General features: G+C 58.0%; 52 protein-coding genes and 1 riboswitch (2 of these 53 running past the window's edge). Of the genes, 16 read left to right on the top strand and 36 right to left on the bottom strand.

Annotation, left to right across the window (positions count from 1 at the left end):
• The 8 genes from ileS to AC2FLO_RS15830 form a co-directional block, all read right to left on the bottom strand.
• Positions 1–746, bottom strand: the beginning of a protein-coding gene (gene ileS / locus AC2FLO_RS15865; protein WP_496753065.1) for an isoleucine--tRNA ligase. It extends 2,167 nt beyond the left edge of the window; only the first 746 of its 2,913 coding nucleotides appear in the window; the start codon lies at positions 744–746; its stop codon lies beyond the left edge, outside the window.
• Between the two features lie 164 nt (positions 747–910).
• A complete protein-coding gene (locus tag AC2FLO_RS15860) occupies positions 911–3,619 on the bottom strand; it encodes a DUF2339 domain-containing protein (RefSeq protein ID WP_496753066.1) in 2,709 nt (902 codons plus the stop codon).
• 80 nt (positions 3,620–3,699) lie between these two features.
• Entirely contained in the window at positions 3,700–4,179 is a 480-nt protein-coding gene (locus AC2FLO_RS15855) for a DUF2269 family protein (protein ID WP_496753067.1), read from the bottom strand.
• Positions 4,179–5,495, bottom strand: a complete 1,317-nt coding sequence (locus AC2FLO_RS15850; protein ID WP_496753068.1) for an SDR family oxidoreductase — start codon at positions 5,493–5,495, stop codon at positions 4,179–4,181. The genes AC2FLO_RS15855 and AC2FLO_RS15850 overlap by 1 nt, the downstream gene beginning before the upstream one ends.
• Before the next feature lie 76 nt (positions 5,496–5,571).
• Positions 5,572–6,282 (bottom strand): VIT1/CCC1 transporter family protein, encoded by a 711-nt coding sequence (locus AC2FLO_RS15845; protein WP_496753069.1) that lies wholly within the window; start codon positions 6,280–6,282, stop codon positions 5,572–5,574.
• A gap of 62 nt (positions 6,283–6,344) precedes the next feature.
• Complete coding sequence (locus tag AC2FLO_RS15840; RefSeq protein WP_496753070.1) at positions 6,345–7,334, bottom strand: YcjF family protein; 990 nt, start codon at positions 7,332–7,334, stop codon at positions 6,345–6,347.
• On the bottom strand, positions 7,327–7,782 hold the full coding sequence (locus tag AC2FLO_RS15835) for a GNAT family N-acetyltransferase (protein ID WP_496753071.1): 456 nt from the start codon (positions 7,780–7,782) through the stop codon (positions 7,327–7,329). Before AC2FLO_RS15835 ends, AC2FLO_RS15840 begins: the two co-directional genes overlap by 8 nt.
• Positions 7,779–9,194 carry a YcjX family GTP-binding protein gene (locus AC2FLO_RS15830; protein ID WP_496753072.1) on the bottom strand — a complete coding sequence of 472 codons (1,416 nt, stop codon included), beginning with the start codon at positions 9,192–9,194 and terminating at the stop codon, positions 7,779–7,781. The genes AC2FLO_RS15835 and AC2FLO_RS15830 overlap by 4 nt, the downstream gene beginning before the upstream one ends.
• Positions 9,195–9,301: 107 nt before the next feature.
• Here AC2FLO_RS15830 and truA point away from each other — a divergent pair, with 107 nt between their 5' ends.
• Positions 9,302–10,069 (top strand): tRNA pseudouridine(38-40) synthase TruA, encoded by a 768-nt coding sequence (gene truA, locus AC2FLO_RS15825; RefSeq protein WP_480586071.1) that lies wholly within the window; start codon positions 9,302–9,304, stop codon positions 10,067–10,069.
• Position 10,070: 1 nt separating this feature from the next.
• On the opposite strand, the gene AC2FLO_RS15820 is transcribed toward truA, so the two are convergent.
• Genes AC2FLO_RS15820 through AC2FLO_RS15810 form a run of 3 tightly spaced genes read right to left on the bottom strand, consistent with a single transcriptional unit; the run spans position 10,071 to position 12,492 of the window.
• Positions 10,071–10,985, bottom strand: a complete 915-nt coding sequence (locus AC2FLO_RS15820; RefSeq protein WP_496753073.1) for a nickel/cobalt transporter — start codon at positions 10,983–10,985, stop codon at positions 10,071–10,073.
• On the bottom strand, positions 10,970–11,644 hold the full coding sequence (locus AC2FLO_RS15815; protein ID WP_496753074.1) for a DUF1007 family protein: 675 nt from the start codon (positions 11,642–11,644) through the stop codon (positions 10,970–10,972). The genes AC2FLO_RS15820 and AC2FLO_RS15815 overlap by 16 nt, the downstream gene beginning before the upstream one ends.
• A 44-nt stretch (positions 11,645–11,688) precedes the next feature.
• Positions 11,689–12,492, bottom strand: a complete 804-nt coding sequence (locus AC2FLO_RS15810; protein ID WP_480586061.1) for a thioesterase family protein — start codon at positions 12,490–12,492, stop codon at positions 11,689–11,691.
• A gap of 231 nt (positions 12,493–12,723) precedes the next feature.
• Here AC2FLO_RS15810 and AC2FLO_RS15805 point away from each other — a divergent pair, with 231 nt between their 5' ends.
• Positions 12,724–13,659: a 2-hydroxyacid dehydrogenase gene (locus AC2FLO_RS15805; RefSeq protein ID WP_496753075.1), complete on the top strand. Its 936-nt coding sequence runs from the start codon at positions 12,724–12,726 to the stop codon at positions 13,657–13,659.
• 15 nt (positions 13,660–13,674) lie between these two features.
• Here the strand turns inward: AC2FLO_RS15805 and AC2FLO_RS15800 are convergent, their stop codons facing one another.
• Positions 13,675–13,983 (bottom strand): hypothetical protein, encoded by a 309-nt coding sequence (locus AC2FLO_RS15800; protein ID WP_496753076.1) that lies wholly within the window; start codon positions 13,981–13,983, stop codon positions 13,675–13,677.
• A gap of 224 nt (positions 13,984–14,207) precedes the next feature.
• Here AC2FLO_RS15800 and AC2FLO_RS15795 point away from each other — a divergent pair, with 224 nt between their 5' ends.
• From AC2FLO_RS15795 to AC2FLO_RS15785, 3 genes are all read left to right on the top strand, one after another.
• The gene (locus AC2FLO_RS15795; RefSeq protein ID WP_480586052.1) at positions 14,208–15,041 is read left to right on the top strand and encodes a bifunctional allantoicase/(S)-ureidoglycine aminohydrolase; all 834 of its coding nucleotides are present in this window, start codon (positions 14,208–14,210) and stop codon (positions 15,039–15,041) included.
• Positions 15,042–15,152: 111 nt separating this feature from the next.
• The gene (locus AC2FLO_RS15790; RefSeq protein WP_496753077.1) at positions 15,153–15,476 is read left to right on the top strand and encodes a hypothetical protein; all 324 of its coding nucleotides are present in this window, start codon (positions 15,153–15,155) and stop codon (positions 15,474–15,476) included.
• A 53-nt stretch (positions 15,477–15,529) separates the two neighbouring features.
• Entirely contained in the window at positions 15,530–16,516 is a 987-nt protein-coding gene (locus AC2FLO_RS15785; protein WP_496753078.1) for a type I glyceraldehyde-3-phosphate dehydrogenase, read from the top strand.
• A 36-nt stretch (positions 16,517–16,552) separates the two neighbouring features.
• On the opposite strand, the gene AC2FLO_RS15780 is transcribed toward AC2FLO_RS15785, so the two are convergent.
• Positions 16,553–17,488, bottom strand: a complete 936-nt coding sequence (locus AC2FLO_RS15780; protein WP_496753079.1) for a LysR family transcriptional regulator — start codon at positions 17,486–17,488, stop codon at positions 16,553–16,555.
• Positions 17,489–17,820: 332 nt separating this feature from the next.
• Between AC2FLO_RS15780 and AC2FLO_RS15775 the strand changes: the two genes are divergently transcribed.
• Together AC2FLO_RS15775 and AC2FLO_RS15770 are read left to right on the top strand one after the other, a co-directional pair.
• A complete protein-coding gene (locus AC2FLO_RS15775) occupies positions 17,821–19,626 on the top strand; it encodes an autotransporter assembly complex protein TamA (protein ID WP_496753080.1) in 1,806 nt (601 codons plus the stop codon).
• Positions 19,623–23,711, top strand: a complete 4,089-nt coding sequence (locus AC2FLO_RS15770; RefSeq protein ID WP_496811723.1) for a translocation/assembly module TamB domain-containing protein — start codon at positions 19,623–19,625, stop codon at positions 23,709–23,711. Before AC2FLO_RS15775 ends, AC2FLO_RS15770 begins: the two co-directional genes overlap by 4 nt.
• Positions 23,712–23,733: 22 nt before the next feature.
• Here the strand turns inward: AC2FLO_RS15770 and AC2FLO_RS15765 are convergent, their stop codons facing one another.
• From AC2FLO_RS15765 to ychF, 6 genes are all read right to left on the bottom strand, one after another.
• Positions 23,734–24,255, bottom strand: a complete 522-nt coding sequence (locus AC2FLO_RS15765; RefSeq protein ID WP_480586038.1) for a thioesterase family protein — start codon at positions 24,253–24,255, stop codon at positions 23,734–23,736.
• A gap of 10 nt (positions 24,256–24,265) precedes the next feature.
• The gene (locus tag AC2FLO_RS15760; RefSeq protein WP_496753082.1) at positions 24,266–25,054 is read right to left on the bottom strand and encodes a cyclase family protein; all 789 of its coding nucleotides are present in this window, start codon (positions 25,052–25,054) and stop codon (positions 24,266–24,268) included.
• Between the two features lie 111 nt (positions 25,055–25,165).
• Positions 25,166–27,949 (bottom strand): formate dehydrogenase subunit alpha, encoded by a 2,784-nt coding sequence (gene fdhF, locus AC2FLO_RS15755; protein WP_496753083.1) that lies wholly within the window; start codon positions 27,947–27,949, stop codon positions 25,166–25,168.
• Positions 27,950–27,962: 13 nt separating this feature from the next.
• On the bottom strand, positions 27,963–29,666 hold the full coding sequence (locus tag AC2FLO_RS15750; RefSeq protein WP_496753084.1) for an NAD(P)H-dependent oxidoreductase subunit E: 1,704 nt from the start codon (positions 29,664–29,666) through the stop codon (positions 27,963–27,965).
• 85 nt (positions 29,667–29,751) lie between these two features.
• Positions 29,752–30,633 carry a LysR family transcriptional regulator gene (locus AC2FLO_RS15745; protein ID WP_496753138.1) on the bottom strand — a complete coding sequence of 294 codons (882 nt, stop codon included), beginning with the start codon at positions 30,631–30,633 and terminating at the stop codon, positions 29,752–29,754.
• A 65-nt stretch (positions 30,634–30,698) separates the two neighbouring features.
• On the bottom strand, positions 30,699–31,796 hold the full coding sequence (gene ychF / locus AC2FLO_RS15740; protein ID WP_496753085.1) for a redox-regulated ATPase YchF: 1,098 nt from the start codon (positions 31,794–31,796) through the stop codon (positions 30,699–30,701).
• Positions 31,797–31,996: 200 nt separating this feature from the next.
• Here ychF and AC2FLO_RS15735 point away from each other — a divergent pair, with 200 nt between their 5' ends.
• The 7 genes from AC2FLO_RS15735 (at position 31,997) to AC2FLO_RS15705 (ending at position 38,018) form a co-directional block, all read left to right on the top strand.
• Positions 31,997–32,485 (top strand): acyloxyacyl hydrolase, encoded by a 489-nt coding sequence (locus tag AC2FLO_RS15735; RefSeq protein WP_480586023.1) that lies wholly within the window; start codon positions 31,997–31,999, stop codon positions 32,483–32,485.
• Between the two features lie 79 nt (positions 32,486–32,564).
• Complete coding sequence (gene trpA, locus AC2FLO_RS15730; protein WP_480538607.1) at positions 32,565–33,356, top strand: tryptophan synthase subunit alpha; 792 nt, start codon at positions 32,565–32,567, stop codon at positions 33,354–33,356.
• A gap of 145 nt (positions 33,357–33,501) precedes the next feature.
• Positions 33,502–34,668, top strand: a complete 1,167-nt coding sequence (locus AC2FLO_RS15725; protein ID WP_480484008.1) for an alpha-hydroxy acid oxidase — start codon at positions 33,502–33,504, stop codon at positions 34,666–34,668.
• A gap of 247 nt (positions 34,669–34,915) precedes the next feature.
• Positions 34,916–35,563, top strand: a complete 648-nt coding sequence (locus AC2FLO_RS15720; RefSeq protein ID WP_480586017.1) for a 50S ribosomal protein L25/general stress protein Ctc — start codon at positions 34,916–34,918, stop codon at positions 35,561–35,563.
• A gap of 143 nt (positions 35,564–35,706) precedes the next feature.
• Positions 35,707–36,387 (top strand): aminoacyl-tRNA hydrolase, encoded by a 681-nt coding sequence (gene pth / locus AC2FLO_RS15715; protein WP_496753139.1) that lies wholly within the window; start codon positions 35,707–35,709, stop codon positions 36,385–36,387.
• 83 nt (positions 36,388–36,470) lie between these two features.
• On the top strand, positions 36,471–37,634 hold the full coding sequence (locus AC2FLO_RS15710; protein WP_496753086.1) for a serine hydrolase domain-containing protein: 1,164 nt from the start codon (positions 36,471–36,473) through the stop codon (positions 37,632–37,634).
• Between the two features lie 9 nt (positions 37,635–37,643).
• Complete coding sequence (locus AC2FLO_RS15705; protein WP_496753087.1) at positions 37,644–38,018, top strand: DUF2237 family protein; 375 nt, start codon at positions 37,644–37,646, stop codon at positions 38,016–38,018.
• Positions 38,019–38,046: 28 nt separating this feature from the next.
• On the opposite strand, the gene AC2FLO_RS15700 is transcribed toward AC2FLO_RS15705, so the two are convergent.
• The 6 genes from AC2FLO_RS15700 to rpsA form a co-directional block, all read right to left on the bottom strand.
• Entirely contained in the window at positions 38,047–39,702 is a 1,656-nt protein-coding gene (locus tag AC2FLO_RS15700; protein ID WP_496753088.1) for an Ig-like domain-containing protein, read from the bottom strand.
• A 689-nt stretch (positions 39,703–40,391) separates the two neighbouring features.
• Positions 40,392–41,639, bottom strand: a complete 1,248-nt coding sequence (trpB, locus tag AC2FLO_RS15695) for a tryptophan synthase subunit beta (RefSeq protein ID WP_267365446.1) — start codon at positions 41,637–41,639, stop codon at positions 40,392–40,394.
• A 98-nt stretch (positions 41,640–41,737) separates the two neighbouring features.
• The gene (locus AC2FLO_RS15690; RefSeq protein ID WP_496753089.1) at positions 41,738–42,382 is read right to left on the bottom strand and encodes a phosphoribosylanthranilate isomerase; all 645 of its coding nucleotides are present in this window, start codon (positions 42,380–42,382) and stop codon (positions 41,738–41,740) included.
• A gap of 5 nt (positions 42,383–42,387) precedes the next feature.
• Complete coding sequence (locus AC2FLO_RS15685) at positions 42,388–42,738, bottom strand: lipopolysaccharide assembly protein LapA domain-containing protein (RefSeq protein ID WP_267365457.1); 351 nt, start codon at positions 42,736–42,738, stop codon at positions 42,388–42,390.
• Positions 42,739–42,745: 7 nt separating this feature from the next.
• Positions 42,746–43,030, bottom strand: a complete 285-nt coding sequence (gene ihfB, locus AC2FLO_RS15680; protein WP_050603110.1) for an integration host factor subunit beta — start codon at positions 43,028–43,030, stop codon at positions 42,746–42,748.
• A gap of 270 nt (positions 43,031–43,300) precedes the next feature.
• A complete protein-coding gene (rpsA, locus tag AC2FLO_RS15675) occupies positions 43,301–44,977 on the bottom strand; it encodes a 30S ribosomal protein S1 (RefSeq protein ID WP_480586004.1) in 1,677 nt (558 codons plus the stop codon).
• A gap of 630 nt (positions 44,978–45,607) precedes the next feature.
• Between rpsA and AC2FLO_RS15670 the strand changes: the two genes are divergently transcribed.
• Positions 45,608–46,084 (top strand): YHS domain-containing (seleno)protein, encoded by a 477-nt coding sequence (locus AC2FLO_RS15670; protein ID WP_496753090.1) that lies wholly within the window; start codon positions 45,608–45,610, stop codon positions 46,082–46,084.
• Between the two features lie 24 nt (positions 46,085–46,108).
• On the opposite strand, the gene AC2FLO_RS15665 is transcribed toward AC2FLO_RS15670, so the two are convergent.
• The 10 genes from AC2FLO_RS15665 to miaB all read right to left on the bottom strand — a co-directional run bounded on the left by AC2FLO_RS15665 (position 46,109) and on the right by miaB (position 56,592).
• The gene (locus tag AC2FLO_RS15665) at positions 46,109–46,726 is read right to left on the bottom strand and encodes a (d)CMP kinase (protein WP_496753091.1); all 618 of its coding nucleotides are present in this window, start codon (positions 46,724–46,726) and stop codon (positions 46,109–46,111) included.
• Entirely contained in the window at positions 46,723–48,069 is a 1,347-nt protein-coding gene (gene aroA, locus AC2FLO_RS15660; RefSeq protein ID WP_496753092.1) for a 3-phosphoshikimate 1-carboxyvinyltransferase, read from the bottom strand. The genes AC2FLO_RS15665 and aroA overlap by 4 nt, the downstream gene beginning before the upstream one ends.
• A 68-nt stretch (positions 48,070–48,137) precedes the next feature.
• Positions 48,138–48,848 carry a tRNA (guanosine(46)-N7)-methyltransferase TrmB gene (gene trmB, locus AC2FLO_RS15655; RefSeq protein ID WP_496753093.1) on the bottom strand — a complete coding sequence of 237 codons (711 nt, stop codon included), beginning with the start codon at positions 48,846–48,848 and terminating at the stop codon, positions 48,138–48,140.
• A gap of 96 nt (positions 48,849–48,944) precedes the next feature.
• Positions 48,945–50,126, bottom strand: coding sequence for a methionine adenosyltransferase (gene metK / locus AC2FLO_RS15650; protein WP_496753094.1), 1,182 nt, complete (start codon positions 50,124–50,126; stop codon positions 48,945–48,947).
• Positions 50,127–50,131: 5 nt separating this feature from the next.
• Positions 50,132–50,180, bottom strand: a riboswitch (SAM-SAH riboswitch).
• 30 nt (positions 50,181–50,210) lie between these two features.
• On the bottom strand, positions 50,211–51,725 hold the full coding sequence (lnt, locus tag AC2FLO_RS15645; RefSeq protein ID WP_496753095.1) for an apolipoprotein N-acyltransferase: 1,515 nt from the start codon (positions 51,723–51,725) through the stop codon (positions 50,211–50,213).
• Positions 51,722–52,609 (bottom strand): hemolysin family protein, encoded by an 888-nt coding sequence (locus AC2FLO_RS15640; RefSeq protein ID WP_267366995.1) that lies wholly within the window; start codon positions 52,607–52,609, stop codon positions 51,722–51,724. Before AC2FLO_RS15640 ends, lnt begins: the two co-directional genes overlap by 4 nt.
• Positions 52,610–52,644: 35 nt before the next feature.
• Complete coding sequence (gene ybeY, locus AC2FLO_RS15635) at positions 52,645–53,139, bottom strand: rRNA maturation RNase YbeY (RefSeq protein ID WP_480585985.1); 495 nt, start codon at positions 53,137–53,139, stop codon at positions 52,645–52,647.
• 36 nt (positions 53,140–53,175) lie between these two features.
• Positions 53,176–54,198, bottom strand: coding sequence for a PhoH family protein (locus tag AC2FLO_RS15630; RefSeq protein WP_480494855.1), 1,023 nt, complete (start codon positions 54,196–54,198; stop codon positions 53,176–53,178).
• A 136-nt stretch (positions 54,199–54,334) separates the two neighbouring features.
• Complete coding sequence (locus AC2FLO_RS15625; protein ID WP_496753096.1) at positions 54,335–55,099, bottom strand: outer membrane protein; 765 nt, start codon at positions 55,097–55,099, stop codon at positions 54,335–54,337.
• 173 nt (positions 55,100–55,272) lie between these two features.
• A complete protein-coding gene (gene miaB, locus AC2FLO_RS15620) occupies positions 55,273–56,592 on the bottom strand; it encodes a tRNA (N6-isopentenyl adenosine(37)-C2)-methylthiotransferase MiaB (RefSeq protein WP_267366917.1) in 1,320 nt (439 codons plus the stop codon).
• A 122-nt stretch (positions 56,593–56,714) separates the two neighbouring features.
• Between miaB and AC2FLO_RS15615 the strand changes: the two genes are divergently transcribed.
• The gene (locus AC2FLO_RS15615; RefSeq protein ID WP_267366914.1) at positions 56,715–57,578 is read left to right on the top strand and encodes a hypothetical protein; all 864 of its coding nucleotides are present in this window, start codon (positions 56,715–56,717) and stop codon (positions 57,576–57,578) included.
• A gap of 6 nt (positions 57,579–57,584) precedes the next feature.
• On the opposite strand, the gene AC2FLO_RS15610 is transcribed toward AC2FLO_RS15615, so the two are convergent.
• A protein-coding gene (locus tag AC2FLO_RS15610) for a phytanoyl-CoA dioxygenase family protein (RefSeq protein WP_496753097.1) crosses the window boundary here: on the bottom strand, positions 57,585–57,671 show its 3' portion. It continues 711 nt past the right edge of the window; the window shows 87 of its 798 coding nt (coding positions 712–798); the start codon falls outside the window, past its right edge; its stop codon occupies positions 57,585–57,587.

Genomic DNA, 57,671 nt, shown 5'->3' with positions numbered 1-57,671 from the left:
TTCGACGGCATGGTCCAGGGAGTGGTGGTCCAGATTACGACGAACGCATCATCCAGATCACCCGCGTTCACGACCTTGAACTTCACCCAGATGGTAAAGCTTTCCTTGTCGTGATACTCGACCTCGGCCTCAGCCAGCGCAGTTTTTTCGATGGGCGACCACATCACGGGTTTCGAGCCCTGATAGAGCGTGCCGTTCATCAGGAACTTCATGAACTCGTCGGCGATCACGGCCTCGGCATGGAAGTCCATGGTGATGTAGGGATCAGGCCAGTTGCCGGTGATGCCCAGACGCTTGAACTCTTCGCGCTGGATGTCGATCCAGCCTTCGGCGAACTTGCGGCATTCCTGACGGAAGTCGACGATGTTCACCTCGTCCTTGTTCTTGCCCTTCTTGCGGTACTGTTCTTCGATCTTCCATTCGATCGGCAGGCCGTGGCAGTCCCAACCGGGCACGTAACGCGCGTCAAAGCCCATCATCTGATGAGAGCGCACGATCATGTCTTTGATCGTCTTGTTTAGTGCGTGGCCGATATGCAGGTGGCCGTTCGCATAGGGGGGGCCGTCGTGCAGAGTAAAGGGTTTGCGCCCCGTTTTCTCGCGCAGGCGGTCATAGACACCGATGGTCTCCCACCGCTCCAGCCATGCGGGTTCGCGTGCAGGCAGGCCCGCGCGCATTGGAAAATCGGTTTTGGGCAAGTTCAGCGTGTCTTTATAGTCAGGCGTTTGGGTCGTGTCGGCGCACATTTTGAGCGTCCTTTGGATGATCTGGTCGTACTAGGATCGAAGCGGTCGGTGCGAATTCTCAAACACCTTTGCCCGGCGTCTCAGAGGGTCAGAGCGCCGGGGATATAATTCGAATAATGATGGCCGTCCGGTCATACATGGCCGCGCTTATAAGACGCCTGCCTTCAATGGTCCAGAGGTTCCGGCCCATGCGGCGAATGGCGCAGCTTGGCCCAGCGATTCAACCATGCCAGACCGGCCAACCCAAGCCCCAGCGCCAGCAGTGAGAACACGCGGATCAGCCCGCCCAGACCGGCAATATCGATCAGAAAGACCTTGGCCACCGCCAGCCCTATCACCACCAACCCCGCCTTGCGCATCACATCCGAACCGCGTGCCAGAGATTGGTAGAACAGCACCGCCCCAACCAGCAGCAGAACAAGGGTATATGTATAAAGCTCGGGCTGCGTGACGCCGTTACCTTCAAACATGCCTGCTGCTCCCTGCCAGACATGGCGGATAGTCAGGCCAAACCACACAGCAATCAACGCACCCGCAATGGCGTAGCTTGCCAGCCTGATCTGCTTTGGCATGTCCTTGATCCGCCAGGCCGAGAATCCAATGGTCAGTGCGGGCACCAGATAGGCAAGGACAAGGGTGTTCAGAACCGGTGGGCCAAGCACCGGGTCGGCGTTGGGGTTCAGAAGCGGGTTTTGGTCGGTCAACGCCAGGGTCAGACGGAACACGCCATGACCGGCAAAGAACGCCGCCAACACGTACCGTGCATAATTCAGCTTGCCACCCAGCCCAAACCTCTGAACCTGAGCGAAGGCCAGCAGCAGCCAGATGACCGCCAGCAGGCCCAGACCCCAATGGCTGTTGTCGGCCCCGCCTTCACCGAAACCTTCAAGCCACCGCAGTAGCAACAGGGACAGCAGAATGCCTCCTGTCGCCCAAGCCGCGCTTTCCAGCAACAGTGCTGCAACCGGCCGCTGCAAGGGACGCAACAGCCACCAGCCAGCCACGAAACCCAACGTGGCCGCGCCATAGACCATCGCCATTTCGGGAAGCGGGGCCGCGTTGGCCCAGTCCAGACCCGGATCAAGTACCAAGCGTACGGTGACGGTAAAGACACCGGCCCAGATAAACCAACTCATCTGCGGCAAGGTGAACCTGCGATCCAAGGCTGCTGCTGCGACGACACTGGCCACCAGCGCAATCGTCAGCGCGACCGAACTGAGCACAATCACGCAAGCAAAGACCAGACAGGACAGCGCCGACAACGTGGCCAGAGCGGCCCGCATCCGGTCATCGCCATCGGCGCGACCAAAACGCCCGGCCAGAACCACCATCAGAACTGCCAGGACAATCGCGTGCAGGGCCCAAGCGTACGCACCGATAACCGTGGCAGGATGCCAGCCCATTTCCAAAGCGATAGCCAGCGCGGGTGCAAAAACTACAGCGCCCCCGGCCCAGATTGCACGATACTGGTTTGCCCTGAATGACCGCCATGCCATCAAAATCGACATGAGTGCGCCCAAAGCAACCAGCGCGGTGGCTGCCCTCGGAAAGTCGGCCTCGGGCGTCTCGGCATAAGTGTCAGCGAAGCTGCGCAGAACTGCGCCGTATTCCAGACCGTGAGAGGCAACAAAAAACACAAGGCCCGTCGCAGGTAGCACGGTCAGATCCTGTAACGCGGGCGCATCCTTGGCCCACAATAGCAGCGCCAGAAGCAGGGCGGACAGCAGGCAGACACCCAACCAGAATTCAGCCGCTGAGTCTGCCCAATGCCAGGACAGGATTGCTGTGCTGGCCGCAATCACTCCGGCGGCGAGCCGAGTTGGAAACTCGGGCCAAGGGCGGGTTCCGGGGGTGCGGATCACCTGAGACATCATGCGCCCTGCATGATCCGGCCAGACGCGCCGCACCGGAATGGCCGTCGCCAGAAGTGCCAATATTGTAGTCGCGACCAGATATCCCGGTTCCGTATTCGGAGCGCCACTTATCAAAAGCAGGTTTGCCGCATAAACCCCGACCAACGTCAGAACCGAAATCCACGCCCAACGCCGCACCGTGTCGATACCCAGCCCCAAAACGGCAACCAAAAGAAAATAGGCATAGAGCCACGAGGGATCGTCAGATGCGCCTCCAACCAGAAAGGGTGCAGCAAAAGCTCCGATCAGTCCAACCGCAGCCAACAGCGGGCCGTGGAACCACCCCAGAATAAGACCAACAAGCGCGACAACGACCATCCCTGCCAATGCCGTCTCGGCCCCGATCAAACCATAGAGCTGCCGCGCAGAAAGGATTGCCCCGAACAAGGTGACAAGGCCGGCCCCGGAAAAGACCGATGGCAAATAGGCAGTGGCCACCGCTTCGTCATCCCCGAACCTGCGGCGCAGAACCTCGCCCCCGACAATCAAAGCCGAGCCGAAACCAAGCGCGGCGAAAACGCGGGCCGTCGGAGGTAACAATCCATTCTCAACGCCATATTGCACGAGGAAAATTCCGGCCAATGCCAGCGACAGGGCCGAGACCGCGTAAAACCAGTTCTCACGCAGCCACGCGCCCAGCGCAGCAAACCTGTCATGGCGAAATACAATTGCAGGCGTAGCGGCGTCGGTGTCTACATCTTCGGCGCTTTCGTCTTCCTGTCGCTTTGGCGCGGCCCAGGGCCCCGGGCTGTGAACCTGTTCCTCTGCCACAGGTTGCGGTGCTGGTGCATCCTGTTCCGGTTGCAGCGATGCAAGCGCATCGCCAGACGCCAACGTATGAATCTGCGCTTCCAGTTGTTCGACCCGGCGACGCAATCGGGAATACCCGACCAGAAGTGCAATCAAGGTCACCGGGATGGCCAGAACAACCAGGCCAATAAGAACAAGCAGCGTTTCCAACCGAGTCTCTCCGATCCGTAATTTCGGCCAAGCTATCTTGTGCTGTCGGTCAGCAACAGTCAGGAAAGCCGTGACAAAGTCTAAAGTACCGAAGTCGCCGGACGGGCGATCATCAGCCAAAGGATGGTCAAAACCGCCAGAAATGCTGGAACCCCGCAAGCAAACCAGAACCTAAACAAGCGGTAATACTCCGGTGGCAGTTGCATTCCCCGCTCTGCCGCCGTTCGCGCGTGGTCGCGCAACCGGATTTGAACCCAAACCACCGGCAACCAGAACAAGCCCGTCAAAACATAAAGCACCAGAGACAACACGATCCATCCTTCGCCCAAAGACCACCCGATCTGCCAGGCAAGCAGAGCTCCGGTCACTGGTTGCAGGATGACAGCGGTCGTGGTGAACAGAAGGTCGGCCAGTACCACGATACCCGCCGTATGGGCGATGACGCGCGGGTCGTTTGTCCGGTGCGCCATCAGCATGAAAAAGGCGATCCCTGCCCCGGTTCCCAGCAGCACACATGCACCGATGACATGCAGCCATCGCAAGATCAGTTCAGGGTCCATCAACGGCTCTCAAACAAGGGCAACGCCACAAGCGACAGGATCATCGCGGGCAGGATTTTCACCAGCGGCCCCAGCGGGTCCAACCACAAGTCTGGCATCGTGACCGAAGCGGCAATCAGGTAGAATATGGCCACAGTCAACTGCGCCACACAGGCCCGCGCCGCCCATCGGCGCCACAGGATGGCCAGACCAAGTGCTATGTCGATCAGGGACCAGAACACAACGCTGGTCACCGCCAAGGCGGATGACCACCCCGCTTCGACCAGCATACCAGAAGCCGTGGACAAACCCGCCAGCCCAAACAGGCCCGACAGCAACCAGAACAGGCTGAGTGTTGCAACGATCAGCGGCATCAATAGCGCCATCCGCGCAGTCAACCGATGCTCGCGCGCGCAAGGCAGCATGGCGTAGACCTCAGGCAAGGCGGCATTTCCGCGCCCGGCCGCTGCACGATAGGGGCCAGGGTCGCCGATCACGCCATCCGCCATGACCGTCATCGCCGTGCTGCGCAGCGGAGACCGCCAACCCAACAAGGCCAAACAGTCGGCAATGGTCGCAACGGCTTTTGTCAGGGCAGGCGGCAAGATTACATGAAAGCGCACGGCAGGAAACCCAAGCCACTGTCGCGTGCAGCGCACCACGTCCGACAAACTATACGGGGTATCCTCGACCAGATCGTAATTACCCTGCGGCAGACGACCGGCAACGGCAGCAATCACCACGTCACACAGATCGGGCATCCCGATGCATTGAACAGGTGTATCGGGGTAAGCCAGCGGTTGAACAAAAGGAACAGACGCCAGCATTCGAAGCAACGCCGTTCCCCCATAATCCGTTTGCCCGATAACAAGCCCCGGCTTTAGGATCCAAAGTGTTACGCCCGATGCACGCAAAGCGGCATCTCCGCGTGCCTTGCTGCGCAGGAAATGCGTGCTGGCGTCCGGCTCTGCCCCGATGGCCGAAAACTGAACAACGCTTATGCCACCTTCCGCGCAGGCCCCTGCAAGGGCTGCGACCGCCAAATGGTGCACCGCTTCAAGGTTGTCCTGCGCGTTATCCTGCAAAGCCCCAGCGCAATTCACCACGACATCGACGTCGGCCAGCAGGTCCTGCCAATCGTCCTTGTGCAACAGATCGCGCATATCGCCCTGTTTCAGAAAAACCCCCGGCAGGACCTTTGCCCCTTGGGCAAGATTGCGCCCCATGCCCTGAACCGTGGCACCCGCGGCCGACAATGCCCGAGTGACGGCGGTGCCGATGAACCCATAAGCACCCAGAACCAATACGTTCTTTCCAGAAAGCTCGTGATCTGCCATCGGCCTTTGTACCTGTTTTGCGCCACTCTACCTATCCGGGAAGTTTTGACCAGTCGCGACCACCGTGCTGCGACATTTATGGATGGAACAGAGACCCGACGAGATACGCGATCAGTGCCGCCAGACCACCGATCAACAGCGTTTCGATACCTGACCGCCACCAGGGCGCCAATGACCACCGGCTTTTTAACGCACCAATCGCAAAGAAGACCCCCATTGTCATCCAGACCGACATCTCAAAAGCGTTTTCCACCGACGCCAAAAACGGCAACAGCGGGATCATCCCGGCCACAAGGAACGCGAAAAACGTGGCCAACGCGGCTTTCATCGGATGTGGGTCGACACTGCCCAGCCCATATTCACCCTCGATCATCAGGTTGACCCAATGTTCGTGGCTCGACGTGATCGCGGCGGTGGCTTCGTTCAGAATTTCCCCTGACAACCCTTTTTGCGACAGAATTTCACGGACCTCCTCGCGCTCGCCGTCGGGGTAGAGTGCGATGTGGCGTTCCTCGATCGCCCGAATGCGCCGTATGTTGTCCAGTTCGGCCTTGGTGCCCGAGTAATTCCCGGCAGCCATTGAAAACCCGTCCGCCAGAACGTTTGCCAAACCAAGTGCCACGATAACAAACGGGGAAAGACCCGCCCCCGCGACACCGGCGACAATGGCAAACGTGGTGACGGAACCATCAATGCCGCCATACACAACGTCGCGTAACACACCGCGCCCGGGCGGAGCGTTGATCCGGTCGGCAATTTCCTGCGGACTGTGACCGTGATCCGTCATGGTTTGCTCCTATTTTTCACAGGTAGAGTGCAGAAGGGTGTGGTCCGACGCTTTGCTCTGGATCAACCCTTGGAGAACAGACCCTGCAAGGCCCGTTTAATGATGCCTCGCGTGGAAGGTTTGTGGCGTTTTGAGAACGGCAAGGGGCGACAGACCTCCATCGCGGCCACGCCCACTCGGGCGCTGAGCGCACCGTTGACCAGACCTTCTCCGAACCGTCGGGACAATTTGCTGAGAACGGACCCGCCCAGAACAGGTTCCAGCAGATCGTCACCAACGGCCACCGCCCCAGTTGCGACCAGATGCACAAAGACGGCACGGGTCAGACGCCAGCTTCCCAGCGTGCCAGCCCGCCCCCCGTAGATTTCCGCAATGCGACGGATCATCCGCAGGGACGCGGCCAGAGCCGTTACAACATCCGCCAGTGCCAGCGGGACCAGAGCGGTCACGGTGGCAACCTGCCGTGCTGCGGCCTCAACCTCACGGCTGGCAGCGGCGTCGAGCGGGGTCAACAATTCATCCTCGGCAAGGTTTAAAAGCGCCTCGGCATCGAACTGTTCCCCCATACGCTCGGACAACCGCTCGCGACCCCAGCGGGTATCCTCGCGCCCTTTGTAGAATGCAATGATGCGATGTGTGACGGCACGCGCCTGAGCCAGGTCTTCATCAGCCAATGCAATATCCGCTGCACGGCGCATCCCATCAACGCGGGACAACCGCCCCAAAGCCGCGAGCTCGCGCAGCGCGATGATCACCACCACCAGAACCAATGCAGCCAACAATCCGGCAACGATCCAACCCAGAACGGGCGTCCGCGCCACCAGAGAGGTTGCAAAATCCCAGGCGGCCACCGATATGGCCGCCCCGACTACGGAAAGCGCAAGCCCCCAGAACCAGCGCGCAAGGGCCGAGGGCTTGCGGGCCGCCAGTCGGGCCGCGCTTTGCATCGCCTGCCCCTGAGGCGGCACAATATCCGGCACCGGTTTTGCCTGCGCGACATCAGCAGCGGGTTCATCATCGTCAAGATCGATCAAAACCGGACCTTTAGCCATTTGTCGTATCCCAGCTGTGCCAGACAAACCTTATGTCCGGCAGGTTTTCATCGTTTTCTGCCCCATCGCTGCGCGCCACCTCGGCAAATCCGTTTCGCTCATAGAACCGACAGGCACGGGAATTATCCTGAAACGCGTATAAGCCCAGCCGCCGCTGGCTTGCTTTCGCGTGATCCATCAATTGCTGACCAATCCCCTGCCCCCGAGCTTGCGCATCCAGATAAAGTGAATGGATTTCACCTCCATTCAGCGCCAGAAACCCGACCACGCCCGTCTCTGCCTCGGCAACAGTGACCCAGTCCTGATCAATCATCCGGCCGCAAAAGGCGATGGTTTCAGCACAGCTGTGCAATTCGGGCATCCAGTCGTTTTCCAAAGCGAAATCGTGCAGGATCGTACCGATTGTGCCGGCATCTGTGGTGCGTGCGGGGCGCAGTGTCGCGATCATAATCTGTCTCCGATCAGAAACTGCGCTGCACGATCCAGTCGAATATGCGGGGGGCCGTCACCAGGTTTCAGGGTTAGTTTTGCCGGCGCAAAGGCCATGAACCCATAATCTTCGTTCAACCAGCTCTCCGCCCCATTTCGCGCCGGACCCAACAGATGCGCTGGATCCTCGGGCAATTGTCCGGGATAAAAAGCAGCCTGTTTGCCGCTGTCCAACAAAGTGCCACGCACGCATGGCAGTTCGGTTCCGCCATGGCTGCGTATCTCTTCGGTCGTTGCACGCAGCGAGGCCAGAGACAGGGCCGCAGTTCGGGCCCCGGCGAAATTCGCACGATCGCGTGCCTCGCGCGTCAAAGCTTCGATAATCGCGGTCAGGCGGGGATGCTGCGTGTGGTGCAGGTGGTCCGCTTTTGTCGCTGCAAACAGGATGCGCTCGACCTTTTTGCCCAACAAAAGCTGGCTCAGCCATGCGTTCCGTCCCGGACGAAAAGCCGACAGGATATCAGCCATCGCGCGGCGCATATCTTCAACGGCCTGAGGACCTTTGTGAATTGCGCCCAGCGCGTCAACCAGAACCACCTGCCGGTCAATCCGCGAGAAGTGATCCCGAAAAAACGGTTTCACGACCTGAGACTTATAAGCTTCGAACCGCCGTTCCATCTCGCGCTGAAGGGTCCTGCGCCGCGACGGGCCAGTGATTGCCAACGGTGCAAAGGTCAGAACCGGAGATCCCGCCAGATCACCCGGCAACAGGAAACGTCCGGGGGTACAGTCGTAAAACCCGGCATCGCGCGCTGCGTTGAGGTAGGCGGTGAACGACGCGGCCAGAGCTTGTGCGGCAGGTTCGTCGTGCCCTACCGACGGGTCTGTATCTTGGACCAGCGCCAGATACGCGGCAGCCTCGGCGCGGGTCGTAATCCGTGCCAGTGTTTCCTGAGACCAGTCTGCGTAAGACTTGTCCAGCAAGGCCAGGTCCAGCAGCCATTCACCGGGGTAGTCGACAATATCCAGATGGACCGTGCGCAGCCCCTGCAACCCGGCAAGCAGCCCGGCAGGACGGGCTTTGAAGGACAAGCGCAATTCTGACACCGCACGCGTGCTGTCTGGCCAATGCGGTGTCTGTCCCGTCAGGGCGGACAGGTGCGATTCATAATCGAACCGGGGCACAGTGTCATCCGGTTGGGGTTGCAGAAAGGCGGCATTGATTCGCCCCTCCTGCTGCGCAACCAGCCCGGTCATACGGCCCCGATCCAGCAGATTGGCAACCAACGAAGTGATGAATACTGTTTTACCGGACCGCGCCAAACCGGTGACACCCAAACGGATGACCGGCTCGAAAAATGTCTCGGACACGCTGTCGCCGATACTTTCGACGCCACGCGCAAGACTGTCTGCCAGTGAAGAGATGACCAATCCGCCGCCCCGCAATTTCCCTTTTGCCCAAGATAGGTAGCGGTCGCGACACATACCAGCGCTTTCGCCCCCTTGCCCGATCCTACGCTGCGCTGTACCAGCGGCACATGCCCAGATATGCGTTGAAAGTTGAATACCAGGGGGAACCGTTTGCCGGATGGCAGCGGCAAAAGGATCAACCATCTGTACAAGGCGCCATCGAACAGGCCCTGTCCCGTATTCAGCCGGGCGACCACACAATTGCCGCAGCGGGGCGCACGGACGCCGGTGTTCACGCACTGGGGCAGGTTGCCCACTGCGACATGGCAAAGGAATGGGACCCGTTCCGTCTGTCTGAGGCGCTGAACTATCACCTCAAGCCTCTCCCAGTGGCCATCGTAAAGGCCGCCCCCGTGACCGAGGATTGGCACGCGCGGTTTTCGGCGGTTGAACGGCAATATCTGTTCCGCATCCTGATGCGCCGGGCACCCGCAACCCACGACCGGGGACAGGTCTGGCAGATTAGCCACCAGCTGGATGCCGACGCCATGCAGGAAGGGGCAAACAAGCTGCTGGGCCGGCATGATTTCACCACGTTCAGGTCGTCGATCTGTCAGGCGGCCAGCCCGGTCAAAACCCTGGATGAACTGCGCGTTGAACGGGTCGCAGGCTTTTCCGGCCCCGAGGTTCATTTCCACGTGCGCGCCCGGTCGTTCCTGCACAATCAGGTGCGCAGCTTCGTTGGCACTCTGGAACGCGTCGGGGCCGGAGCATGGACCCCGGAAGATGTGCGTGAGGCTTTGGAGGCCGCCGACCGCGCTGCCTGCGGGCCGGTATGTCCGCCGCACGGACTGTATCTGGCGCGGGTCGGATACCCGGAACCGGTGTTCGACTGATCTAAACCGCGCGCAGAAGCAACCCGCCTGCAATCACCGAAATGACAAGTCCCGCCACCAGTTCGATGGAGGGTGCCAAAACCGACGCATAGCGCGTGGCCGAAGCCGAAGCCAGCAGCCCGCCGCGCAGACCAAAAGACGTCCATCCGACCAGCGTAGTCACAGTCGCCGTGCCAAGCGACATGGCGAAAGCACCCGCGATCCCCACCATGGCGATGCCCATTTGCCACGTCAGGATCAGTACGAACAAGGCACCGGTACAAGGCCGCGCAGCTATGCCTGCGATCAAGATCAGGGCTTCGCGCAACGTGCCCACATTTGCGACCTCGTCCGCGGTTGGACCATGACGATGACCGCACTCCGCGCAGGCTCCGTCATCATGATGGTGCTGATGGGCGTGATCGCAAGGGACATGCTTTTTTCGTTGTCGTGCGAAATTGCGCACAGCCCGAACAACCAACCATAGCCCAATCAACGCAATGGCTCCGTAGCTGATCGGAGCCATGACCTGTTCGGTCGCCCCAACAAGGCTTTCGCGGGACATCTGAAAGACCAGCACCCCCGCGTAGACCAGCACAACCGCCGTCACCGCCTGACCAAGACTGGACAATACGCTGATCGCGGACAACCGCCAGAAGGCGACGCGCCGACCCAGCCCGTAGCCGCCGATCAAAACCTTCCCGTGGCCCGGGCCCACAGCATGAAAGAATCCGTAGGCGAAACAGACAGTCAGAAGCGTGGCCACCGCCTGAGGCTGTTCCGCGCGCGCTGCACGCAAGGACCGTGCGATCTGGTTCTGAAAGTCCCGCTGCTCTCCGGCTGCCCAACCTGCCAGACTGTCAAACCCACCACTGCCCCAGAACCAAAGCAGCAAACCAAAGGCCAGAGCGACCGGAACAATCAGGAAACGGGACATGAAATGAGGACCTCAGTCGCAAAGCTCTCACCAACCAAGGGAATATCGTTTTCCTCCAGGTCGTAATCCGCGTCCAGTGTCAACAGAAACGCCTGCATCTGTGCAAGCTGCCCGTCTATGTCAGGGTCGTTACGATCCATCTGGCAAGAATCCGGGCCCGTCACGGTTACAGGGCGCGTTATCTCATAGGCCGTATAGAAGGACTCATCAAATGCCTTGGCGGAAAGCCCTGTGGCAAGTATCGCTTCGTCTTCGACCGCCCGCAAATGGGTGGTTACAATCCGCCCGTCTTCCGTTGTCGCGCTGGGCTGTATCGGGCGGGACAGAGCCACCGGTGTTCCGTCTTTAGTGAGCACGAGGTCGCCGTTATATCCCTCGACCCATTGCATATCGAACCCGCTCAGACGTTTTTCTTCGCTTTCCGTCAGAATACCGTCAGCATCCTGATCCAGATTCATGTCTTCCAGAACAAGCAGAGAGTAAAATTCGTCATATGCCCACGTCACCCGGATATGGGTCAGTTGACCGGCCTCATCCACGATGAACTCCAGCCCGGTGTCGATAAAGACATGCGGGTGGGATAGTGCCGGGATCGGCAGGCAACAGGTCATGACGGTGAAGAGCCAGCGCATATGCGCAAGATAGGTCTGACGGGACACGGCGACAACGGCCTTTACACACGCCTGCGGAAACTGGCCGACTTTCAGACTGGTGGGAACAGAACCAGTGTTTGTAGGGCCGTCCCTACAGGACCCTGCGTATCAAAAAGCACCGACTGAGACATGCCGATGCCCGTAGGTTGCCAATGTGAAACCGAACTGGACGCCAGCCAATCTGACACCGGTTCGCGGTGGATATTCACGGTCAGATCGGTGTTCATGAACCCCATCTCCGACGTCGGAGCATTCCACGAGATACCATTGCCGCAATCCGCCAACGGGCACAGTGCCTGAATGGGCGACTGATCTTCGCCGCTCAACAGCTTTGGGGTGCGCATCCAGACCGTTTTGGGTCCGGCACCCTGTTTGCCGTCTATGGGATAAAGGATGTCACTGTAGTGGGCAAACCCCTTCAATTCGTGACGAATCTCGCCGATTGGAAAAGGACCTTCTACTGCGTCTTCCAACTGTGGCGCGCTGGTTTCGACGTTTGCCACCGCGCCCAGATCGCGTCGCGCCAGATGCATGGTGGTGGCCGTGGCGCAGAGTGTGTCATCCAGGTCGTGCACCGTAACCCGTGTGGTCGCCAACGTCTTGGTATGACGCGTGGATTCTGCGGCAACCCGCAACCCGGCCAAGGGCAGAGGGCGCAACAGGTCAACTGTCAGGCGGGTCAGCATCTTTTCGGGGCCAACCTCGGTTTCCGCCGCCCGCACTATCAACCCGCTTACCGGCCCTGCGTGGCAATGATCGGCAGACCATGGACCGCGTGCAGGATCATTTCCGACAAACGCCCCATCCTCGCGCTGACAGAAATAAGTCTGATCCGTGAAGTCGAGCCCTGCCATCAGTCCCCTCTGGTCATTCGTTGCGTGGTGTGCCTCGGCTCACTCATCCCGGTAACCGGTTGCGAAGTAACGTGGTTTCCCTTGCGCGAGGTGAGTGGTATCTTCACGAAACTGTCCTTTTCGGGTTTTGAAACCGGGCTGTACTTTTAGGCACGAGGATGGCTTAACAGACCTGATCCTGTCCACCGCTGTGACGGGACGTCACCACATCACATCCAAGTGGGGTCGCATATGGCGTTGTTGATTGAAACCGGGTTGTCGGACTGGATTGGGGATGAGGAAATCGCCGCCACATTACAGGCCTTGGCGCCCGGTGCAGACATCCGCACACCCGGAACGCTGGGCGACCCCAACGACATTACGATGCTTGCGGTGGTCAGCATGCAAAGCAATCACCCGGCGAAGTTGCCCAACCTGAAACTGGTTCAGAAGCTGGGGGCCGGGGTTGAGACCATAGTTGGCCATCCGGACCTGCCTCCGAATATCCGAGTGGCACGTTTGAAGCCAGACGCGCCTGCTCAGGGCATTGCCGAATGGTTTCTGGCCTATATTCTGCGCGCTCAGCGCCATATGGTTTTTCACGAGGCATCCCAGAGTCGCGCTGAATGGTTGCCGCGCGCGCCTATCTTCACACCTGATACGGTTGTGGGCGTTCTGGGTCTGGGCCATATAGGGGCCCGCACTGCCCGCATGTTACATGCCGTCGGGTTTCAGGTCATGGGCTGGAGCCGCTCACCAAAGTCCATCGATGGTGTCACCTGCCTGCATGGGCAAGACGCGCTGCCTCGGCTATTGGGGCAATGTGATCACGTCTGTGCCATCCTTCCTTCGACGCCGCAAACCGCGGGTTTGTTTGACGCACAGACGCTGGCCGCGATGAAGCCGGGCAGTCAGTTGCTGAACGCCGGACGCGGAAACCTGATTGACGAGGCGGCGCTGATCGCGGCGCTGGATAACGGCTCACCGGGCCATGCCGTGTTGGACGTCACGTCACAGGAACCGCTGCCAAAAGACAGCCCCTTGTGGCGGCACCCTTCTGTGACGATCACACCGCATGTCTCAGGCTGGTATCTGGGGGACGCACTGTCGGATGTGGCTGAGAACTACCATAGGCTCAGGTCCGGCGATCCCCTGTTGCACGAAGTCAGTCGCGACCTGGGGTACTGATAACCAAGTCAGAGATCAGGGCGTCAGGATCCAGTTTCCGTTACCGTCATTGCACCGGCGGGTTCTGATCTCGCGGCTTTGGTCGCTGCCTTCCGGCTGGATGACATGCTGAAGGCCGACGCAGTTGCCCTGAGCGTTTTGCACCCGGATCGTTCCTTTTGAGCCGGTCTCGTCGTTTTGCCAGGACCGTTCCTGCCCTACAGAAGGCGTGCCATTGTTCAAAAGCGCATTCGAGGTTTCACTGACCACTTCAAAGTCTGCCGGGGACAGCCCCATCTCAGCTATGATTCGGGAGAGTGACTTGGCGCCGGCGGAACCGGTCATCAATAGGGCGCCACACGCGGCAATGACGGGTAAAAACTGGGCTTTCATTGTGGCCTCACAGAACTGAAATCATTTACGACCAAGGATATACCTCTGTTTCAGCAGGGCCAAGCCCCAGGGTGCCGACCTTCAAAATATCCCGAACAAACCTATCGCGCGTCAGGACCTAATAGCGCCGCGCCTTTGTCCCCATAGTGCCATTCAAACGATCCCGAGGCACACAAATGACCCATCCGACCTACTTCGCCCCGACCGGCGGCCACCCCGGCCAGAACCAGTTGCTAACCGACCGCGCCATGTTCACAGACGCGTATGCGGTCATTCCCAAAGGTACGATGCGCGACATTGTCACCAGCTATCTGCCGTTCTGGGAAGGAACACGCCTGTGGGTTCTTTCACGCCCGCTCAGCGGATTTGCCGAAACGTTCTCGCAATACATCATGGAAGTGCAGCCCGGCGGCGGCAGCGATCAGCCAGAGACAGACGCGCAAGCTCAGGCAGTGCTTTTTGTCGTCGAAGGAACAGTCACTTTGACGCTGAACTCGGAAAACCATGTGTTGGAGACAGGCGGATACGCCTATATCCCCGCCGGCAGCGACTGGACATTGCGGAACACTGGCCAGACGGCAACCCGGTTCCACTGGGTCCGCAAAGCCTATGAGGCCGTTCCCGGGTTGTCCGCGCCAGACCCGATCATCACCAACGAACGCGATGTGACGCCTGTCGAAATGCCGGGCACCGAAGGCCGATGGTCCACCACGCGGTTCGCAGACCCGCAGGACCTGCGCCATGACATGCATGTGAACATCGTCAATTTCGAACCAGGCGGGGTCATTCCCTTCGCCGAAACCCATGTGATGGAACACGGGCTTTATGTTCTGGAAGGGAAAGCGGTTTATCGCCTCAATCAGGACTGGGTCGAAGTTGAGGCCGGAGATTACATGTGGCTGCGCGCCTTTTGCCCGCAAGCCTGTTACGCAGGGGGGCCGGGCCGGTTCAGGTATCTGCTTTACAAGGACGTCAACCGGCATATGCCCCTGTCCCTGTCGCGCCGCTAAACGCTGGGCTGGCTGGGAATCGCAGTGATCTTTTGCCCCGGGGCTTCACACGAGGGTCGGAATTTGCTGAAATCCAGGTAACTTCTTGTTTTGAGCATTGGAGATTTGTCCATGAAACTGCGCCTTGCCCTGATAGCCGTTGCCACACTCTCTACCTCTGCAATCCTGCACATCGCACCCGCCATTGCGGGGGAAGAGACCAAATCCGTCTTCGTCATGAGCCGCAACTGGGCTGTGACACAGGTCGCAGACGAACCGGTCATTTATCGCGCCACACGCGACAACAACAACCTGAACCCGTTCGGCCCGCCCCCACGCCTTCGCACGACGCAAGCTATTGCTGCCATTCAACAAGCGACGGGCTGCAAGGTGATCTTCAACAGCATGTACCAGAATATCTCGGGTCAGTTCTTTTCTCAGGTCAGGTGCAAGTAAGCTGTTGCTGATCAGGCATTGAGATCGACCCGACGCCCTGCCATAGCTTGCGCATGAAACTCGCGATAAACGGATTCGGCCGCATTGGCCGCACCATCCTGCGGCAGGTTCTGACCCTGCCCGAAGGGTCGGATATCGAGCTGGTGCTGATCAATGACATCGCGCCGCTGGAGACCTGTGCTTACCTGTTCAAATACGACAGCACCTTCGGCCCCTATCCCGGCGATGTGTCACAGGGCGATGCTACGCTGATCGTGGATGGACGCTCTGTTCCTATGACCCAAAGTGCCGATCTGACACGCGTTGACTTGTCTGGCGTAGACGTGATGCTGGATTGTACTGGGGTCGCGCGCACATCCGACGTGGCGCGTCGCGGGTTATCTGCGGGCGCCAGCAAGGTCCTGATCTCGGGCCCTTCGCCCGCGGCCGACATAACCGTCGTTCTGGGGGTAAATGAAGATCAGTTGGGCAGCGCCCGGATCGTATCGAACGCCTCCTGCACAACCAATGGGCTGGCACCACTGGTCAAAGTGCTGGACCACATTGGCGGTGTTTTGTCAGGCCATATGACAACTATCCATTGCTATACCAACAGCCAACCTATGGTTGACGCCCCGCGCGGCGACCTTGCCCGGTCGCGGGCTGGTGCGCTGTCCATGGTTCCGACAACGTCCAGCGCCACACACCTGATCGACGTGGTCCTTCCACATCTGGCCGGGCGCATCTCGGGCGCCGCAGTTCGCGTCCCGACAGCCAGCGTTTCGGCGGTCGACCTCGTGGTCACGTTGGAACGCGGCATGAGGGCCGAGGATTTTGATCATGCTTTGCGTCAGGCTGTTGTCGCGTCACCGGTTTTGGGTTGGACAGATATGCCGCTGGTCTCGTCCGATTTGCGGGCGCGCCCGGAATCGCTGGTCATCGCCGGGCCGGAAACCCGCATGGTCGGTGAAAATCAGGTGCGCGTTTTCGGCTGGTACGACAACGAATGGGGCTTTTCGGCCCGCATGCTGGACGTGGCCCGCCTGATGGCCGCGCCGTGACCGGACTTACCTTTGTACACCCCGTCGGGTCGATGCCTATGGTCTAGGCTCCGCGACAGGGTATTCTGTGACACGAACCACCTTGCTGATCCGTTCAATCATGAAATCCATGAATAGGCGTGCCTTTGGATCCTGATGTCGCCGATGCGTGTATAGGCAGGCCATCTGAACTGAAACAGGCGGAGTTTCCGTCGCAACCGGTACGAGGCGGCCGGATTTCAGGTGCTCGGCCACCTCGAAAACCGGCTTCATTGCAATTCCTTGACCGGACAACGCCCAATCCGTCAGGACATCCCCATCATCACATTCAAACCGCCCGGACACGGCAAAACGTTTCGGACCATCGGGCGTTATCAGCATCCACTGAAACTCGGTCGCACCCGGAAAGCGCAGATTCAGGCATTCATGCTTGTCGGCAATCAGGTCAGCCCCGGTCTTAGGCATACCGCGCCGCGCCACATAGTCCGGCGCAGTACACAGCACACGCTGGCAGTCGGCAATCTTGCGAATACGCAACGTGCTGTCCTCGGGCTGGCCGATAAAAAACGCCAGATCCAGACCTTCCGTGGTCAGGTCAACCGAGCGATCCGTCAGGCGCAAACGGACATCAATCTCGGGGTATTCCGCAAGAAATTCGGGCACATGCGGAGCAAGCAATCGTCGCCCCACCCCCAGTGGAGACGCGACGAACAACGACCCCCGCGGTGCCTCGGTCAGATGCGTGACCTGAGCCTCGGCCTCGTCCACAGCATCCAAGACCGCCACCGCACCGGGATAGAATGCCTTTCCCTGCTCTGTTGGGGACAGGTTGCGCGTGGTGCGCTGGAATAGGCGCACACCCAGATGGTCTTCAAGCTGCGATATTCGCGCTGATGTCACCGCTGGCGAAATCCTCAGATCTCGCCCGGCCGCAGACATGCTGCCCAGATCGTAAACCCTGACAAAGGTTCGGATGTTGTCGAGATAGGACATTTTTTCGGTTTTTTTGATACCAATTGACAATATATTGGGAATACCGAAGAACCACCCGTTTGCCTAGTGAATTACACAGGGCAGAGGCCAAGGACCGGCCCGGACATTGGTTGTATACTGTTGGCTTTGGCCCCGGACTGCGGCAATTCCGGTCTGCCAATCGAGGTGCGGCAAAGCGATTGTGTCAGCAAAGGCCGGGACAATTCGGCCAAAATGACCCGATCCCGCGTTTATCCCTTTTCCCAATGGCATTCAGATGTTCTAACCTGACACTATAAGACCGTGCATGACACGGTAGCTGAGATTTGGAACTGGGACAGTTGGGGCAATTCATGCAAGGGCGCACGCTGCGAGGCCGTTTGAAGTGCTGGCTGAGTGCCATTGTCTTGGCACTGATCCCGACCACTCTGATGGCGCTGGAAACTTCTCTGACGGCGCCGGGCGCATCCAAGGAACTGGTTGAACGCCTGAAAAAGACATCATCGGTGACAACAGCGGAAGAGCGGGGTCTGGATACGCCACTTGAGATTCTGTCTGCCGCTTTGTCGGATTACCGCACGCTTGTGCAGATCTTGTATGACGAAGGGTATTTCAGCCCGGTTGTCAGTATCAAGCTTGACGGGCAGGAAGCCGCTGAGTTGAGCTCTTTGACAGTGCCAGCACAGATCAACAGGGCCGCAATTACCGTTGAAACCGGACCAAGCTTCAAATTCGGCACGGCCATTGTTCAGCCGCTGGCGTCTGGCACCGAGCTGCCCGAAGGTTTCGCCCCCGGCAAGTTGGCAACGACCGGAGCCATTCAAAAAGCAGGCTCGGACGGTGTGCAGGGGTGGCGGAATGCGGGCCATGCAAAAGCAAAAATTGAGGATCAGACCATTATCGCCCGCCACGCGCAGGCCCGTCTGGATGCGCAGATTGATCTGGACCCGGGGCGCAGGTTGACGTTTGGCAGAATGTTCATCAAGGGCGACACGGATGTACGCCACCGGTCCATCGAAAAAATCGCCGGTTTCCCAAGCGGAGAAGTTTACTCACCAGAAAAAATCCAGAAGGTTGGAACACGTTTACGCCGCACCGGCACGTTCAACGTCGTGTCATTGCAGGAACATGAGACAGCAAACCCCGACGGCACGCTGGATTTCGACGCCACATTCGAAGACCTGCCAAAGCGTCAGCTGACCTTTGGGCTCGAGCTGGCCTCGCGCGACGGTGTCGATGTGACCGCGACCTGGATGCATCGCAACATGTTCAAACGCGCGGAACGCCTGCGGTTTGAAGCCGCGATACGAAATATCGGTGGTTCCGAAGATCTTGATGGGCGGATCGGATTGCGCCTGGATCAGCCCGATCGTCTGGGTCCGGACGACAATACTTTCTGGAACGCGTTGCTTGAGCGCCGCAACACCGAAAACTACAATGTTTCGGTTGCGTCTGTGGCATATGGTGCGCGCCGCACATTCTCTGACACGCTGTATGCCGAAGCCTCGGCTGGATTACAGTGGTCAGATGCTGACGACGCCTATGGAAATGGCCGAAAGTTTAGGTACTTTATCCTGCCCTTCCGCTCGGAATGGGATGAGCGCGACAGCAAAGTCAGCGCCACGCGCGGCTTTTATCTGGATACCGAAGTCATGCCTTTCGTTGGCTTTTCCGGCACCGATACGGGCATTCGCCTGTTTGTCGACGGGCGGGTCTATACCAGCCTTGGAACCGGCGGCAGGGTGGTGCTGGCCGGGCGGGCGCAGCTTGGATCGGTCATTGGCCCACCTGCGAGTGGCGTTACACCTGACTTTCTGTTCTTTTCCGGTGGCGCGGGAACCGTGCGCGGGCAACCCTATGAAAGCCTTGGCATCCCTGTCGGGACCGGTGTCGCAGGCGGCAAGTCCTTTCTTGGACTTTCCGGCGAGATCCGGGGCAAGGTGACAGATTCGCTGTCGTTGGTCGGGTTTTACGACTACGGTGTCGTCGATACCTCTTCCTTTATAGGAAGTGGCGCGGAAGATCATGCAGGTGCCGGTATCGGCGTAAGATATGATCTGGGCGGTTTCGGACCCCTGCGGTTTGACCTGGCCTTCCCGGTAAGCGGTCCCACCGGGGACGGGCTACAATTCTATATCGGGATAGGACAGGCGTTTTGAGACGGTACCTTTCATATCCTCTGCTGATCGCCGCGCTGGCAATCGTGCCTGTGGCCGGACATCCGCAGGAGGACGAAGGCGGCAGCATGATCGAGCGGTTCCTACAGGACACGCTGTCGGGCGACGATCAGAATGTCACCGTCAAAGGCCTGCAAGGCGCGCTGAGTTCACGCGCCACCATTGCCGAGATCACGGTGGCCGATGATGAAGGAGTCTGGCTGACCATTCGGGGAGCGGAACTGGATTGGAACCGGTTGGCGCTGATCCGCGGGCGGTTTTCGGTCAACGCGCTGACCGCACAGGAAATCGACGTGGCCCGTGCGCCGGGCACCACGACCAAAGACACGCCGTCCCCTTCTGCCGAGACCCAGGCTTTTCAACTGCCTGAACTGCCTGTGGCCATCGAAATCGGCGAAATCCGTATTGGCGAGCTGGCATTGGGCAAACCTTTGATCGGTGTCGCGGCGGAACTGGCCGTCAATGGCAACCTGTCGCTGGCCGACGGCACGTTGGACACCAAACTGGACATCACCCGACTGGATCGGGCCGGTGATGAAATCTCTTTGGCTGCGGGTTTTAGGAACACTGACAGCCAGATCGATCTTGACCTTCAGGTCACCGAAGCCGCGGGGGGTCTGATCTCGACCGCGCTAAAAATGCCGGACAGCCCTCCGATCGGATTGACCGCGAAAGGGTCCGGGCCGGTGACGGATTTTACGGCCGATATCGGCCTGAGCAGTGATGGGCAGCCACGGGTGACCGGGCAGGTTCGGTTGCGTTCTGCCCCAACAGCCGCGGCTAGCGCGGAGGAGGGCATCGCCTTTACCGCAGATCTGGGCGGTGACCTGACGCCCTTTGTCGCTGAGAATATGGATACATTTTTCGGCCCCAAAACGCGGTTGATCGTGGATGGGCGAACCCTGCCTGAAGGAGCGTTGGATATCAGTGATCTGGAACTCAGTTCTCAGGCACTGAACCTGAAAGGGGCGTTGCAACTGGCGCCGGGCGGTCGGCTGCAACTGGCGGCCCTGCAAGGACGCATTACGCCGCCAGAGGGGCAAAGCGTCGTCCTTCCGTTGTCAGGTGGCGACACATCGATCGAGGCTGCTCAGGTTTCTGCGTTGTTTGATGAGAAAAACGGCAACCTCTGGGACCTGAGCCTGACCGCAAACGCAATAAAATCCGATACCCTGAACCTGCAACGCGCGCAGATTACGGCGCAGGGAACTTTGGAACAGGGTGACGTTTTGCGGATCGACGGTGATTTGCAGGCTGCTTTGGACGGTATCGACCTGACTGACGATGCCCTGAACACCACCGTTGGCGACCGCATTACGCTGGACGGTATGTTCCAATATGGCAGGGATCAGACCCTGAACCTGTCAGGGGTCGAGATGGTCGGCTCGGACTATGAACTGGGCGTTGATGCCGAGATCAGCGGCTTGTCCAGTGGTTTGGCCGTCAATGGTGCTGCGACGTTGCAGGCGACCGATCTGTCGCGGTTTTCGGGCCTGGCGCAGCTGGAACTGGGCGGTCAGGCCTCTGCCCGGCTCTCGGGTCAGGGCTCTCCGCTTGAAGGCAGTTTCGATGGCAAGCTTGAGGTCGAAGGGCGCGATCTTTCCACAGGGCGCGACGACATTGACCCGGTGATAAGGGGCAACACAACAATCACGCTGGACGCCAAACGCGGAGCGGATGGCGTAACGATCCGGGATTTTACGCTGATCGGCGACACTCTGCGCGCGCAGGCGGATGGCACGGTTACCACCCCTGACGGCAACGTGACGATTGATGGGCAAGCAACAGTCAACGCGCAGGACCTTTCCGTGTTCTCGGGCCTCGCCAAACGTGAGCTTGGCGGTGCGGTACAGGCGAAACTGGACGGCAAAGGCACTGTTCAGACGCTCGAATTCGATGGCACAGCCAGCGTGATGAGCCGGGATGTCAAAACGGGCATGCCCGAGATTGACCCGCTGCTGGTCGGTCGGACCGAGGTCACGTTCGACGGCGCGCTGAGCCAGAAGCAGATTGAAATCCGCGACGCGGTGATCAAAGGCTCAGCCCTTGTGGCAAGCGCCGCAGCAACAATTGACGATCCGACGGATGCTTTGGCCGTGGACGGACAGGTCAGTCTGAACATCCCGGACCTGTCACCCTTTTCAACTCTTGCCGGGCGAGATCTTGCAGGTTCGATCATCGCGGACGTCGCAGGCAAAGGTACGGTTGGCAGCAAGGCCTTTGACGTCAAAGGCAACTTGGCTGCTGATGACATCAAATCCGGCATCAATGCGGTTGACAACCTGATCCAGGGGCGAACGAACCTGACGGTGGATGCGGTGAATGACGAGGCCGGTCTGAATATTCGCACATTCCAGCTGATCGGCACCGCCCTTTCTGCGGATGCATCCGGCAAACTGGACCGCGATGCTGGCGGACTGACCTTTACCGCTGCGCTGGATGATTTGGGGCGGCTGTCGAAAACACTCTCCGGGCCTCTGAAACTGGACGGCAACGTCGCTCCGACACAATCCGGGCTGGAAGGGTCAGCTCATCTGCTGGGGCCAGAGAGTTCCTATGCCAAAGTGGCCGGTACGGTGGACACAAATGGATCCGCCGACCTGGACTTTGATGCCAAGTTCAACCGCATCGAAAGGTTTGTGCCAGAGTTTCCCGGCACCCTTACCGCTGCGGGCAATGCAAAGCGGGACAGTGGCGTTTGGACCATCGACGCCAAGGCGCAAGGTCCCGCAGACATCGTCAGCACGGTTGCAGGCACCTTTGATGAAACCAGCAGCAATGCAGATATTTCAGCGAAGGGTGGCGTAAACCTGGGGATAGCAAACGTCTTCATCACGCCTAACAAGATTGAAGGGTCCGCACGTTTTGATCTGGCCCTCAAGGGCCCGGCTGATCTGGCGTCCCTAAGCGGGTCGATTACCACTTCGGGAACATCCCTTGCACTTCCCGGCGCGGGTCAGACCATCACCGGGATCAACGGACAGGTGGATCTGGCGCAAAGCCGTGCAACCATCTCGCTGAAGGGTGGTGTGCGGGCCGGTGGTGGCTTTACCGTCAATGGACCTGTCGATCTGACGCCCCCGTTCAACGCGCAGATCGCGACAACAATCAACAGCCTCGTCCTGACCGATCGGCTCTTATACGAGACGACTTTGAACGGTCAGATTGCGATGACCGGCGCCCTAGCCGGGAACAGTTCGCTGGCCGGGCAGATCACCTTTGGTGAGACCAATATCAACCTCGCTGCGGCTTCGGGGGCTGTAGGTGCCGCACAGATCCCTGAGATACAGCATGTCAACGAAAGCGGAGCCAGTTTCATCACGCGTGAGCGTGCAGGTCTGGTAGCCACCGAAGACAAGGGGCAACGCACGTCCAGAATAGCGCTAGACATCAACTTGCTGGCACCCAAAGCCGTGTTCGTAAGGGGGCGCGGTGTAAATGCCGAACTGGGCGGCCGGATCTCCATTGGTGGTACGACGACCTCGGTGGTCCCGTCAGGTCAGATTGAATTGATCCGCGGTAATTTCGATATTCTGGGCCGCAGGCTGGCCCTGACCAAGGGCATCGTGACCCTACAGGGTGACTTGACGCCTTATATCGAGTTTGAATCCTCTGCCAGCACCTCGGACGGCACCGCGACCATCGAAATCGCAGGGCCACTGGATTCACCCGAGGTTAACGTGTTTTCCGATCCCGAGCGTCCAGCTGAAGAGGCGCTGGCGATGCTGCTCTTTGGGAACAGGTTCTCGGAAATCTCACCGTTCCTGATTGCGCAGATGGCCGCATCGCTGGCGCAGCTCAGCGGTGCTGGCGGGGACGCGACCAAGGGATTACGCGACTCTACCGGTGTTGATACGATTGATGTTGGTGCGTCAGAGGGTGGCGCGGGCCGACTGGGTGCCGGGGCCTATCTGGGTGAAAACCTCTACACCGACTTCACTGTCAATACCGAAGGCAATACCGAGGTGAACCTGAACCTTGATGTAACCGACAATTTCTCGGTCAAGGGCACGGTTGACGGTCGTGGCGAAACGGGCATCGGAGTGTTCTTTTCAAAGGACTATTAGGATCGCGTCCGACCCCAGCAAACTATTTCCGGCGAATTCCTATCGGTTGGCCGATCTGCGAAGCCGGTTCCAGAGACTTGTGATCCTCCACCATTTGCGCAAGACGCGCCGCTGCCCAATCCGGGTAGGGTGTGGATCGCCCGGTGCTGTGGCTGACATTCATAAAAAGCGCCTCTTGCGTCGCACAAATCTCGTCAGTTTCTGCCAAAAGCATCTGGGCGAAATAATGTCCTCTCTTGCTGTCAGCATCCAGCATACGGAACCTGAAATAAAACGATGAACTGTCTTTGACCTCCTGCACGAAATGCAGATGAGACTGCAGGATGTAAGGCCCCTGCCCCAACGCCTTGACCTGCACCTCGCCCAACCCGAGATGGTCAACCATCAGCTTTTCCAACGCCATGTCAAAGGCGACACCGTAAAACCCGACATTCATATGGCCGTTATAGTCGATCCATTCGGGCCGTACTTCAAAGCCGCGAATTTCCACAGGCGCGGCATACGGGCCATCATGCCCGCCAGGAGGTGTCGAAGTCGGCTGCATTTGGCCCCCTTTACTGTGCGTCTTCATCGTCAAGTATTGCCACGGCCCGGACAAATCCCGCAGAGGCCCCTTTTATCTTGAAGGGGAAACAGGAAATCTCGAACCCGGTGGGCGGCAAATTTTCCAGATTGGTCAGCTTTTCCAAGTGGCAATACCCGATATCCATCGACGCGCGGTGTCCTTCCCAGATAATAGATGGATCTCGGGTCTCAGCGTATTCCTGAGCGGTGAGCGGAAACGGTGCATCCCAGCTCCAGGCGTCGGTGCCGGTGACACGCACGCCACGTTCCGTCAGATAAAGCGTCGCCTCGCGCCCCATTCCACATCCTTTGACCAGATAGTCCGGCGCGCCATAACGTGTCCCTGCCGCAGTGTTGACCACGACGATATCCAGCGGGCAAAGCTCGTGGCCGATGCGCTTCAATTCGGCTTCGACATCTGCCGCGGTAACAACATACCCATCCTCGAAGTGTCGAAAGTCCAGCTTGACGCCAGGGTTCATGCACCATTCCAACGGCACTTCGTCGATGGTTATCGCCCGTTCACCTTTGTTCATCGTGGAATGATGGTGATACGGCGCATCCAGATGCGTGCCATTGTGGGTCGCGATCTGCAACCGTTCGATGGCCCACCCTTCACCGTTCGGCAGGTCTTGCCGTTCCAGACCCGGAAAGAAAGATATGACCTGTTCTGCCGTCTGATCATGGGTCAGATATTCGATTTGCGGCAACATGATTGACGGGTCAGACACGATCCCGGTTTCCAACGGAACGGACAGATCGACGAAACGACGGGCCATTAGCAACTCCTCCACCATATTCCCGGACAGGGTTGGTTGAGCGCAAGCGCCTGTCAAGAAAAGAAAAAGGCGACCCGTCTGGCCGCCTTCTTTGCTTGATATGTATTGGGTTTACTCAGCCGCAACTGCGCCTTCGATCTTCTCGACGCGAATGGCCGAGAATTTGAACTCGGGGATTTTGCCATAAGGGTCGATGGCTGAGTTTGTCAGGATGTTCGCCGCCGCCTCAACATAGGCAAACGGGATGAACACCATATCCTCGGCAATCGCCCGGTCCGCGCGGACCATGATCTCAATCGAACCACGGCGTGTGGTCAGGCGGATCATGTCGCCCGGCTCGATGCCCATCAGCTTGAGCGTACGTGGATTCATCGAACAGTTCGCCTCGGGCTCAACCGCGTCCAGAACATTGGACCGGCGGGTCATTGAGCCGGTGTGCCAATGTTCCAGCTGACGGCCAGTGGTGGCGATCATCGGGTATTCCTCGTCCGGGGCCTCATCCGGCGGAATGACGCTGGCGGGGGTGAACTTCGCCTTACCGCCCGAGCGGGGGAAACCATCCCCGAACACGATGGCCTGACCCGGGTCGGTTTCGCTGAGCGACGGGTAGGTAATCGTCTCGGTCTCCAGACGCTCCCACGTGATGTTGTCAAGCGATGCCATGGTCAGTTTCATCTCGGCAAAGACCTGAGAGACATCGGTGTAATCCCAGTTCAGCCCGATGCGCTGTGCCAGCTCGACCGTGATCTTCCAATCTTCGCGCGCTTCTCCCGGAGGGGTAACGGCAGGCCGTACGCGCTGTACCTGACGGTTGGTGTTCGACACCGTGCCGTTCTTTTCATAGAGCGCCGAGGCAGGCAGGATGATATCAGCGTAGTTCGCCGTCTCGGTCAGGAAGATGTCCTGCACGATCATCAGATCCAGCTTGGCCAGCGCCGCGCGGGCGTGGTTCACATCCGGGTCGGACATGGCCGGGTTTTCACCCTGAATATACATGCCCTTGATATTGCCCGCATAGGCCTGATCGATGATTTCGGTCACCGTCAGACCCTTCTCGTTCGAGAAGTCATCCGAATGCCAGACATCATTGAACCTGGCGCGAACGCCGTCGTCAGTCACCGACTGATAGTCCGGCAGGAACATCGGGATCAGGCCCGCATCCGATGCGCCCTGCACGTTGTTTTGCCCCCGCAGCGGGTGCAGCCCAGCGCCGGGTTTACCGACATTGCCCGTCATCAGAGCCAGCGAAATCAGGCAGCGCGAGTTGTCGGTGCCGTGGATGTGCTGGCTGACGCCCATGCCCCAGAAGATCAGGCCAGCTTTGGCCTGCGCAAAGGTACGCGCGACACGGCGCAGCTGATCCGGTTCAATACCACAGATCGGTGCCATCGCTTCGGGCGTGAAGGCGCGCAGGTGCTCTTTCTCGGCCTCCCAGTTCTCGGTCCAGCGGTGGATGTACTGGCTGTCATACAACTCTTCCTCGACGATCACGTTCATGATCGCGTTGAGCATCGAGACATCCGCCCCCGGACGGAACTGCAGCATTTCATCCGCGAACTTGCGCATACCAACGCCACGGGGGTCCATAACGATCAGCTTGCCGCCACGCTTGGCGAACTGCTTGAAATAGGTCGCCGCGACAGGGTGGTTCTCGATCGGGTTCGAGCCGATGATGATCGCCACATCGGCGTTTTCGATCTCGTTAAAGGTCGCCGTCACCGCGCCCGAACCCACATTCTCGATCAGCGCCGCAACGGATGAAGCGTGGCACAGACGGGTGCAGTGATCGACGTTGTTGTGCTTGAAGCCCTGACGGATGAACTTCTGGAACAGATACGCCTCTTCATTGGTACACTTGGCCGAACCGAAGCCCGCAACCGAATGTGGGTCTTCGGCGCGCAGGGCCATCAGCTTGGTCGCGGCCAGATCCATCGCCTCTTCCCAGGTTGCCTCGCGGAAATGGGTCGACAGATCGCCCGGATCAACGTTCAGCCCCTTGGCGGGCGCATCCTCGCGCCGGATCAAAGGTTTGGTCAGGCGGTGCGGGTGGTGGATGTAGTCAAAGCCAAAGCGACCTTTGACGCACAAACGACCTTCGTTTGCGGGGCCGTTGATGCCCTCGACATACTTCACCTTGCCGTCCTTGACCTTCAGCGACACTTTGCAGCCCACACCGCAGAACGGGCAGACGCTTTCGGTTTCGCTATCATAATCCTTGCTGTCCCCCTGCTGCTGATCGTCCAGCACGGTGGCAGGCATCAGCGCACCGGTGGGGCAGGCCTGAACACATTCACCGCAAGCAACACAGGAGGAGGTACCCATCGGATCATTCTGGTCGAACACCACCTGCGCGGTATGACCGCGACCAGCCATGCCAATCACGTCATTCACCTGCACTTCGCGGCAGGCCCGAACACAAAGGTTGCAGTTGATACACGCATCCAGATTGACACGCATCGCCACATGGCTGTCATCCAGAAGCGGGATTTTCTCGGCCTCTTTCGCAGGAAAACGGCTGTCGCTGACATCGTTCAGCTTGGCCATGTCCCAGAAGTGGCTCGATTTGTCGTGCGCTTCCTCGGGCTGGTCGGCCACCAACAGTTCCATCACCATAGCGCGCGATTTTTCGGCACGGTCGGTATCGGTCTTGACCACCATCCCGTCAGCCGCCGGGCGAATGCACGACGCGACCAGCGTGCGCTCGCCCTCCACCTCGACCATGCAGGCGCGGCAGTTGCCATCGGGGCGGTATCCCGGTGCAGGCTTGTGGCATAGATGCGGGATCACCAGGCCCCGGCCATTGGCCGCTTCCCAGATCGTGGTGCCCGCGGTCACGGTGACGTCATCGCCGTTCAGGTTGAAGGTGACGGTCTTGGTTGGGCTTGCGTCAAGCATGGCTCTGTCTCCCTCAGATTTCGTCAGCGAAATGTTTCATAACCAAGCGGATCGGATTCGGGGCCGCCTGCCCCAGACCGCAGATCGAGGCATCGCTCATGACTTGGCACAAATCTTCCAACAGATCGGTGTCCCACTTGTCGGCCTGCATCAGCTTGACCGCCTTTTCGCAGCCTGCCCGGCAGGGGGTGCACTGGCCACAGCTTTCATCCTCGAAGAACCGCAGCATGTTAAGCGCGGCATCGCGGGCGGTGTCCTGATCGGACAGAACCACAACGGCGGCAGACCCGATGAAAGTGCCAAGCGGCTGAAGCGTGTCGAAGTCGAGCGGGACGTCGTCAATGCTCGAGGGGAGAAGACCAGACGACGGCCCGCCCGGTTGATACGCCTTGAACACATGGCCATCAGCCATGCCGCCGGCGGCATCAATCACATCAAGAATGGTCGAACCTGCGGGCAGCAGGTAAACGCCCGGCTTCGCCACACGCCCCGAGACTGAATAACTGCGCAGGCCCTTGCGACCGTTCTTTTCAACAGAGTTCAGAACCTGCGGCCCTTCGCGGCAGATTTTTGAGACCCAATACAGCGTCTCGACATTGTGCACCAAGGTCGGACGGTTAAAGACCCCAACCTGCGCCACAAACGGAGGACGGTGGCGCGGCAGGCCCTTCTTGCCCTCGATCGATTCGATCATCGCGGATTCTTCACCGCAGATATAGGCACCGGCTCCCCGGCGCAGGTCGATGTAACCCTTTGCGACGATACCGGCACTTTCCAATGCCGCAATCTCACGGCGCAGAATTTCCAGCACTGCCGGGTATTCGTCGCGCATGTAGATGAAGCAGGTCTCGGCCTCGACTGCCCACGCGGCGATCAGCATACCTTCGAGGAAGACATGCGGCGTGCGCTCCAGATAATAGCGGTCTTTGAACGTGCCGGGCTCACCCTCGTCGCCGTTTACCGCCAGATAGCGCGGACCTTCGTTCATACGAACAAAGCCCCATTTCTTACCCGACGGGAAGCCAGCGCCGCCCAGACCACGCAGGCCCGAGGACAGGACGTCTTCTTGCACCTGTTCCCAATCACCGCCGTCGCGCAGCTCTTTAAGCTTGGCGTAACCGCCTTCGGCCTCATAGGCCGCGAAGGTTTCGTAGTCAGGCAGATGTGCGTGGGTGTCATCGGCAGCAATCGCAGCCTGGACCTTTTCTGGGGTCGCATGGTCAATATGGTTGTGGCCAATCTCCAATACAGGAGCAGTATCGCAGCGGCCCATGCAGGGCGCGCGGACAACACGAACCTCAGCGGGGTCCAAACCGTCTTCCAACGCCTTCTGCAACTGCTGGGCACCAGCCATTTCGCAAGAGAGGGAATCACAAACCCGGATGGTCAACACCGGAGGTGGCGTCTCGCCTTCTTTCACCACATCGAAATGGGCATAAAAAGTCGCGGTCTCGTAGATCTCGGCCTGACCAATCCGCATCTCGACGGCCAATGCCGCGATATGGTCGGCGCTGATATGACCGTGTTCATCCTGAATCAAATGCAGGAATTCGATCAACAGATCGCGGCGGCGCGGACGATCGCCCAGCAGGCGTGTGATTTCAGCCTGCGCCTCATCCGTGAACTGACGGCCTTTGGGTGTGTGCCGCCCCTTGCCTTTACCTGACTTCCAGACGCCCTTGGGTGTGCCTGATGGCTTGGTATCTAATGGTGCCATGATGCCCTCCGATTGAGGTTCCGTCTCTCATCAGGCAAACATATCGTCAAATCGCTTTTGGCAATCGCACGATAACGACACCTTATCACCGCAAAGAGGTCACCACATCCCACAAAGCCTTGACCGTCGGCAACTCGGGGTCGCGGCTGAGGGTCGCCAGACAAATCGGTTTGCTGACAACAGGTTCGATCAGCGGCAACACTTTCGTTCCCTTCAAATCGCCCAGCGCACGTACCAGAACCCGAGGAACAACCGTCGCCGCCAGCCCCTCCCGCACCATGACCATCGAAGCCGTGAAACCGCTGGTTTCGGCAACGATATCGGGGTGCAGCCCCTGTTCGGCAAACACCCGGTCCAGAATACGCCGGTTCTGCATCTGCGGCTCCAAAAGGCTGAGCGGAAATTCTGCGACCTGCGCCCACGGAATCGGGCCGCTCTGGTCCGTCAGATGCGTGGGCACCAACAGCACATAGGTTTCCTCGTAAAGAGGTTGAACCTGCCGGAAGTCCGTGCCGATGCTGTCACCATAAGTCACCCCGGCATCAAGGCTGCCTTCGTCCAGCCGGTGCTGAATTGCGGTGGCAGACATGGTTTCAATGCGTGTGACGATACGAGGATGCGCGTCACGCAGCCTTTTGACCAACCGTCCCGTGAAGGCGATTGCGGTCGGGATCACGCCGAGGATAAGTGTGCCCGTAATCTCACCCTTGGCGGCCAGCACTTGCTGTTCCAGCGCCTTGGTGTCGTCCAGAATACGCCGCGCCCGCTGGACGATCATCTCGCCCTCTTCAGTCAGCCCTTGAAAGCGGTTGGCGCGACGGACGATCGAGACACCCAACCGGTCCTCAAGATTGCGGATGCGCATCGAAAACGCGGGCTGCGAAATCCCGCATTCCTCGGCTGCTTTGGCAAAATGCCGATGCCGCGCCAAAGCGCTGAGGAGCTGGAGGTCGCGGATTTCGATCAAGGAAAGCTCCAATGCTGCAGAAAAGGCAGGATACCCCGCTCACCCGACAGGAACAGCCCAATTGATCAGGTATTAAACAAAAAGTGCATCACATCGCCGTCCTTGACGATATAACCCTTACCCTCTGCCCGCATCTTACCCGCCTCTTTCGCGCCCTGCTCGCCATTGGCAGTGACATAGTCGTCAAAGGCGATGGTCTCGGCGCGAATGAAACCCTTTTCGAAATCGCCATGGATCACACCTGCTGCTTGCGGTGCAGCGGTGCCGGTGCGGATGGTCCAGGCGCGGGCCTCTTTCGGGCCGACGGTGAAATAGGTTTCCAGCTTCAGCAGATCGTAACCAGCGCGGATCAGACGGTCGAGGCCGGGCTCTTCCAGACCCATCTCCTCAAGGAACATCTGGGCTTCGTCCTCATCCAGCAGGCTGATCTCTTCTTCGATCTTGGCGCTGATGATGACATGGGCATTGCCCTGAGCAGCGGCCATTTCGGCCACGCGGGCAGAGAATTCGTTGCCTTGTGCGGCGTCTTCCTCGGACACGTTGCAGACATAGAGAACCGGTTTGGTTGTCAGCAGTTGCAACATCTTCCATGCCTTGGCGTCCTCGTCGCTGACTTCGACCAGACGTGCGGGCTTGCCGCTTTCCAGCATGGCCTGCGCCTCGGCCAACAGGCGATCTTGCTGTTGCGCCTCTTTGTCGTTGCCCTTCAGCTTGCGCACCAGATTGGCCCGGCGCTTTTCGATGCTTTCCAAATCGGCCAGCATCAGTTCGGTTTCAATCGTTTCAGCGTCCGCAACCGGATCAACACGCCCGTCGACATGTGTCACGTCGCCGTCTTCGAAACAGCGCAGCACATGTGCAATCGCATCCGTTTCGCGAATATTCGCCAGAAACTGGTTGCCCAGCCCTTCGCCCTTTGACGCGCCTTTCACCAGACCCGCGATATCCACAAAAGTCATCCGCGTCGGGATAATCTGTTTTGAGGACGCAATCGCTGCCAGCCTGTCGAGACGGGCGTCGGGAACCGCAACATCCCCGACATTGGGTTCAATGGTGCAGAACGGGAAGTTCGCGGCCTGCGCAGCTGCGGTTTTGGTCAGCGCATTGAACAGGGTCGACTTGCCGACATTCGGCAGACCCACGATTCCCATTTTAAAGCCCATCACGGCCTCCTGCATAGAATACGATCGCAGCTTCTATGCAGGTCCGCCTGAATGCGCAAGGGATTGCTGGTGGCACCGTTGCCGAGTCCATTTCGCCACATCACAAAATCGTTTGAAAAACGTGTTCTTGCCGAAATTGAAAAACAACTCCTACGATTACCAGTTATTAGCGCACGATGACAATTTTTTGGCGGACACTGATGAAACACCTTTTTCTTGCAACCATGCTGGCGGCAACGGCCTGCGCGTCAGCCCAGGCTCAAACCGTTGTTTTTGGTGCCGGATACGCGGACTATTCTGAAGACACGTCCGAAGATCAGGGCCTGATCTCGATCGAATACCACCACACGCCATTTCATCAGGCAACGCGGTTTCGCGCCGGTTGGGGTGCAACCCTAACTGTAGATGAAGATGGTGACACGCATATCGGCGCGGGTTTGATCGGGCAGTATGCGCTGAGTGATCACTGGTTCTTGGAAGGCAGTGTTATGCCCGGCTACTATAATGCCAGCAACGATCTGAATGATCTTGGGGGCGATTTTCAGATTCGCAGCCTTTTGGGTCTTGGCTATAACCTGAACAACGGCAACAGCGTGTCTGTCGCGCTAACCCATAAATCCAACGCCAGTACCAATGACGAGAACCCGGGCGTGAATGCCCTGCTGGTACGCTATCATCTGGGCTTCTGATCCATTCCTGTCTGGGCGGGATTGATTTTCGGTCAAAGTTTCTGCACATCAGGTCGAAACCCGAGTGCAAGGACATCCGATGACCCGTATCGACGCCAAGTTCGCCGCCCTGAAAGCCGAAGGTAAAAAAGCCTTTGTCGCCTATGTCATGGCCGGAGATCCCGACTATGACACTTCGCTTGAAGTGGTCAAAGGCCTGCCTGGTGCTGGCGTGGATGTTATCGAGCTGGGCCTGCCCTTTACTGACCCGATGGCCGACGGCCCGACAATTCAGGCCGCGGGCCAACGTGCGCTTGAGCAGGGCATGACCTTGCAACGCACATTGGATCTGGCACGAACCTTTCGGGAAACGGACGATACAACCCCTATTGTCCTGATGGGGTATTACAACCCGATCTACAGCCGGGGTGTCGATGCGTTTCTGGCCGATGCGAAAGCAGCTGGTATTGACGGGTTGATCGTGGTGGACCTTCCCCCCGAGGAGGACGCAGAACTCTGCCTGCCCGCGCAAGCGGCGGGTCTGAATTTTATTCGCCTGGCAACCCCAACCACGGATGACAAACGCCTGCCACGTGTTCTGCAAAACACTTCGGGCTTTGTTTATTATGTCTCGATCACCGGGATCACTGGCGCAGCCGAGGCAGAAGCAACAGATGTTGGCCCCGAGGTTGCCCGCATCAAGGCCGCGACCGATCTGCCGGTAATCGTAGGGTTCGGGATCAACACGCCCGAAAAATCGCGCAATATTGCCTCGGTGTCGGACGGCGCGGTGGTCGGGTCAGCGATCGTCAGCCAGATCGGCGCTGGTAAACCTGTGACCGACGTGCTGACCTTTGTGAAATCTCTTTCGGATGGCGCGCACAGCGCCTGATTTCGCAGCCAACATACGAGAATTGTGACCCGTCGCGGATACCGCGGCGGGTTTTTCGCGTCCCTTCACTGTGACGTCAAGACATTGCAGCCTTTGGAATGAATTGGTAAAGAAAACTAACCAATGAACGCGGAGCCCTGTTTTCATGCCTGTGATCACCAATATCGAAGACCTCAAACGCATATATGAACGCCGCGTGCCCCGTATGTTCTATGACTACGCCGAAAGCGGCAGCTGGACAGAACAGACTTTTCGCGAAAACACGACCGATTTTGAAAAAATACGCCTTCGCCAAAGGGTTGCGGTCGACATGTCCGGTCGGTCGACATCTTCGCAAATGATTGGCGAAGACGTTTCAATGCCTGTTGCGCTGGCCCCGGTCGGGTTGACGGGGATGCAACATGCAGACGGAGAGATGAAGGCCGCCAAAGCTGCCGAGGAATTTGGTGTGCCCTTTACGCTGTCCACCATGTCCATCAACTCGATCGAAGATGTGGCCGGATATACCAACAAACCATTCTGGTTCCAGCTTTATACGATGAAGGACACGGACTACATCAACCGCCTGATCCAGCGAGCAAAAGACGCTAAATGTTCCGCACTGGTAATCACGCTCGACCTGCAAATTCTGGGACAGCGGCACAAGGACCTGAAAAACGGTCTGTCGGCCCCGCCCAAACTGACGGCAAAAACCATTGCCAACCTGATGACCAAATGGGCTTGGGGCATTGAAATGCTGCGGGCCCAGCGGCGCGAGTTCGGCAATATCGTGGGGCATGTGCATGGTATTTCGGACGCGTCTTCATTGGGGGCCTGGACCGCAGAACAGTTTGACCCCAGCCTCGACTGGTCGAAGGTTGAAAAACTGATGGAGCAATGGGGCGGGAAAGTGATCCTTAAGGGCATCCTTGATGCGGATGACGCAAGGATGGCCGCCAAGCTGGGTGCCGATGCCATTGTCGTGTCAAACCATGGTGGGCGTCAACTTGACGGCGCGCTAAGCTCAATTCGTGTCCTGCCCGAGATCATGGATGCAGTTGGGGGCGATATCGAGGTGCATCTGGACAGCGGTATCCGATCCGGACAAGACGTGCTCAAAGCCTTAGCGCTTGGGGCCAAAGGGACCTATGTTGGCCGCGCGTTTGTGTATGGTCTGGGTGCCATGGGTCAGAAAGGTGTCACCACGGCGCTTGAGCTGATCCAGAGGGAGCTTGATACGACAATGGCGCTTTGTGGTGAGAAAAACGTGGCTGCGTTGGGGCGTCACAATCTGCTGATACCTGAAAACTTCGGGGGCCGCTGGCAAGCGTAACCGGTCAATCAGGGGGCTCTGCCCCCGACGCCCGTTCCGGGCGCCTCCCCCGGGATATTTTTGGTCAGATGAAGCTGGGGATCCTTCAATCGTCCACCCGATAATACTCCAGGACAGGCGATAGAACCCAGCCGAACGGCATGGCAAGAAATACCTCTTTCCAAATCGGGTGAATCAAGCTAAGGACGCGGCTTCACGCGGGTATACAGCCTTGGAGGATGCCCGCCCTAACATTGGAGAATATATCATGGCTGGTGAGATTCCTGATCTCGTAGCTCTGGAACGGACGGGGACAGGCAAGGGCGCCGCTCGTCAAGCACGCCGCGACGGCATGGTTCCGGGCATCGTATTTGGTGGCGACAAAGAACCGTTGCCAATCCAGATCCCGTTCAACGTCTTGTTCAAGCGCCTGAAAGCGGGCCGGTTCAAGTCGACCTTGTGGAACCTCAAGGTTGAAGGTCACGATGACGTTCGCGTCATCTGCCGAGATGTTCAGCGTGATGTCGTCAAAGATCTGCCGACCCATCTGGACCTGATGCGGCTGCGCCGGACTACCAAGATCGCATTGTTCATTCCTGTTGAGTTCGTCAACGAAGAAGCAGCTCCCGGCATCAAAAAGGGTGGCGTTCTGACCGTTGTCCGCCCGGAAGTCGAACTGATGTGCACCGCCGGTGACATTCCTGAAAAGATCACCGTTGATCTGACCGGTCTGAACATCAATGACGTTGTGACCATTTCGTCGGTTGAACTGCCTGAGGGCACCAAACCAACCATCGACCGTGACTTTGTGATTGCCAACATCTCGGCGCCGACTGGTCTGTCCACCAGCGACGACGATGAAGATGGTGAAGTTGCAGCCGATGAAGTCGAAGTTGTCGGAAAAGAAGAAGAATAAGTCTGGAACAGTGTTTCCGACTTTGAAGCGGGGCTCGGGTGAGCCCCGTTTTTTTTTGCGGGTCCAATAATCAGGCCTGACTGGATTTCCTGACGATTTCCGGGCATGAAATGGCTTTGGAGCTACAGAGGCAAAACGGAAACATGAAGCTGTTTGTTGGATTGGGAAACCCGGGCCAGAAATATGCCCGGAACCGGCACAATATCGGGTTCATGGCCCTGGACCGGATCGCAGAAGATCATGGGTTTGGCCCCTGGAAGTCGAAGTTTCAGGGCGAGATCTCGGAAGGGCGGCTTGGCACTGAGAAAGTCCTTTTGTTGAAACCGCAGACCTACATGAACCGTTCGGGTCAATCCGTGGGTGAGGTGATGCGGTTTTACAAGCTGGAATCCACCGACGTTGTTGTATTTCATGACGAATTGGACCTTGCCCCAGGCAAGTTGCGCGTCAAGGCAGGGGGCGGGCACGCCGGGCATAACGGTCTGCGCTCGATCCATGAGCATATCGGGGCGGCATATGACCGTGTGCGCCTTGGGATCGGGCATCCGGGCCGCAAGGAAATGGTTTCGGGGTACGTGCTCAGTGATTTTGCGAAATCCGAAACCAGCTGGCTGGACGACGTTCTTCAGGGTGTTTCGGACGGGGCTGCTTATCTGGCTCAGGACGAGGGCGGCAAGTTCATGAATGCAGTTGCATTGCGCACTGCCCCGCCGCGATCATCAAAGACCGCCGCACAAAAAGCCGACACAGCTTCAACAGCCGCACCCTACGCCGCAGACGACGACCGGTCGGCGATGCAGAGGCTTTTGGACAAGTTCAGGTAACAGCGCGAGTGCTTTCCGTTACGTAGAGGTTGCGGAATGTGGCCTTCCGAGTTCCAATATCCCTTAACTAGGGAGGCAATGCGATGAAATCCATATTGAAGTGGGTGCTGCGCATCGTACTGGCGTTGGTTCTGGCCGCCACTGCCGTCGGGCTGTGGAAGCGCGAAGAGTTGCAGCGCCTTTTGGCCGTGAACTCGTTATTTTCGGAAGAGAAGATCGTTCACAATTTCTCGCACATGGACGAGGCTTTTCTGACCGTGAACCTGCCGCGTGGCGACGCGCCAACCTGGGACCTGCCTTATGGCGAAGGGTTCGAGCTGCCGGAGGGAACCGACAGTTGGATCGATGAACGCGCGGTCACGTCGTTGCTGGTTATGCAGAACGGCAAAGTCAGGTTCGAGGAATATTATCTTGGCACCGGGCCGGATGACCGGAGGATTTCCTGGTCGGTCGCCAAAAGCTATCTTTCGGCGCTTTTCGGTATCCTTTTGCAAGAGGGTGCAATCGGGTCGTTGGATGACCCGGTTGTCAAATATGCGCCAAAACTGAAAGACAGCGCGTATGAAACCGCGTCGATCCGCAACGTGCTGAACATGGCAACCGGCGTGACGTTTGATGAAGATTATCTCGACCCAAATTCCGACATCAATCGGATGGGGCGTGTGGTTGCGCTGGGTGGTGAGCTGGACGATTTCGCAGCCTCACTGCAGGACAGCTTTGCGACACCGGGTGAAACCTGGCAATACGTGTCGATCGACACCCATGTTCTGGGTATGGTTATACGCGGTGCGACCGGGCGGAACGTGGCAGACCTTCTGACGGAAAAGATTCTTCAGCCGTTGGGACTGGAGCGGGACGGATACTACATCACTGATGGTGCAGGGGTCGCTTTTGTTTTGGGGGGCCTCAACTTTATTACGCGTGATTTCGCCCGGTTTGGACAAATGATCCTGCAGGACGGCATCGCGAATGGAAAACAACTGGTTCCTGCCGAATGGATTTTCAAAGCCACCCAACCCAGTGCACCCACCGCACAAGGAGAGATCGGGTACGGGTATCAATGGTGGATTCCCCGCGGCGCGCATGAAGGAGAGTTTCTGGCCCGCGGTGTCTATGGTCAGTACATCTATTTCAACCAGCCCAGGGGCGTTCTGATTGTGTCTACCGGTGCAGACAGGCTGTTCCGTGAGCCGGGTGTAAATGACCTGAACATCGAAATGTTCCGCAAGATTGCGGAAAGTCTGTAAGATGTCTTTATGCAGAAACAAGACAGTATCAATGTACTGGGTGGCGTTCTGGCCCCTTGCTCTCGCGACCCTTTGACAGGGTTTTTCCGGGATGGCGCGTGCAATACCTGCCCCGAGGATCAGGGCAGTCACACAGTCTGCGCCGTGATGACGGCCGAGTTTCTGGCATTTTCAAAGTATGTCGGCAATGATCTGAGCACGGCACGGCCCGAATTCGACTTTCCCGGCCTTCGCCCAGGCGACAGTTGGTGTTTATGCGCCAGCCGGTTTTTGCAAGCTCATGACGAAGGATGTGCGCCACAGGTTCATCTGGAGGCGACACATCAACGCGCGCTTGAGATCGTACCGCTCGACATTCTGCTTCAAAATAAGGCAAAGAACTGAAGGGCCACCAAAGGGGCGCACGGCTGATTCAGAATGCCATTTGCCAGATCAGGCTGACACTGTAGTTTTCAAAACCGCTTTCACCGATACCATCATAGAACAGGTTTGCGGCCAGAAGGCTGTTGTTTTCCAGCCGGTAGTCGAAACCCAGATCGGCACGGGCGCGGGCGGTGTCGCCAATGGGTGTCACGCCAGGAACAGTGCCTGTGCCGGATGTTGTACTCCAAATACCAGACAGACCACCGGTCAGCATCATCTGACCACGCGACACCTGGATTGGGTGACTGAAATCCATGCCCAGCCGTGCAGTGGTCAGGCTGAAATCCTGCTGTGGGATCAGGTTGCCCAGACTATCGGTATAAGCCTCCTGATCGTCGCTGGCATAGCTAACATCCAGCAACGGCATAAGTGTCAGGTTACCGCGCTTGAACTCTCCGGTTACGCGCGACTGGATCAGCCAGCGTTCACTATCGAAACTGTCGGTATAGGTGCCCAGTGGAGAAATGTCGTTATCAGCCTGACCGTACAGAACACGCCCTTCGAAAAACACTGGCTGGCTGGGCAGTTTTGCGACGACATAAGGTCCGACCAGCCACCCTGTGCCATCCACGCTGGCCGGGCCGTTTTCGGTTTCGGCATAGTCGATCTGCAACATGGCGCCGATCAGAAGGTTCGAGTTCACCCAGCCATGCGCCCCCACCACGGCCAAGGCATAAGAACTGTCGTAATCGTTTTGCGAGCTCCAGTTCCCGGACAGATTGAGCCAGACCGGGTGGGTTGGGTCACTTGCAAATTTCAGATACCCCGATCCTTGCGTCACCGACGAGTCCAGCGCACCTGATCCCGATTGCTGAAGAAACTGCGTCAGCTCTGGCTGATTGGTCACAAGGCTGTTGGCCCGGGCATTTTGAAAGGCCTGCACCAGTCGCTGTGTATCCGTTACCCCCTGTTGTGTGCTGACCCTGTTGGACGCAAGGTTCAGGTTCCCGGCGGCATCAGAAAAAACGCCTGCAGGAATAAACAGCTCAACTGTACCGTTACTTTGCGCAGTCAGCGTTGCGACATAATTGGTTCCGGACCCTGTCAGGCTGGCGGACGCATTGGTGACCGACAAGTCCCCCACCGTGAAATCTGTGCTGGGTTCACTAAGTGTGATCACCGCTTGGAACGTTCCGTTGCCGATTGTTGTCAGTGCACCGATTGAGGCCGTCGGCTGCGTCGTGTCGGCCAGCGTCCGCGTGTTGATAATCTGGGTATTCGTGACACCCGACAGCGCGATCTCATAAAGGTAAAGCGGCCCTCCCACGGTTTCGCGCGCGGTGAACATGACCCCAAGATAGCCATCAGCGGCGTAAGTTGAGTCCGCTCCGTTCTGGCTGAGTATCGTCGCGCCAATATATCCAAGATTGGCCAATCCTGCTGGCGTAATAGCAGGTTGAGTCAAAACACCATTGTTGAAATAGAACGATCCTCCCGGGCCTTCTCCCGAGCCGCCAAACGACATGAACGCTGTCGCAGTGCCTTGTAGATTAGAAAAGAAAATCTGCCCGCCGTTGGGTGTTGCGACTGTCTGGGACGGAAACGAAGGGTTGCCAAACGCCAGACCCTCTTTGACGCTTCCCATCAAAAGCGCGGAAACCAAAAGACCCAGGCACGACAGCCTCGTAATTGCGGACCAAACCATATTACCTCCTACAGCACCGCGTGGGTGCCAAACACCAGAGTGCCTGGGGTTAAAATCGCATCCCAAGCAGCGTCATCCTTGCCCCATCTTCGCAGAGACATCCCCAGAACCGACCGCAAATCGCCGGTTAATGAGAAGTTAATTCAATTGGAAGACGCTGTATAGAACGCGACAGGAATCAACTGGGGCGTGCGGGACACGTCGTGTTGTTGGAACAAGCGGGTTTTGACCTGGACCAAATCTCAAACGGCTTGAAACACCCAATTTTTGCTGTGTTGTCGAGTGGAGATAGAAACGTGAGACAGGCTGCGCTGGAAAATCACCTGCAAAGACAGAAAGGACATAGTCACTGACAGTCCAGCAATTTTGCAACAGTACGGCACCGCTTGCTATACTGAACTCCAATTGGAAACCTTCGGGCGCAGGTTGAACGGGGTAATATCGCTTGTGGACGATTCTTTGACCGGGTTCCGTCGGGTCCAAGAAGATCGCCTGCGAGGGCCAACATACGGTGACCAAACCGGATGCCACACCAGGGCAGGAACAACAATCCGCCTGCGCCCATTAAAACACCAATTAGATCCGAAGGCCATTTCGGAGCAGCATTACAATCAAGGGTGGACCGAAGGGTGTTCCGGCAGCTTGATTGGTCGAGATTGTAAACCGGGGCATGTGGCCCCGGTGTGAAATCAACCGGCCGTGCGGCCTTCGGTGTCAGACATGTCGAAGTTCAGGTATTTTGCGACGGTCTGAACATCCTTGTCACCGCGTCCACACATGTTCATGCAGATCAGGTGGTCCTTGGGCAACTCGGGCGCGATCTTCATGACATGCGCCAGAGCGTGGCTGGGTTCCAGCGCCGGAATGATACCTTCGGTGGCACAGCACAGCTGGAATGCCTCAAGCGCTTCCTTGTCGGTAATCGAGACGTAAGTCGCGCGACCAACCTCATGCAACCAGGAATGTTCGGGCCCGATACCCGGATAGTCCAGACCGGCCGAGATCGAATAGCCTTCCAGAATCTGCCCGTCATCATCCTGCAGCAGATAGGTGCGGTTGCCATGCAGAACGCCCGGACGACCGCCTGTCAGCGAGGCGCAATGCTCCATCTTTTCGTTTACACCTTTACCGCCGGCTTCAACGCCGATGATATTGACGTCCTTGTCATCAAGGAATGGGTAGAACAAGCCCATCGCGTTCGAGCCGCCGCCGATTGCCGCAATGATCGTGTCGGGCAGACGGCCTTCGGCCTTCATCATCTGCTCTTTCGCTTCCTTGCCTATGATCGACTGGAAATCACGCACCATCGCCGGGTATGGGTGCGGACCGGCCACTGTGCCGATGCAGTAGAACGTATCGCGCACATTGGTCACCCAGTCACGCAGCGCGTCATTCATCGCGTCCTTCAGCGTACCGCGACCCGAGGTCACAGGGATCACCTCGGCCCCCAGCAGGCGCATACGAAACACGTTCGGGGCCTGACGTTGCACGTCATGGGCACCCATATAGACGATGCATTTCAAACCAAATTTCGCGCAGACCGTGGCTGTGGCCACACCGTGCTGCCCTGCCCCGGTCTCGGCAATGATCCGGGTCTTGCCCATGCGTCGCGCCAGAATGATCTGGCCCAGCACGTTGTTGATCTTGTGTGCGCCGGTGTGGTTCAGCTCATCACGTTTCAGATAGATCTTCGCCCCGCCCAGATGCTCGGTCAGGCGTTCCGCGAAATACAGAGGTGAGGGGCGGCCCACATAGTTGGCCCACAGATCATCCATCTCGGCCCAGAAGGTCGGATCATCCTTGGCTTTGTTGTATTCCTCTTCCAGTGACAGGATCAGCGGCATCAGCGTTTCGCTTACAAAACGCCCGCCGAAGATGCCAAAGCGCCCTTGCTCGTCAGGGCCGGACATGAAGGAATTGAAAAGATCGTTGGCCATGGGTGTCTCCCTCGTCGTACCTGACTGTCATAGGTGGTCGTCGCGGGATTTGCCATGGCAAAACGCACCATGTCGCCCCCTGGCAGCGGCAAACAAAATCAGCGTGTCGCGTCGATAAATGCCTGTATCAGTCCAGCGTCCTTCACGCCCGGCGCGCTTTCAACACCCGACGCCACATCGACTTGCCGCGCACCCGTCATGCGGATCGCCTCAGCGACATTGTCTGGGTTCAGACCACCGGACAACATCCACGGCCTGCGCCAATACTTGCGACCTGCCAGCAGCCGCCAGTCAAAAGGAAGACCGTTGCCGCCGGGAAGTTCCGAATTCTTCGGCGGCTTTGCATCGATCAGAAGCTGGTCTGCAACTTCGGAATACAGATCAATCGCAGCCAAATCCTCGGCCTCGGCCACACCGATCGCCTTGATGACGGGCAGGCCATAGCGCAGCTTGACCTCCGCCACACGCTCGGGGCTCTCTCCGCCGTGAAGCTGCAACATATCCAGCGGAACCCCCGCGACAATCTCATCAAGCTGCGCGTCCGAGAAATTCACGGCCAGAGCGACCTTGGCGACGCCGACTGGTACTTCGGCGGCCAACGCCGCGGCTTGCGGTATCGGTGCGTAACGGGGCGATTTGGGAAAAAAGTTGAACCCGACATAGCGCGCACCGGCTGCAACGGCTGCGCGCACATGTTCTGAGGCGGTCAAACCGCAGATTTTAACGGACACATCGGTAGACATAAGCCTCAGCTGGCCTCATCAAGCAGGGCCAGAACATCATCCTTACCCTCGTTCTGCTTTTTCTTGAGCTTCTTGACTTCGCGTTCAAGCTTGCGGACTTCGCCCTTTTTCACGGTCGCATCGCGGCGGTGTTTATGTTCCCGCAGCCACTCCCACATGAAACCGATGATCAAACCGGCGACAACGCCACCCAGAACGACCAGAAAAAGCGGTAAAGAGGTACTGACGTTAAAGCCCAGAAGCTCGGCCAGAGCATCGGGCATCAGTTTCAGTTCAACAGACTGAACATTCGCCAGGGACACGGAAATCAGAACGATCCCGAGAGTCCCAAGAAAAGCATATCGAAGGTAACGCATCATGAGGTCAGGCTTTACCGTTCAAACGATCCCTGAGCAACTTACCAGTTTTGAAAAATGGCACACATTTTTCCTCGACCTGAACGGTTTCACCGGTACGGGGGTTGCGCCCAACGCGGGCATCCCGCTTTTTCACCGAAAACGCGCCAAAGCCACGCAGTTCGACCCGGTCGCCGCGCGCCATGGCATCGGTGACTTCTTCGAACACGGTGTTCACAATCCGCTCGACATCACGCTGATAGAGATGCGGGTTTTCGTCAGCGATTTTCTGAATCAGTTCTGAACGGATCATTCGTGATACCCTCCCAGGCAGCCGGTGTGACAGGTCTACTGTTTTCACAGTATAGGAAAAAACCCAGATCGGGGGAACGGATACTCTGCGTGTTGAGGCTTTATTTTGCCATATTCTCACGCGAAATTTTGCCCGACAGGCCGATTTACACACTTCAAGCGCGAACATTATCGAGTTTAAGCAGCGTGTTTGGAACATGTTGATTCGCAACAAAAACGGCCCCGCACTTCCATGCGAGGCCGTAAATCATGCTTGGGATGCGCCCCGGGCTTAGTCGCCCGACTTCAGCGCTGCACCCAGAATGTCGCCCAGCGACGCGCCCGAGTCGGAAGAACCGTACTGTTCCACGGCTTCTTTCTCTTCTGCGATCTCGCGTGCCTTGATCGACAGACCCAGACGACGGGTCTTGCTGTCGACGTTGGTTACGCGGACATCAACCTTGTCACCGACCGAGAAACGCTCGGGGCGCTGTTCGGAACGGTCACGCGACAGGTCGGAACGACGGATGAACGACTTCATGCCTTCGTACTCGACCTCGATGCCGCCATCTTCGATTGCAGTCACTTCGACAGTGATGACCGAGCCACGCTTCACGCCGCCAACGGCTTCTGCGAACTTGTCACCGCCCAGAGCTTTGATCGACAACGAGATACGCTCTTTCTCGACATCCACTTCCGAGACAACGGCCGAAACCATGTCGCCCTTGCGGTAGTTCTGGATCGCATCCTCGCCACGCTCGTCCCAGGACAGGTCCGACAGGTGAACCATGCCGTCGATGTCTCCTTCGAGACCGATGAACAGACCGAATTCGGTGATGTTCTTGACTTCGCCTTCGACTTCGGTGCCCTCGGGGTGGGTTTCTGCAAACACTTCCCATGGGTTGCGCTGAGTCTGCTTCAGGCCCAGAGACACGCGGCGCTTGGCACCGTCGATTTCCAGAACCATGACGTCGACTTCCTGGCTGGTCGAGACGATCTTGCCGGGGTGGACGTTTTTCTTGGTCCAGGACATCTCGGACACGTGCACCAGACCTTCGACACCGGCTTCCAGTTCGACGAATGCGCCGTAGTCGGTGATGTTGGTGACGCGACCCTGATGGACCGAGCCCAGCGGGTACTTGGCAGCAACCAGATCCCACGGATCTTCCTGAAGCTGCTTCATGCCCAGGCTGATGCGGTGGGTGTCTTTGTTGATCTTGATGACCTGAACCTTGATGGTTTCACCGATCGTCAGGATCTCGGACGGGTGGTTCACACGACGCCATGCCATGTCAGTGACGTGCAGCAGGCCATCAACACCGCCCAGGTCAACGAATGCACCGTATTCGGTGATGTTCTTGACCACGCCCTCGACGTTCTGACCTTCGGTCAGGTTGCCGATGACTTCGGCGCGCTGCTCGGCACGCGATTCTTCCAAGATTGCGCGGCGCGACACAACGATGTTGCCACGGCGGCGGTCCATTTTCAGAATCTGGAACGGCTGCTTCAGACCCATCAGCGGGCCTGCGTCGCGTACGGGGCGTACGTCAACCTGCGAACCGGGCAGGAATGCAACTGCGCCACCCAGATCGACGGTGAAGCCACCTTTGACGCGACCAAAGATAGCGCCTTCGACGCGCTGGTCGTCGGCGTATGCTTTTTCCAGACGGTCCCATGCCTCTTCACGGCGGGCCATCTCGCGCGAGATGACGGCTTCGCCACGGGCGTTTTCTGCGGCACGCAGGTAAACTTCGACCTCGTCGCCGACAGCGATTTCAGGGGCTTCGCCGGGATTTGCGAATTCTTTCAGATCAACGCGGCCTTCCATTTTATAGCCTACGTCGATGATGGCTTGACCGGCTTCAATCGCCAGAATCTTGCCTTTGACAACAGAACCCTCTTCGGGCGTGTCCATTTCGAAGCTTTCATTCAGGAGGGCTTCGAATTCCTCCATGGATGCGTTAGCCATGTGGCGTTCATTTCCTTTACAATACGTTTTTGCTGGCCGAGCGGTTGTCTCCGCCGGTCTTGTTTCATGATGCCGTCTGGCGTGACCCGGTGCGCCCCTGAGCAAACAAACACAAAGGGCCGAGGTAACCCGGCCCTGCTCAGAAACGTCATCCGGACGTTGACCGCCCTTGTATCGACAGCGCGCGTATAGGCTGAATCTTGAACCGGTGCAAGTGCAAAGCCTATGGTGCGCGGCAGCGCGCGCAAGAACTCCTGCCTAACGCTGATCCCCAATGCGATATGGCAATCTGAACGATAGCGGGTTCTGACTGAACAAGTCTGCATGGTCTGCGGCAGGTTCTTGTCAAAAGGAATCCTGGTTCCGGGAACCGAACCACGCGGCTGAGCCTCAGCTTGCAACGCAAAGGTGACATGTCTCAACGTTCCGCGCGTCAACCAGCGCCCGGCTTCCTACGTCTCGGGATGGATGGTGGGAATTTGGAGATTGAACGCTAGCCATTCGCCTGTTTGTACGATCTGCAAGATCTGGCGACGTATCTGAGATTAAACGTTCCGCATCCTTTCCCTAATTTTGCCTTATCGGTCGACAAATCGGTCGACCCGAAACCAGAACCAAAGGGAAAATATCATGAAATCTCTCATCTTTGCCGCCATGGCGACTGCAATTGCCCTGTCCACACCAGCCTTTGCCGCTGACGAAATCAACGTGTCCAACGGCCTTTCAGCCGCCGGTGCGCCGCTGGCCGCGCATGGGGTTGATCTGGTTGCATTGGTCAATGATGGCAACCCGGTCGAAGGCTTCGCCACTCACTCGTCAACTTATGACGGAGCCTCCTATTATTTCACGTCCGCCGCGAACCGTGAAGCGTTCGAGGCAAACCCTGCCGCATACCTGCCGCAGCACGGTGGCTTCTGCTCATTCGGCGTATCGGTCGGCAAGAAGTTTGACGGTGACCCGGATCAGTACCTTGTCGCAGACGGAAAATTGTTTCTGTTCCTGAACGCGGAAACCCGGGCAGCCTTTTTGAAGGACGTTGTCACCACCGCAAAAACGGCGGATAACCAATGGGCAAATATCAAAAGCGTCGCCGTGGGCGAGCTGTAAGACCTGACCCGTTTGCCCGCGGCGTTAACGCGTCGCGGGCAGTTTTGCGTTGATCACCTCAAGGGCTTTGGCCAACGCCGCCTCGATACTCAGATCGGTGGTGTCCAACTGCACGGCATCCTCAGCGGGTTTCATCGGAGCGGTGCTGCGCTCAGCATCCCGCGCGTCCCGTTCTCTGACGTCCGCCAGAACCTGTTCACGGGTTACGTCAGCGCCTTTTGCACTAAGCTCCAGGAAGCGCCGCTCGGCGCGCACTTCTGCACTGGCTGTTACAAACAGCTTCACTTCGGCATCTGGACAAATCACCGTGCCAATATCACGACCGTCCAGAACGGCCCCACCTGCCCTGCGGGAAAAGGCGCGCTGAAAATCGACCAAGGCAGCGCGAACCTCTGGAAGAACCGCCACTTTGGAAGCTGCCTGCGCAACGTCGGCGGTGCGCAGGTCGCCCTTCTCAAGCTCCTTTGCGGTCAGAGACTGCGCGGCTTCAATCGCGCTTTCCCCCTCAAGCGTACGCCTTCCGACAGCGCGATACAGCAAACCCGTGTCCAGATGAGCAAACCCGAAATGCGCCGCCACGGCCTTTGATATCGTGCCCTTGCCCGCAGCCGCTGGTCCGTCAATGGCAACCGTGAAACTCAAGTGCGCTCTACCTTTGCACCCAGCGACTCCATCAGTGGTTCAAAGATCGGGAACGACGTCGCGATCGGGCCGCCGTCATCCACACTCACGGGGCTCTGTGCACCCATACCCATCACCATGAACGACATGGCGATGCGGTGATCCAGAAAGCTTTCGCAGGTGCCTCCACCCGGAACGTTGCCGATGCCCAGCCCTTCAACCGACCACCAGTCATCACCTTCGGCAACAGTCACCCCGTTGGCGCGCAGGCCACGGGCCATGGCGTCAATCCGGTCGCTTTCCTTCACGCGCAGCTCTTTCACACCGCCCATCATCGTTGTGCCTGTGGCATTTGCAGCCACTACCGACAGAACCGGGTATTCATCGATCATTGAGGCGGCACGCTCGGAAGGAACGTCGATGCCTTTCATGTCGGGCGAGTACTTGGCGCGCAAATCGGCGACTGGCTCGCCCCCCTCTTCGCGTTCGTTTTCATAGGTCAGATCAGCGCCCATCTCGCGCAAGGTCGTAAAGAGGCCCGCGCGTGTGGGGTTCAATCCGATCCCAGGCACCAAAACATCGGATCCAGGTGTGATCAACGCCGCGCAAACCGGAAAAGCCGCACTGGACGGATCGCGCGGTACAGCGATGACCTGCGGCTTCAGTTCCGGGCGACCGGTCAAAGTGATAACTCGGCCCTCGTCGGAATCCTCGACGGTGATCTCGGCACCAAATCCAGCCAGCATCCGTTCGGAATGGTCACGCGTGGCCTCTTTCTCGATCACAACGGTCTTTCCGGGAGCATTCAGACCCGCCAGCAGAACGGCAGATTTCACCTGCGCCGACGGCACAGGAACTTCGTATCGCACAGGGGTCGGGTCCGCCGCGCCAACGATGGTCATCGGCAAGCGCCCGCCGGATCGCCCAACCGATTCTGCCCCAAACAGGGCCAGAGGGTCTGTAACACGCGCCATGGGGCGTTTGTTCAGGCTGGCATCACCGGTAAATGTCGCAGTGATCGGAGAGGTCGCCATCGCCCCCATGATCAGCCGCACACCGGTTCCCGAGTTGCCACAGTCGATCACCTGACCCGGTTCGGCGAAGCCACCGACACCCACGCCGTGCACTGTCCATTCCCCGTTTCCGTGATCTGTGACCTCGGCACCGAAGGCACGCATCGCCTTGGCGGTATCCAGAACGTCTTCGCCCTCCAGCAAGCCCGAAATCCGGGTTTCACCCACGGCCATTGCGCCAAGGATCAGCGACCGGTGCGAAATCGACTTGTCGCCGGGCACCTCTGCCATGCCGGTCAGCGGGCCGCAGGGATGCGAGGTCATCGGGATGGGCGTGCCGTGTCCGGACATGAGGGCTCCTTTTGCGCTATCAGTGCTCAAGCCGATTAGCGAATTGACGCCCGTTGGTCCAGCGGCAATCAGCCTTTGCGTCGGAAGGTCAGGTAGTGAGGTGTCCGACCCTCGCGTAGCGCCTTCTGCTCGTATCGCGTAGAGATCCAGTCGTTCCACGGTTCGCGCCAGTCCGAAGGTCGTTCGGCCAGCCATTCAAACCCGGCGCGCGGAACCTCTTCCAATGTCTGACGCACGTAATCGGGAATGTCAGTAGCAACCCGGAAGATCGCCCCGGGTTTCAGCACCTTTGCCAATGGCTCAAGATGTTCCTGGGTTACAAATCGACGGCGATGATGCCGCGTTTTGGGCCATGGATCGGGATAGAGAAGGAACGCGCGCGAAATGCTGGCCTCTGGCAGCACGTCGAACAGATCGCGCGCATCGCCAGGGTGCACGGCAAGGTTTTCAACACCTGCCTGACGGATTTTGCCCAGCAGCATGGCAACACCGTTGATGTATGGCTCGGCCCCGATGATGCCAATGTCAGGATTGTTTTGCGCCTGGTGCACCAGATGCTCACCACCGCCAAAGCCGACTTCCAACCAGACCGGCTTGCCGCCGAACAGACCGTCCAGGTCTAGCGGCCTGCGTTCAGGGTTGGTGTCCCAGTCCACAGCACCGGGCGACAATTCAGCCAGATCTTCGTTCAGATAGGTTTTTTGACTGGGCTTCAGGGTCTTGCCCTTGAAGCGGCCATAAAAGTTTCTGCGCGGGCGTTGTGGGGTATCGGTGCTCATGGCGGTGGCCATACTGCGCAGCGGAGTACGTTGCAAGAGCGTGCACCGCCCCAAAGAAAAAGCGCGCCCCTGAAGGCGCGCTTTGGATTTTTCAGATCAAACTGCTGATTTCAGCGCGTCGACCAGATCAGTGCGTTCCCAGCTAAAACCGCCATCCGCATCCGGTTCGCGGCCAAAGTGCCCGTAAGCCGCTGTACGCTGGTAGATCGGCTTGTTCAGCTGAAGGTGCTGACGAATGCCGCGGGGTGTCAGATCCATGATCTGACCAACTGCTTTTTCGATCGCCGCATCTGCAACCTGACCCGTGCCATGCGTGTCTGCATAGATCGACAGCGGCTTCGATACGCCAATGGCATAGCTCAACTGAATGGTGCAGCGCTCAGCCATACCGGCGGCTACGACGTTTTTCGCCAGGTAGCGCGCGGCATAGGCCGCCGAACGGTCAACCTTGGTCGGGTCTTTGCCCGAGAAAGCACCGCCACCATGCGGGGCTGCGCCACCATAGGTATCCACGATGATCTTACGACCGGTCAAACCCGCGTCGCCATCCGGCCCGCCAATAACGAATTTGCCGGTCGGGTTGACGTGCCATTCGGTATCAGCCGACAGCCAGCCTTCGGGCAGAGTTTCTCGGATATAGGGTTCAACAATGGCGCGGATATCATCCGACGTAAGCGCCTCATCCAGATGCTGCGTCGACAGAACGATCGAGCTGACACCGACTGGTTTGCCGTCTTGATAAACGACGGACAACTGAGATTTCGCATCCGGCCCCAGTGCAGGCTCGGTGCCGTTCTTGCGCACTTCGGCCAGACGCCGCAGGATTGCGTGCGAATACTGGATCGGCGCAGGCATAAGCGCAGGCGTTTCTGTTGTGGCAAAGCCAAACATGATGCCCTGGTCGCCAGCGCCTTCGTCCTTGTTGTCCGCGGCATCCACGCCCTGCGCGATATGGGCGGATTGTTCGTGCAGAAGGTTCGTCACCTCGACTGTTTCGTGGTGGAACTTGTCCTGCTCATATCCGATGTCTTTCACGCACTCGCGCGCGATTTCTTCGATGCGGCCCATGTAGTCATGCAGTTTGTCCTTGTCCGACAGACCAACTTCGCCACCGATAACGATGCGGTTGGTCGTGGCAAAGGTTTCGCAGGCCACGCGCGCCTCAGGCTCTTCGTTTAGAAATGCATCAAGGACAGCATCCGAGATACGGTCACAGACCTTATCCGGGTGCCCTTCAGAAACGGATTCCGAAGTAAAAGTATAGTTCTGTCGGGACATAAATGTGCTCCATTAAGGTTTCTCCGCCACGCCAGGAAGCCGTTGTGGCAGACCACAGACGCATACGCTTGCCCAAAGTTGGGGTCAATCTCTAATCGCCCGGTTGCCGCGGGCACCAAACAGCGCCATCGCCAGAATAAACAGTAAGACAACAACGATCGGACTGTCCCCAATACGTGCATAAGTCGTGCGACGGTGTGGTTGCGGCAGCACGGCGTCCACATATCCTGCCTCACCCAGAGCCAACGACGCAGTCACCCGACCCAATGGGTCAATCATGGCCGATACACCGGTATTGGCCGAACGGATCATCGGCAAGCCCTGCTCAATTGCCCTCATCCGGGCTTGCAACAGGTGTTGAAACGGTCCCGACCGCGTACCAAACCACGCGTCATTTGTGATCTGCAATAAGAAGTCAGCCCGACCCGGCGCACCATTCACATCTTGCGGGAAAATGGCTTCGTAGCAAATCAGGGGCAATGCGCTTCCAAGCTTGCCGAGGTCCAACAGGGCGGGGCCCGGCCCCGCGCTGAACCCGTGCCCGGTTGTGGCAGCCAGACCACTGACCCCGAAACGCCCCATCAGTTCACCCAAGGGGACGTATTCACCGAAAGGCGCCAAGTGGTGTTTGTCATACAACCCTGCCTGACGCCCGGTTTCATCCAGATAGACCAGCGAGTTGAAAATTCTCGGGCCTTCTGCGCGCTGAATCCCCAATATCACCGGCACACCCTGCGCGGCATCCGCAACAGTTGACAGAAACGGTTGTGCGCTACCTAACCAAGCTGGAACTGCGGTCTCGGGCCAGACAATCAGGTCGGGTCTGGGAAAGGCTGCGGTATATTCAACCTGACGCGCAAAAAACAAAGGCGCATATGCCGGATCCCATTTTTGGTGCTGGGGGGCATTCGGCTGAACCACGCGAACCAGATGCGAACCGTCCTGAACGACGGGTCGCGTCGACCCATAAGTAATCGCCAGCGCGGCCATCGCGACTGTAAAACCCAGGGTCCGCGCCAAACCGTTCAAGGGTTTATCCTGCGCCAATGCCGCGCCAATTGGGAATGTTGCGGCAAAGGTCAGCGCGTTCAACCCATTTGGCCCAACCAGAGACAGCACCTGAGCCACCGGTGTACCCACCCAGATCTGCGCGACGCCAGCCCATGGAAAGCCGGTCAGCACATATCCACGCGCCACCTCGGCCAGGGACAAGACTGCAACTAGTAATATGCCCTGACGAATGGGCGTGGCACCAATTTTTCGCGACAGGCCAAAGGCGGCAGCCCAGAACAAGGCCAGTCCGCCCGCTAAGAACACCAACGCAAACGGGGCCATCCAGGCATGGCGTTCAGCATCTACCTGAAACGGCTCAATGATCCAGCCAAGGGCATGGGCAAAATAGCCGGTCGCGAAGGCCCAGCCGACCCATGCCGCCCGGCTTCGGGTTTCGCTGGCAAGGAAAATTGGCACAATCAGGACCAGAGCCAAAACGGTTGCGCCCCAAAACAGATGAGGCGCCTGACCAAACGCACCTGCCCCGCCAAGGGTGGCAGCGACCAACAATCTCAACGATAATGGCCAGCCCCGTATTGGGGTCATGCAGCAACGTCCGGCAGCATGACGCGCAGCCGTTTGATACGGCGTGGATCGGCTTCGATCACTTCGAATTCCGGGCCCTCTGGGTGAATGACAACCTCACCCCGCGCCGGAACGCGGCCGGAGAGCATAAAGACAAGCCCGCCCAGAGTATCAATTTCCTCTTCGTCGACGTCTTCATGACTGGTCAGAGACCGGCCAATCTCGGCCTCGAAATCTTCGAGCGGCACACGCGCCTGTACCACATAGCATCCGGGCTTTTCCTGCACCCAAAGCTGGTCTTCATCCGCATCGTGCTCGTCAGCGATTTCACCCACGACCTGCTCGATCAGGTCTTCGATCGTCAGCAGACCATCAACGCCGCCATATTCATCAATCACCAATGCCATGTGACGCCGCTCGGTTTGCATCTTGGTCAACAAGACGCCGATTGGCATGGATGGTGGCACGAACAATAGCGTCCGCAGCATAGAAGTCAGATCAAACTTTTTACCCCCACCGTTGAAACCGTGGGTCAGAGCAAAATCCTTGAGGTGAACAAAACCAAGCGGTGTATCCAAGGTTCCCTCATAGACTGGAATCCTCGACATACCACTGCTTCGGAAAACGTCCGCCAGTTCATCTTTTGTGATCGTCGAAGGTACCGAGACGATTTCAGCGGTAGGGATGGCAACATCCTCAACGCGCATCCGGCGCAGGTTAATCATCCCGCGTGGCTGCGCCACAGCCGCGTTTTGTCCGTTCACCGTCTGGTCCGGTTGAGTATCATCGCTCGAAAACACTTCGAGGATTCGAGAAAACAAACCGGTTTTCTCTTCCGTTTCAGTACTGCTGTCCTGAGGTTGCGCGCTTTGCGCCGCCCTAGAACTGCCTTCTATTTCGCCCATTACCTTGTTCCAACTGATCGGGTCTTGAACCCACATTATACCTTATATGGGTCATCAATACCCAATTTGCCAAGTATCTTGACCTCAATCCCTTCCATCAAGGTGGCATCGGGGTCACGAATGTGATCATAACCCAGCAAATGCAACGTTCCGTGAACAAGCAAATGGGTCACGTGATCACTCATTGCCTTGTTGGCTTCGGCCGCCTCTCGGGCGCAGGTGTCATAGGAAATCGCAACATCGCCCAGAACAATCTCGCCGGTAAAGTCCGGCTCTGGCAGGCGTGGTGATTGCCCTGGCTCGTCCGGAGCCAGGTTTTCCGCAGGCCAGCTCAGCACATTGGTGGGCGTCGGTTTGCCGCGAAATTCTGCGTTCAGTTCTGAAATCCGCGCATCGTTGCACCCCAGAATACTGACTTCGCACAGCTCCGGGGCCAAACCGCAATGGGTCAGAACGGCGTTAATCGCCTTTTGTGACAAGACCTCAAGATCTTGCCACCTTTCGTCTTCGAAAATGAGATCCAGGGTCATCTTACCGCACAACAGCCTCGTTAACGGGCTATGTGCTCACGTGGTTTCACGGCCCGCATCGGCCTCATACGCCTCGATGATTGCAGCGACAAGCGGGTGGCGCACCACATCTTTCGAAGTGAAGTAGTTGAAACTAATATTCGGGATCGTTTTCAACAACCTCTCGGCGTCCGCCAGACCCGATTGAACGCCACGCGGCAAATCGACCTGTGACCGGTCACCGGTGATGACCATGCGGCTTCCTTCGCCCAGACGGGTCAGAAACATCTTCATCTGCATCGTGGTGGCGTTTTGCGCTTCGTCCAGAACCACAAATGCGTTGGCCAGCGTACGACCGCGCATAAAGGCCAGCGGAGCGATTTCGATTCGTTTCTCTTCGATCAGCTTGGCCAACTGTTTTCCGGGCAGAAAATCGTTCAGCGCGTCATAAAGCGGCTGCATGTAAGGGTCGACCTTGTCCTTCATGTCGCCTGGCAGATAGCCCAGTTTCTCGCCCGCCTCGACCGCCGGACGGCTCAGGATGATTCGATCCACATGTCCGCCGATGAACATCGAAACACCGACCGCCACCGCCAGATAGGTCTTACCCGTCCCCGCCGGGCCAATTCCAAAGGCCAGCTCATTCTTGAACAGTGACTGGACATAGGCTTTCTGGGCGTCGGTGCGCGGCTCAACCAGCTTCTTGCGGGTCTTGATCTCGACAGAACCGCCCTTGAACATCTCAAGCTGATCGCCATCGCGGCTTCCGGTTCCCTGCTCCGAAACACCCATCCGCAACTCGCGATCGACGTCTGCGGCCTCAACCTCGCGCCCACCTTCAAGCCGTGTATACAGCGATTGAAGCACTTCAACCGCCTGTTTCTGAGCATCTTCATCGCCCATAACAACCAACTGATTGCCGCGACGTACAATCTGGACCGAAAGCTTGGTTTCGATCTCGGCCAGATTGCGGTCATATTCACCGCATAGGTCAATCAGCAATCGGTTGTCGGGAAATTCTACGAACGCCTCATGTTGGGGCATTTCATCTTGCGGTGGGGTCAGGGCACCGATGGCCAATCCGCTCTCCTGTCTTGGCTGTTCACCCCGAGCGTAGACAACAAATCTTGGTAGGCGCAAGCCACAGTTTCAAAAATAAACGCTGAGATGTCATAACAGCCGATTTAACGGTGATCGGTTGCCGATTGGGCGAACATCAGAAGGTATAGTTCAGCCCGAATCTCAAGCCGCTGTATTTTGGTGTGGACTTTGTGGAAAAGCCAGAACTGAACTGGATGTTTTTTGATTGGAATTGGACATATTCATATTCGCCCGTAATCGACCAATTGTCGGACAACTTATGCTCGGCCCCTATGCTTGCCGAATAACCGTTCCGCCGATCTGACGCCGAGAAATTCTGAACCGTCGGGCCCAATGCCAAGCTGTTGGTTGTTTCCACATCGCCCCACAGATATCCGACACTGAAGAAATACAGAATTCGTCCGCTGCGGTTTGTCAGACCATTACGAAATCGGACTGCCAGAACATCCGAAATCTCTGTTCCGCCTTGCACATTGACGCCGCCGATCCGCCTGCTGACAGTGTCGTCCAGGGAACCGAATTCATACCCGACTTCAAAGCCATAGACATAGTCGCGCCCACCGCTAGCAGGTAAAATACCACGCCACCCCCCCCGGAGCCCACCGTATGTCCCCGACAAGTCCTGATCACCGATATCAAACTGCCTGCTGGGCGTTGTCAGGCCAAACCGATCATCCCCGCCGGACCCATACCCGCCTGTAAGTCCCAGGTAAAAAGCGCTGACATCGGTGCTGAATCTTTCCGGGCCTACCACTTCCGGATCGGTTACCTCACCTTTCAAATCACCGGCCATGGATGCGGCGGCAATCAATGTAACAGTGGCAGTTAGCGTCAGAGTTTTCAACCTGCTCAGGTTCCCAAAGCTCTTGATAGTCGTCACTCGTACCTCCCTCATCCCGTTTTCCGGGACCGGCATATTGCCGATTTGCAGACGCAAATCCTTGCGCCCAAAAAAACCATGGCTCCTCTCGGAGCATAGTTCCAAGCAATAAATCAAGGGTAAATTTTGGAAACAAACACCAACTATGGTGTCCGGGAGGTGTTTACACCGACCTACAACAACTCACCGGCCAGAGAATTCGCCCCCGACTCGGTGATCCGGACTTCTCTCAAGTCACCCGTGGCGATCTCTGGTCCTTTTACGTGCACCGAATGCAAATATTCGGACTTTCCAACCATCTGCCCGGACAAGCGACCCGGTTTTTCGAAAAGAACGCGGACAGTGCGTCCGACCATACCGTCCTGAATCTCTCGCTGATGGCGCGTGATCAAGGCCTGAAGCCGCTGCAACCGTTCATCTGCCGCAGCCGGATCAACCTGCAACCGTTCAGCTGCCGGGGTTCCCGGACGTGTGGAGTATTTGAAGGAATAGGCATAGCCGTATTTGACCTCTTCGACCAAATCCATCGTGGCCTGAAAATCATCTTCGGTCTCTTCTGGGAAACCAACAATGAAGTCCCCCGACATCACGATATCAGGACGCGCCGCACGAATGCGTTCGACCAGCCGCAGATAGCTTTCTGCCGTATGGCTACGGTTCATCCGCTTGAGGATACGGTCCGAACCCGACTGAACCGGCAGGTGCAGATAAGGCATCAGCTTGTCACAGGTGCCATGCGCCTCAATCAGATCGTCGGCCATGTCGTTTGGGTGCGAGGTCGTAAAGCGGATGCGTTCCAGCCCGTCGACCTTGTTCAGTTCCCAGATCAAGCCGGCAAGCGTCATGTCACCATTCGCCCCGGCACCGTGATAGGCGTTGACGTTTTGGCCCAGCAACGTGATCTCGCGCACCCCGCGTTCGACCAGATCATGGGCTTCGCGAATGATGCGATCGGCTGGGCGGCTGACTTCAGCACCGCGTGTATAAGGAACCACGCAGAAGGCGCAGAATTTATCGCAGCCTTCCTGAACAGTCAAAAACGCTGTCGGTCCGCGCTTGGCCTTGGGGCGGTTTTTCAATTTTTCGAACTTGTCTTCTTCCGGGAAATCCGTGTCCAGCGCCTTTTCGCCCGCTCGGGTCTTTGCCTCCATCTCGGGCAGGCGGTGATAGCTTTGCGGGCCGACCACCAGATCAACCAAAGGCTGGCGGCGCATGATCTCTTCACCTTCCGCCTGAGCGACACAGCCCGCCACGCCGATTTTCAGATCAGGCTTCTCGGCCTTCAGACCCTTGAAGCGCCCCAGTTCGGAATACACTTTTTCTGCCGCTTTCTCGCGGATGTGGCAGGTGTTCAGCAGGATCATATCCGCATCTTCGGGGGTCTGGGTTTCAACGTAGCCCTGCCCGCCCAGCGCCTCGGACATGCGTTCGCTGTCATAGACATTCATCTGACAGCCATAGGTCTTGATAAACAGCTTCTTCGGTTCGGACATGAGACGGGCCTTTGCATTCGCTGGACCGGCGTCGTCTATATGCTTCGAACGCCGCTTGCAATGCGGGCGCAATTACCCGAATTTGGCGGAACTTTCCAGCAAGACAAAACTGAAAACAGCCGATGCAATACGATTCCCTCGACCATTTTCTGAAAGCCGGGCAGCCCGCAATGGCGCAAGGCCCCGTTGCGATGGTCTTTGCCGAGGATGAGGTCGAGTTGGAAAGTACTCTGCATCACCATCTGAAACTTGGGTTCAAATCCGTTATCGCCTTCATGCCTCAGGAGTTCCGACTGGAGCCCGCGTTGATCGACCGCGTGCATCGGGTCACGTTGAAATGCGTTCCCCGAACGATGGTTTTCGATACCCTGAACAGAATAATTCAGGCCGCACCCGGCATCTGGATGTATTACTGCTATAACGCCGAGTACCTGTTCTTTCCGTTCTGCGAAACGCGCAGCATTGGCGAAATGCTGGCCTTTCACAGCGAAGAACGCCGCAATGCTATGCTGAACTACGTCATCGACCTTTATGCCGAGGATCTGACCGCTTTTCCCAACGGTGTCGCCCCCGAACAGGCTTTGTTCGACAAAACGGGTTACTATGCCCAATCACGCCGCGACCCTGACGGCCAACCGCTGGACCGCCAGGTGGACCTGTCGGGTGGTTTGCGCTGGCGGTTCGAGGATCACATTCCCTATGAGCGCCGTCGCATCGACCGCATCGCCCTGTTCAAGGCGCAAAAGGGCCTGATCCTGAAATCGGACCACACGTTCAATGAGCCGGAATACAATACCTATTCCTGCCCATGGCACCACAACATGACCGCGGCTATTTGTTCCTTCCGCGCCGCGAAGGCGCTCAAAACAAATGCCGGGTCGACTTTTGACATTCCGAATTTTAGCTGGCGCAACTCTGTGCCTTTTGAATGGCACTCGCGGCAGTTGCTGGATCTGGGCCTGATCGAATCAGGCCAGTGGTTCTGAAGCGTCTCAGCGCTGAAACAGGACCGGAAACCAGTCTTCGCGAAGACGCTGCCCCGGTGTCATGCCATGGCCGGTAAAAGGTGGAGAGGTTCT

It is taken from the genome of Ruegeria sp. TASC047 (assembly GCF_059612445.1).
The sequence above is the reverse complement of the archived record's forward strand: the minus strand, read 5'-3'. Positions and strand labels throughout refer to the sequence as shown.

Bases quoted from the DNA above. Each gene is read 5' to 3' on its own strand.
- AC2FLO_RS15855 (WP_496753067.1), bottom strand. From the start codon at position 4,179: ATGGACCCTGAACTGATCTTGCGATGGCTGCATGTCATCGGTGCATGT.
- AC2FLO_RS15850 (WP_496753068.1), bottom strand. From the start codon at position 5,495: ATGGCAGATCACGAGCTTTCTGGAAAGAACGTATTGGTTCTGGGTGCT.
- AC2FLO_RS15845 (WP_496753069.1), bottom strand. From the start codon at position 6,282: ATGACGGATCACGGTCACAGTCCGCAGGAAATTGCCGACCGGATCAAC.
- AC2FLO_RS15840 (WP_496753070.1), bottom strand. From the start codon at position 7,334: ATGGCTAAAGGTCCGGTTTTGATCGATCTTGACGATGATGAACCCGCT.
- AC2FLO_RS15835 (WP_496753071.1), bottom strand. From the start codon at position 7,782: ATGATCGCGACACTGCGCCCCGCACGCACCACAGATGCCGGCACAATC.
- truA (WP_480586071.1), top strand. From the start codon at position 9,302: ATGCCCAGATATGCGTTGAAAGTTGAATACCAGGGGGAACCGTTTGCC.
- AC2FLO_RS15820 (WP_496753073.1), bottom strand. From the start codon at position 10,985: ATGTCCCGTTTCCTGATTGTTCCGGTCGCTCTGGCCTTTGGTTTGCTG.
- AC2FLO_RS15810 (WP_480586061.1), bottom strand. From the start codon at position 12,492: ATGGCAGGGCTCGACTTCACGGATCAGACTTATTTCTGTCAGCGCGAG.
- AC2FLO_RS15805 (WP_496753075.1), top strand. From the start codon at position 12,724: ATGGCGTTGTTGATTGAAACCGGGTTGTCGGACTGGATTGGGGATGAG.
- AC2FLO_RS15800 (WP_496753076.1), bottom strand. From the start codon at position 13,983: ATGACCGGTTCCGCCGGCGCCAAGTCACTCTCCCGAATCATAGCTGAG.
- AC2FLO_RS15795 (WP_480586052.1), top strand. From the start codon at position 14,208: ATGACCCATCCGACCTACTTCGCCCCGACCGGCGGCCACCCCGGCCAG.
- AC2FLO_RS15790 (WP_496753077.1), top strand. From the start codon at position 15,153: ATGAAACTGCGCCTTGCCCTGATAGCCGTTGCCACACTCTCTACCTCT.
- AC2FLO_RS15785 (WP_496753078.1), top strand. From the start codon at position 15,530: ATGAAACTCGCGATAAACGGATTCGGCCGCATTGGCCGCACCATCCTG.
- AC2FLO_RS15780 (WP_496753079.1), bottom strand. From the start codon at position 17,488: ATGTCCTATCTCGACAACATCCGAACCTTTGTCAGGGTTTACGATCTG.
- AC2FLO_RS15775 (WP_496753080.1), top strand. From the start codon at position 17,821: ATGCAAGGGCGCACGCTGCGAGGCCGTTTGAAGTGCTGGCTGAGTGCC.
- AC2FLO_RS15765 (WP_480586038.1), bottom strand. From the start codon at position 24,255: ATGCAGCCGACTTCGACACCTCCTGGCGGGCATGATGGCCCGTATGCC.
- AC2FLO_RS15760 (WP_496753082.1), bottom strand. From the start codon at position 25,054: ATGGCCCGTCGTTTCGTCGATCTGTCCGTTCCGTTGGAAACCGGGATC.
- fdhF (WP_496753083.1), bottom strand. From the start codon at position 27,949: ATGCTTGACGCAAGCCCAACCAAGACCGTCACCTTCAACCTGAACGGC.
- AC2FLO_RS15750 (WP_496753084.1), bottom strand. From the start codon at position 29,666: ATGGCACCATTAGATACCAAGCCATCAGGCACACCCAAGGGCGTCTGG.
- ychF (WP_496753085.1), bottom strand. From the start codon at position 31,796: ATGGGCTTTAAAATGGGAATCGTGGGTCTGCCGAATGTCGGCAAGTCG.
- AC2FLO_RS15735 (WP_480586023.1), top strand. From the start codon at position 31,997: ATGAAACACCTTTTTCTTGCAACCATGCTGGCGGCAACGGCCTGCGCG.
- trpA (WP_480538607.1), top strand. From the start codon at position 32,565: ATGACCCGTATCGACGCCAAGTTCGCCGCCCTGAAAGCCGAAGGTAAA.
- AC2FLO_RS15725 (WP_480484008.1), top strand. From the start codon at position 33,502: ATGCCTGTGATCACCAATATCGAAGACCTCAAACGCATATATGAACGC.
- AC2FLO_RS15720 (WP_480586017.1), top strand. From the start codon at position 34,916: ATGGCTGGTGAGATTCCTGATCTCGTAGCTCTGGAACGGACGGGGACA.
- pth (WP_496753139.1), top strand. From the start codon at position 35,707: ATGAAGCTGTTTGTTGGATTGGGAAACCCGGGCCAGAAATATGCCCGG.
- AC2FLO_RS15710 (WP_496753086.1), top strand. From the start codon at position 36,471: ATGAAATCCATATTGAAGTGGGTGCTGCGCATCGTACTGGCGTTGGTT.
- AC2FLO_RS15705 (WP_496753087.1), top strand. From the start codon at position 37,644: ATGCAGAAACAAGACAGTATCAATGTACTGGGTGGCGTTCTGGCCCCT.
- AC2FLO_RS15700 (WP_496753088.1), bottom strand. From the start codon at position 39,702: ATGGTTTGGTCCGCAATTACGAGGCTGTCGTGCCTGGGTCTTTTGGTT.
- trpB (WP_267365446.1), bottom strand. From the start codon at position 41,639: ATGGCCAACGATCTTTTCAATTCCTTCATGTCCGGCCCTGACGAGCAA.
- AC2FLO_RS15690 (WP_496753089.1), bottom strand. From the start codon at position 42,382: ATGTCTACCGATGTGTCCGTTAAAATCTGCGGTTTGACCGCCTCAGAA.
- AC2FLO_RS15685 (WP_267365457.1), bottom strand. From the start codon at position 42,738: ATGCGTTACCTTCGATATGCTTTTCTTGGGACTCTCGGGATCGTTCTG.
- ihfB (WP_050603110.1), bottom strand. From the start codon at position 43,030: ATGATCCGTTCAGAACTGATTCAGAAAATCGCTGACGAAAACCCGCAT.
- rpsA (WP_480586004.1), bottom strand. From the start codon at position 44,977: ATGGCTAACGCATCCATGGAGGAATTCGAAGCCCTCCTGAATGAAAGC.
- AC2FLO_RS15670 (WP_496753090.1), top strand. From the start codon at position 45,608: ATGAAATCTCTCATCTTTGCCGCCATGGCGACTGCAATTGCCCTGTCC.
- aroA (WP_496753092.1), bottom strand. From the start codon at position 48,069: ATGTCCGGACACGGCACGCCCATCCCGATGACCTCGCATCCCTGCGGC.
- trmB (WP_496753093.1), bottom strand. From the start codon at position 48,848: ATGAGCACCGATACCCCACAACGCCCGCGCAGAAACTTTTATGGCCGC.
- metK (WP_496753094.1), bottom strand. From the start codon at position 50,126: ATGTCCCGACAGAACTATACTTTTACTTCGGAATCCGTTTCTGAAGGG.
- lnt (WP_496753095.1), bottom strand. From the start codon at position 51,725: ATGACCCCAATACGGGGCTGGCCATTATCGTTGAGATTGTTGGTCGCT.
- AC2FLO_RS15640 (WP_267366995.1), bottom strand. From the start codon at position 52,609: ATGGGCGAAATAGAAGGCAGTTCTAGGGCGGCGCAAAGCGCGCAACCT.
- ybeY (WP_480585985.1), bottom strand. From the start codon at position 53,139: ATGACCCTGGATCTCATTTTCGAAGACGAAAGGTGGCAAGATCTTGAG.
- miaB (WP_267366917.1), bottom strand. From the start codon at position 56,592: ATGTCCGAACCGAAGAAGCTGTTTATCAAGACCTATGGCTGTCAGATG.
- AC2FLO_RS15615 (WP_267366914.1), top strand. From the start codon at position 56,715: ATGCAATACGATTCCCTCGACCATTTTCTGAAAGCCGGGCAGCCCGCA.